Genomic DNA, 55,278 nt, shown 5'->3' on the forward strand with positions numbered 1-55,278 from the left:
TGAAATTGGACTGCAGGAATTCAAAACGCATGAGTTTTTACTGAAAACAATTGCTGATTTGACTGCTGACAAAGAGTTTGTTGAAATCAGAACGTGGCAGACAGGTATTTTGGTCTTTCTTAAGGGCCGCCAGCCGCAAAAAACGATAGGCTGGCGCACGGATATTGACGGTTTGCCGATTGTTGAAGAAACTGACCTCAGCTTTAAATCGCTTCATAAAGATCGTATGCATGCCTGCGGTCATGATATGCATATGACGGTGGCACTGGGCCTGTTAGACCGTTTGGTGCAGCACCAGCCAAAAGATAATCTGCTCTTTCTTTTTCAGCCTGCTGAAGAGAATGCAGCTGGCGGTATGCTTATGTATGAAGCCGGTGCTTTTGGCAGCTGGCTGCCGGATGAGTTTTATGGTCTGCATGTACGCCCTGATTTGAAAGTCGGCGATATCGCTACCAACCGCAGTACTTTGTTTGCCGGAACGTGTGAAGTCAAAATAAGATTTACCGGCCAAAGCGGCCACGCAGCCTTTCCGCATACGGCTAATGATGCCCTGATTGCGGCAAGCTATTTCATTACACAAGTACAGTCAGTCGTAAGCCGCAATGTTGATCCTATTGAAGGGGCCGTCGTGACTTTTGGCTCTATGCATGCTGGGACAACAAATAATGTTATTGCCGGGACCGCTTCTCTTCATGGGACCATTCGGGCTTTGACGCAGGAGATGAGTGCACATGTCCAAAAGCGGGTTCGGGCTATAGCAGAAGGTGTTGCCAGTTCATTTGGGATGGAACTTGACTTGGAGCTCAACCCCTCAGGCTATCTGCCTGTGGAGAACCACCCGCAGTTAGCTGACCAGCTGATGACTTTTTTTGCTGCTCGGGAAGGGGTCCGTTTGATTGACTGCGCTCCTGCTATGACGGGGGAGGATTTTGGCTACCTCCTGCATAAGGTGCCTGGAGTCATGTTCTGGCTGGGAGTAGATACTCCTTATCCTCTGCATCATCCTAAAATGAGCCCCAAGGAAGAAGCTTTGCCTTTTGCAGTAGAAACGATCAGTGCTTTTTTAAGCAATAAAGCAGGATAGAATATCATTATATTTATGGGTGAGAGCGATGACATTTTAAATTCGTCCGTCAGCTGTTGCCGTTTTTAAAAAAGCCATAGACTGGCTTTATCGTTAGCTGCCTGGTTGGGCTTCAAGCAAAAACCTGTAAGTGATACTGTTCACCTACAGGTTTTTAAAATAAAAGGGAAGGGCACAAACATCTCTGTTTATGCCCAGGAGATTTATGAAAAAGGAAATAACTAGGATAGGGTTATTCCCTTCCGGCAGCTTTTTCAAGCTACCTTTTAGGATAGTTATATATTACCAAGGAAACCTTAAAGAAACCTTAAAATAAACTGGCAAATTATATTTTTTTAAATTAAGTCAGACTTTATGTTATGATATTATCATGGATAAAGAAGCAATCAGACAAAATCTTATTAAACGCTTAAAGAGCCATAATCCAGCAGACAAAGAGAAATTGGACAAGCTTTTGCTGGACGATATCACTGCCTCAGAAGCCTATCATACCAGTCAGGTTCTTGCAACCTATCTGGCCTTTTCTTTTGAATATGACACACAGCCTTTAATAGAAAGGGCTGTCAGAGACGGTAAAAAGGTTCTTGTTCCCCGCACATGTTCTCAGGGAAAAATGGTCTTTGCCTCCTATCATCCTGAACATTTAATCAAAGGCCGGTTTGGAATCTTAGAGCCGGACAGTTCTCGGGAAACAGCTGAACCGTCAGAAATTGATTTAATTCATGTTCCTGGTTTGGCTTTTAATGCTGAAGGTTTTCGCATTGGCTATGGCGGAGGTTATTATGACCGCTATTTAGCAGATTTTAAAGGCAGAACTGTCAGCACGGTTTATGCCTGGCAGAGGCTTGATTTTAAAGAAGATGCGCATGATGTTGCGGTAATGGAGGTATTTTCTCAATGAAAGCAGAAATAAAAAGAAATCCCGTCACTTTATTTTTACTGGCACTGACCAGTCTAATCTTTATATTAATGCAGCTGATGTATCTGGGACAGGCTGCCTCAGTTCAGGCCGTTTTGACCTTTGGCGGTTTGTACGGAGAAATCATAAAAGCTTATCCGGATCAAATTTGGCGCTTGCTGACGCCGATCTTTGTTCATATCGGCTGGGAACATTTTATCTTTAATGCCCTCTCTCTTTATTTTATTGGGCGAATAGCTGAGCAGATTTGGGGGTCAGTCCGTTTTTTGCTGCTTTATATTTTAGCAGGGATTGCAGGAAACATCTTTGTGTTCTTCTTTGAACCGGCAGTAGTAGAAGCCGGAGCTTCAACATCTTTATTTGGCCTTTTTGCCGCAGTTGCTGTTATCGGTTATTTTGGCGGCAGTCCATTTTTGCGCCAGCTGGGACGCTCGTATGTGATGCTGATTGTGTTTAATCTGATTTTTAATCTTATAACTCCTGGTATCAGTCTGTCCGGGCATTTAGGAGGGTTAGTCGGCGGTGCTTTGTCAGCTGTTTTTCTGCCTACCCTTTATGAAAAAAATACTTTCAGCAAATTTCAGCGACTGTCAGCTTTTCTGGTTTACCTACTTCTCATGACTTTGATGCTTTTTTCCGCTTTTTCTGTTTTTTAGTTACTCTAGTTGCTTTGCAAAGGAAAATAGACAGGCTCTCTAACTTCTGCGGTCAGTTTACTCACCGCAGAAGTTAGAGAGCCTTTTTTTGCCTAGAAAATCCCCTATCTTTTACAATGAAAAACGGCTAAACAGCTCATTGGGAAATAAAAAGACACCCTTTTTGCAGTTGCCGTTAAGACACAGACAAGGAAATTTTGGTATGCTGCTCAGGCATGCCCTGTCATCGTAGGCAAATAGGGTAACCTCTTATCTGAAAAATATCAAATAAAATCCTTTGGTTTATCAAACCCTTTCGGACTTTTGCAGGTTTAGAGACAGCTCATCGCTTTAGGCATCAAAAAGGAGAGGGCCCATTTTAGGCTCCTCTCCAAATAAAGTCGTCTGCAAGATGGCAGTAACTATTGAACTGCTTAGGATTTATCAGCCAAACTTTTTCCCAAACGGATAATATAGTCTTTTAGGTCGTCTTTGACTTGGGGATGCTGCAAGGCGTAATCGATGGAAGTTTTCATAAAACCAAATTTATCCCCTACATCATAGCGGTTTCCTGTAAACTTACGGGCAAAAACACGCTGGGTTTTATTGAGCGTATCAATTGCATCAGTCAGCTGAATTTCATTGCCGGCACCAGGTTTCTGCGTTTCCAAGATAGCAAAAATTTCCGGCGTCAGCAGGTAGCGGCCGATGATAGCTAAATCGCTCGGGGCTTCTTCTGGCAAAGGTTTTTCGACAAAGGTAGCTACGCTGTAGAGACCGTTAACCCCCTCTCCCTGAGGAGCAATGACACCGTAAGCTGATGTTTCTTCATGAGGAACCTGCATAACGGCAATCGTAGAAGCATGGGTCGCTTCATAGTCTTCTATAAGCTGTTTGGTTAAAGGAACAGCCTGGCTGCTTGTAATATCCATCAGGTCATCCCCCAGCATAACCACAAACGGTTCGTTGCCGACAAAAGCTTTAGCCTGCAGCACAGCATCTCCTAAACCGCGCGGATGGCTCTGGCGGATAAAGTGGAGACGGATACCTGTTGTCTCATCAACCAATTTTAACAGATCATTTTTCCCTTTTTCTTTCAGGTTATATTCCAATTCAAAGTTGGAATCGAAATGGTCCTCGATTGAGCGTTTGGATTTACCGGTAACCACTAAGATATCTTCAATGCCTGATTTTAAGGCTTCTTCAACGATAAACTGAATGGTTGGCTTATCAACGATGGGGAGCATTTCTTTAGCGAGGGCTTTAGTCGCAGGTAAGAAACGTGTGCCCAGACCGGCTGCAGGTATCACTGCTTTTCTGACTTTTTTCATAAAAAAACTCCTTTAAACTGCTAGGCTTATTATAACATATTTCTCATTCTTCCACTAACTGTTTCAGGATTTAGTGCCATTCATTTTCAGAACGGAATTCATTGGACATCATGCCAAGAATGCTCTCTTTCACATCCGCGCCTTCATATATAGCTTTATAAATAGCAGTGGTAATAGGCATGTAAACCCCTAATTCCTGAGAAATTTCATAGGCTACCTTGGTAGTTGAAATGCCTTCAATGACCATGCCCATATTGCGTTCAATGTCTTCCAGCTTTTCTCCGCGCCCCAGCGCATCTCCTGCCCGCCAATTACGAGAGTGCACAGAAGTCCCAGTAACAATTAAATCACCTACTCCGGAAAGACCGCTGTAAGTCAGCGGATCAGCGCCCAGCTTGACCCCGAGCCGGGTAATTTCTGCCAAACCGCGTGTAATGACAGCCGCTTTGGCATTGTCGCCATAGCCCAGCCCGTGAAGGGCTCCGGCTCCGACAGCAATAATATTTTTAAGAGCTCCGGCTGTTTCAACCCCAATGACATCTGTATTGGTATAAAGCCGGAAATAATTATTGCTGAAGAGTTTCTGAACATATTTAGCGGCTTCTAAATCTTTTGAAGCTGCGGTGATTAAGGTGATATCTCGGACAATGGTTTCTTCAGCGTGGCTGGGGCCGGAAACAACCACAATCTCACTCCGGCGGTCGGCTGGGATTTCTTCTTCTAAAATGACAGACAGACGTTCATGTGTGCCAGGTTCCAAGCCTTTGGATGCGTGCATCATGATCACTTTATGATCCAAGGTTTCAGCGACTTGCTTAGCAACCAGACGTGTGACCTTTGTCGGGACAACAAAAAGGACGGCATCTGCATTGTGGAGGGCTTCCTCTAAATCAAGTGTCGCCTTTATCTTTTCATCCAGCACGATATCTTTAAAATAAAGCGTATTCTTATGCTGGGTCTTTAATTCGTCAATCTGTTCCGGCAAATTTCCCCAAAGACAAACCTCGTGCCCGTTGTCATTGAGAACTTGAGCCAGAGCAGTTCCCCATGAACCGGGCCCCAAAACAGCAATCTTTTGTTTAGTCATCATCTTCTCCTTATAATAAGATACAAAGGCCGTTAAGAAATCCGTATGAAAATGACGGTAAGCCAGAAATCTCCGACTTCGTAGGCGCACCTCTGCCAAGACGACTAGAAAGCTGCGGCAGGCTGTTAAGACTGCAAAGCTTTCAGACGTCTACGGCTAGATTTTTTTGCAATAAACCCGCATCGCGACGGACTTCATCTTTTTCACTAGGATTTTAGGCCGTGTTCAGTTCAGTAAGATACAAAGGCCGTTAAGAAATCTGGTATCTGAACGGTAATAAATACTAGGCCGACAAATTTCTTAGTTCATGTCCACAGCCAAGAACCTGTATTTATTTCATTATAACATAGGTAGACCCTTTTGTATGAGATTTTACTGGAAATAAAGGTGTTTATCTGAAACTGCTTCCTCTGCTTTGGGTCAAAAAAAGAGAGGCTGATTTTTCCTCTCTCATTCTCTTAATATTAGTTGCTGGATCGGGCAGTTACTGCTCGATGTGCTGTGTCTTTGTCTGGTTCAGCCAAGCATAAGCGATACCGATGAAAAGACCGCCTCCCAGCCAGTTGCCAAAGAAAACAACAATCCACTGACGTGCAACATTAAAGAAGGTAAAGCTGTCAATATTGGCTTTTACTGGATTAAAAGCAGCCAGCATGAATGAAGCAAAATTGGCCACCAAGTGTTCGTTAATAAGAAAGACGAACATGAAGATAGCGGAAATGGCGATAAAAATTTTAGCGCTCTCTTCTTTGAGGAGCATATAACCTAAAATAGCGATGTTGACAAACATATTTGCCGTAATCCCTTCAATAAAATTGCTCCAGTCTGATTTAGCCAGCTTGATATTTACGGCATTGACCACAAAACTTTTATCGGTCAGATTCATAAATGAAAATGACTGATTAAACAGCCAGGCCAGAACAACTGCCCCAACAAGGTTGAACAGGGTGCAGTACAGCAAAATAACAGCAGCTTTCCGCCAGGTAATCTGTTTATAGTAAGCTCCTGCAGTCAGATACATCATGTTGGATGTGGCCAGTTCACCGTTAAAAATCAAGACATAAACTAAGCCGATAGCAAAGATAAATGTAAAGACAAAACGTGCTAAGGCAGGGAATCCTGCAGCAATAACATCTGCACCGATAATACCAACTGCTGTACTCATGGTCAGATAGGCGCCGGCAAACATAGACCGCAGCGCATAGCGAGCTAAACTTTCATCAAACAGTGCTTCTTTTTTAGCGCAGGCAGCACCGATTTTTTCCTGAAATGGGGTCATAAATTGCTCCTTTATCATTTTTCACAGTATTATTTCAGTAAAATTGAAGAGAGTGAAAGCAGCAAAACAAATCAATGATGCTTTATTTTGAATTCAAAGGAGTTTTGCTGTTAAGAACTGGTTTTCTTATTGGGAAACAGGCAGTAAAAAACTGAGAAAGGCAGATTTTCTTTGAGAAAACTGCTCTGCTTTCTCAGTTTTGAAGATGATACTGCAGTACCGTTAATACGGCCGGCTGCATGTGATTTCTTAGATAAGGTCAGTGAGCTGAGGCGCCTGAACTAGCATCGGTTGCTGCAGCGGCATTGCCTCCGCTGTCTGAAGCTCCGGAAGTGGCATCAGCCGTTCCTTGAGCTGCCGGTGCTGCTGGACTGCTGCCGCCAACTAAGCGCTGCCCGGTTTCTTTCAGATACCAGTCCAGCCAAGGTTTGAAGTTAAAGACGATTTCATTGATGCCAGCGTAAGAGCCGTCAGGATAATACATGGCTTGGTAATTGTGGGTATTAATCACACTGTCCGGTGAACCAGGAACGATTGTTCTGACATATTCTTGATTGCCGTTGCGCAGTGTACCGATAACCCATTCAACATTTTTCATGCGAGCCGGCGGAAGAGATCCATGAACGGTTGACATGCGGTTTCCTACCTGCTCAGGCACCCGTTTGGCAAACATGGTTTCCGGATCCTGATGGGCATTATTGTAGTACAGGAACTGGTTATTATCATCAGCATAAGTCAGTTCAAAAGGCATAGCGTTTAAGAACATATTGAGCTGATTAACAGTCAGTAAACCTTGGTCAAGCTTGACATAGGTATCCCCTTCAACTGCGTTGACAAGTTTCGACGCCTTTTCCAGCCAGTCCGGATCGTCAGGGTCAACCTCAGTAATGCTTGTCGCAATAGGTTTTCCGCAGTCTAGATCTTCCGGTTCAATCGGTTTTGGTTTTTTCAATTGTGATACCACTCCTACATATTTGATGAAATTATCTAAGCAGGTTTCAAGAAAGGAGACGGTGCCTTCGTTGATGATATTGCCGTCTTCATCAAAAGCTTCCTTGGCCTTGCCCAGTAAAAATTCATTGCCGGGCAGCGTATAGGCATTGACACCCGGAGCATCGAGGATTTTGCGCAGATGCACCTGGGCGCGCGATGTGCCCTGATCATGGTAAGAAGCACCGACAATCATGACCGGTTTATTTTCAAAAGGATGCAGGTTAAAGGACAGCCATTCAAGGGCACTTTTAAGAGCCGGTGTGGTGGTATGATTGTGCTCAGGTGTAGCGATAATCACACCATCTGCACGGGTAATTTTATTATAGAGATAGCGAATAGCGAAGCTGTCTGATTGATCATCGTCCTGATTAAACATAGGGACATCTTTGATTTCAAGGACTTCCAATTCAAATTTTAATTTAAAATGCCGGCGAATGAATTCTAAGAGCATGCGGTTATATGATTGATCAGCATTCGAACCGACGATTCCGACGAATTTCATAGCAGTTTTTCCTCCTTATGATAAGCTTTCCCAGTCAAAGTTTTCGGCTTCTTTCCGCAGTAAGTCCTGAGCATTTGACAGTTTAGCAGTGACCTTGACAAAGATGCGGAAGTCATCAAAAATAGCGTCTAGTTTTTGGATAGTCTCCAAATCGATCAAATTATTATCCTTGTCAAAAGCCTGTAAGGAATGCGAAAGCAGAAACTCATCCGGAAGGACATTAGCCTTCAGTTCAGGAGCGTTCAGGATTTGCCGCAGCTGGAGCTGGGCGCGTGATGAACCGAGTGTTCCGAAAGAAGCGCCTGTAATCATCACAGGTTTGTTCAGCAGAGGGAAAATGCCGTAAGACAGCCAAGCCAGTGCATTCATCAGAACAGCAGGAATGGAGTGATCATACTCCGGTGTCCCGATGATGACCCCGTCTGACTGTTCAATTTTAGCTGCGATTTCTGTTACAATATCAGGGATTTGCCTGTCTGCAGGTTTATTAAAAACTGGAATCTCTTTAATTTCAACCAGTTCAATATCGGCTTTATCAGCAAAGTGTTTTTCCATATATTGGAGAAGCTGGCGGTTGGTTGAACGGGCAGAGTTGGTACCAACAAGTCCAATAAGTTTCATAAGACTTCCTCATTTCTTTAAGTTTTTTACTATGTTAATGATAACGTTTTCTTAAAAGGGTGTCAACTCTATGCCAAAAAAGGAAAAACATGATAGAATAGCTGTATGAAAAAAATGCTGCTGATTGCTGCCGGCTGTCTAAGCCTGCTTTTAGGTGTTCTTGGTGTTATTCTGCCGGTTTTGCCGACTACCCCCTTTCTCCTTTTGTCAGGCTATTGTTTTGCCCGCAGTTCTAAAAAGTTTGAGCGCTGGCTGAAGCAGACCAAGCTCTATCAGTTTTATGTTGCGGATTATGCTGAAACCAAAAGCATTGCCAAAGAACGAAAAAAGAAAATTATTATTCAGATTTACCTATTGATGGGGCTGTCCGTTTGGCTGGCTCCGCTGGTCTGGGTAAAGCTTGCTTTGCTGGCTTTAACTGTATTTATCACCTATTATCTGTTCCGGGTGATTCCTGATAAATAGCAGGGGCTGATGGTGAATAGACTGAATAAGAAAACGTTTTGCTATGGAGGTTAATATGTCAAAAATACGTGGTTTTGAGCTGGTATCTAGTTTTACAGATGAAGGTTTGCTGCCTAAACGGGAGACAGCTCACGCAGCAGGTTATGATCTGAAGGCTGCTGAACATACAGAAATTGCTCCCGGAGAGATTGTTTTAGTGCCTACAGGACTTAAGGCCTATATGCAGGCAGGAGAGGTGCTGTGCTTGTATGACCGCTCTTCAAATCCGCGCAAAAAAGGACTGGTCTTGATTAATTCTGTCGGTATTATTGACGGAGATTATTACAATAACCCTGCTAATGAAGGGCATATTTTTGCACAGATGCAAAATATAACTGATAAGCCAGTAACAGTTGAGGCCGGCGAACGCCTTGTCCAAGGCATTTTCATGCCCTTTTTAATAGCTGATGGTGACAAAGCAGACGGACTCCGCACAGGCGGTTTTGGCAGCACCGGCCAATAAAGTTAGAGCAGCAGGCTGGTGTGACAGTTTGACAATTATATCAGACCGTTTCCGCTCTTCTCAGCGGCAGTCTGTGCAGCTATTTTATGAATTTACGAAAGAGAATATAAAGCATACAAGCAGGAGGAAACACGCTATCGCAAAAAAAAGAACGACTTTTGTCTGTCAGGAATGCGGCTATAATTCACCAAAATATCTGGGACGCTGTCCTAACTGCTCTTCCTGGTCCTCTTTTGTAGAGGAAGTTGAGACTGCTGAGGTTAAAAATGCCCGTGTATCTCTGACCGGACAGAAAACAAAGCCTGTTAAGCTCAATGATATTGCTGCTGTTCAGGTCAATCGAACGCAAACCGATTTAGAAGAATTTAACCGTGTCCTGGGCGGCGGTGTTGTCCCCGGCAGTTTGGTTCTGATTGGCGGCGATCCCGGCATCGGCAAATCTACCCTGCTTTTGCAGGTTTCGACTCAGCTGGCTCATAAAGGGACCGTTCTCTACGTTTCGGGAGAAGAGTCGGCCGAACAGATTAAACTGCGCAGCGAGCGGCTGGGGAATATCGACAGTGAATTTTACCTTTATGCCGAGACCAATATGCAGCTGATTCGGTCAGAAATTGAAAAGCTTCAGCCAGATTTCTTGGTGGTTGATTCTATTCAGACTATCATGACTCCTGATATCTCCGGAGTTCAGGGGTCTGTCAGTCAGGTCCGGGAAGTAACAGCTGAGCTGATGCAGCTGGCTAAGACAAACAATATCGCTGTTTTTATTGTCGGACATGTGACCAAGGAAGGGACGCTGGCCGGACCTCGTATGCTGGAACACATGGTAGACACCGTTTTGTATTTTGAAGGGGAACGGCACCATACCTTTAGAATTTTGCGGGCAGTCAAAAACCGTTTCGGATCAACCAACGAAATCGGAATTTTTGAAATGCAGGCCTCCGGTCTTGTTGAAATTCTCAATCCCAGCCAAGTCTTTTTAGAAGAACGTTTGGATGGGGCAACTGGTTCTGCTGTCGTTGTAACGATAGAAGGAAGCCGGCCGATTCTGGCTGAGCTGCAGGCTTTGGTTACGCCTACCGTTTTCGGCAATGCCAAACGGACAACGACCGGACTTGATTTCAACCGAGTCAGCCTGATTATGGCCGTTTTAGAAAAACGCTGCGGACTCCTGCTTCAGAATCAGGATGCCTATCTTAAATCGGCAGGCGGTGTGAGACTGGATGAACCAGCTATTGACTTAGCTGTGGCGGTAGCACTGGCATCAAGTTATAAGGAGCAGCCGACTGATCCTAAAACAGCCTTTATTGGCGAAATCGGGCTGACCGGTGAAATCCGCCGGGTTAATCGGATTGAACAGCGGATTAAAGAAGCTGCTAAACTCGGTTTTGCCAAAATCTATGTGCCCAAAAGCTCCCTGCAGGGTGTTGAAATCCCCGAAACGATCCAAGTCATCGGTGTCAGAACGGTCGGCCAGGTGTTAACGAACGTGTTTGAGTGAGCTGGCTTTATGGATAAAAAATGGACTGACTTCCAACTGCTGTCGCAGCAGCCGGAGCTCAGTCGTTTTTTTATACAGTCAGCTTGCTATCTTCACCCTTTTATGCTATAGTAACACAAAATTAAAACGAATGAGCAGTGTTGTCTTAAAAGATAAGGAGCAGGCCATGGCTAAAAAGAAAGGTTTAAGCAGACCGGCAAAGGTGTTCTGGGGACTGCTGGCTGCGGTTCTCATCGCCATCACAGGAATTTGGGGGTACAATCGTTATATGGAAAAGAAAAAAGTTGAACAGCTCTACCAGCACGGTTTTCAGCTGCTGGAAGAACAAATTGCCACATATATCAAAGAAAATTACTCCGGTGTCCGTAAAATTGAGTTCTCGCCGATTTATATAGACGGTGACGGGCGCTTTACGATGCGAACAGCTGAAGTGGTGCCAATCCTGTACGATGAACATGGGAATAAAGCACAATTTGGTGGGAAAATAAACCATTCTGGCTATCCCAGCTATGGGATTCTTAATTATCTGCGGATAGACTGGGATATTTATGGGACAGAGATGATAGAGCTGGCTAATCAGTCCGGAGATTATGTCGAAGTGACTTACGGTCAAAGTTTGCCAGAGGTAACAAAATGGGCAGAAAATGAGGATATCGACAGCAATATCGAAGCCCTAGTAGATATAGGAAAGCTGAAAGGGATTGAAAAGTCGGCTGAGGGCAGCCCGTCAGCTGAAATCCGCTACAATGTGATGCTTAAGAAGGGGATACTCAAATAAGAAGGGAGCACCTAAATATGACACTGACAGATAAAAAGATACAGAACTTGCAGGGTGTTATTAAAAAATATGCTTCATATGAAGAGGGGGAGACATTTAAAGTTCCTAAGACAAACGAATATTACCAAGTTGTCAACAGCGTAGATGAGACCACTCAGACTCTGGCCGTTGTTCCGGTGGACAATATCAAGGGCGATAATCCGGACTACAGCCAAACCGCTATCGTTGTGGCAGGGACCCAGCCTGGTTTTAATGAATCGACCAAAAATGCTGTCGAGGCCAGCGGGGGGTTCGGTCTGACCGACGGGAAGCTGACCGCTCAGACGGCAGATATCGACCAGTTTTATCAGGAGACGGTGGAAAAGCTGGAAGTGCATAAGGGTACAGTCTCCAACATGTCCGGTTTCAGCCAGTCCGGCCCTGGTGTGGCTAAGGTCGGCGCCAAATACCAAGTGCCAAAGATTACCAACTTCACAGACTGGGCGGCAGCCCAAGCGGTAAAGAGCGGCGCCTTTTCTAAAAGTGAGCTGGCTTATCTGAAAGATCATGCGACAGTTTATTCGGATTCCGGGAAAGATTTGACCTATTTTGATGGCGGCAAAGGTGAGATTCCGTATGGGAAAGTGGTGGTCGTTGAAGGGACACAGGGTATCAACGACCCAATCGGCGATCATGATCCAAAGTTCTTCCACATAAAAGGAGATAAGCTGGACATTGATTACTATGTGAAGAAGGGTCAGTTTGTCTCCGGCATGACCAGAGAACAGGTGATTAAGGTGGCTAAAATGAAGGCTAAGAATGCCAAAGGCTGGGATCTGAAAGACCCCAGCACTTGGACGGACAGCACGGACTACCGCGATTATGTTAAGGAATATAAGGAAAAATACGGCAGCTTTGCCCTTGCTGACCCTAAAGCGTTGGATTTTACGGCTGCTCAAGATCGCTTAACCAGTCTGCGCAGTCAGCTTCAGACCGCTTCTGGTTCGCAAAAGATTTTGCTGCGTCAGGAGCTGGTCACAGCGGCAGCTCAGGCAGCACAAGCCAAGGCTGAAAGCTTTAACTTTAGGGTTAAAAGCCGCATCAATCAGAGCAAGGAAACAATTGACAGCCAGCTCAAAACTTTTGAGAGGGACATTCACAGTCTGTCTCAGCACTTATCGGAAGGAGAAGTGGCTGAATTGCTGTCGGAACTGAGCATGGATAAGGTTTGGGATGAAGGCAGTGAAGCCGCAGCGCTGGCTGAAGGTGACCGGACCCAGGAAGAACTGACTGATTTTACTCAAAAGCTGATGGCCGGTGCGGAGGACTTAAACGCTGCCGACCAAGCGGGTGCTGAGCTGTTTCAATAAGGAGAAAAGATGCTTGACCAATTAGCTAAATTAGGAACCGTTGATTTAAGCAAACTGCAGGAAGCTTATACTGAGGCGCTTAAGGCTCAGGAACGTCTGGTGATTAAAGCCGCGATAGCTGTTCAGAAGCAAAAAATCCGCGCTGAAAAGCAGCGGCTGAAAAAAGAGCTGCAGCAAGAAAAAACAGACTTGAAAACTTATCTCTCTGCTAGCCTGCCTGCTGATTTAGGAGCTGGCTTTGAGGGGAAAGCAGCTACAGCAGCGCAGGATTTTTTAAGCAGCTTTCCCCAGCCTCAGCTGCCTAATCCTATTGTTTTAGAGTAAAGAAGGAGCAAAGAGTGATGAGCTATCAGTATGATGAAGCCAGTTTGACGGACACGCATTTATCAAATCAGGAGCAGTTTAGAAAGGCTGAGGCTGATATGGATGATATGCAGCAAACGCTCAGCCGGGAAACCGAAAGGCTGAACCAGTGGCTGGACCGCCTTTGCCAGTCAGAACCTGACATAGTCAGCCAGACTAAAAGAGCTTTGGACAATGAGGAGGAGCTCCTGCAGCAGCAAATCAGCCAAGAAACAGAAACGCTGGCACAGGTTCAGATACAGGAAGCCGGCCACTATCAGAACCTTTCTGATTTATTAAATCTCTTATAAAGCAGCCAGTCTTGGGATTGGCTGTTTTTTTAGTTAAGCGGCCAAAAGCGTCAACGATCATCTGCAGCGGTTTTTTACGAAGTTTTCAGCTGTGTTCATCTGTCTCTCTTTAGCTAAGCTGTTAACAATGACAAAATGAATAAAAAATGCTACCATAGATAAAATTGCGGGAGCTGAGCTGAATTGGCTGGCTGAAGGGCCGGTAATTTCAGCTTCGCTGTGAAAAAGCACGGCTGAAGAACCCAGCTGTTCAAATCAGCGCTCGCTTAAGGCAATATCAAAGTGAACCTGAGGATATGGAGGAAGACGATGTCTTATTTTGACAACTTTTTAAAAACCAATCAAGCCTATGCTGACCTGCACGGGACAGCCCATTTGCCTATGAGGCCTAAAACACATGTGGCGATTGTAACATGTATGGATGCCCGGCTCCATGTAGCTCAAGCCTTAGGTTTGGCCTTAGGAGTTGCGCATATATTACGGAATGCCGGCGGACGGGTAACCGATGATGTGATTCGCTCTCTGGTCATTTCTCAGCAGCAGCTGGGAACCAAAGAAGTTGTTGTGCTGCACCATACTGACTGCGGGGCACAGACTTTTACTAATGCAGCTTTTGCCGAACAGCTCCAGCAGGATTTGGGCATAGATGTGAGCGGTGAAGACTTTCTGCCGTTTACGGATGTTGTTGCTAGTGTCCGGGAAGATATGGCACTGCTGCGCCAATCACCTTTGATTCCGGATGAGATTATTATTTCCGGTGCGGTTTATGATGTGGATAGCGGCCGTATGACGGAAGTCAAATAATGGCCGTCAGCTTTTCTGAAAAAGTTTAACGAAACGTTATTAAACACGCTGCATACTTGACAGAGAAAAGAGGAACTGATATTATTTGTATTAAAATAATAATACAAAAAGAAATAACTTTTCAGGAGGCAGACTATGGCAGATAATCGGATGAAATACACTATTGACAGCAACATGCAGTTTCCTTTGGTTGAGATTGCACTGGAAACTGGAGAGTCCGCTTATATTCAGCGAGGCAGTATGGTTTACCATACCCCCGGTGTTACCCTCAATACCCGCCTAAATGCCCGCGGCTCCGGTATCGGCAAACTGATGGGAGCGATCGGCCGTTCGATGACTTCCGGCGAATCCGCTTTTATTACTCAAGCGGTTTCCAGCGCTGATGACGGCAGATTAGCATTGGCTCCGTCTATGCCCGGTCAGGTTATTGCTCTTGATTTGGGGAGCCGTCAGTACCGTCTTAATGATGGCGCTTTTCTGGCTCTGGACGGTTCAGCTCAGTACAAGATGGAGCGCCAGTCTGTGGGCCGGGCCTTCTTTGGCGGTCAAGGCGGTCTCTTTGTGATGACAACAGAAGGGCAAGGGACACTTTTGGCTAATGCCTTTGGATCGATTAAAAAGATAGAACTCCAAGGAGAAGAAATCACTATCGATAACGCTCATGTTGTCGCCTGGAGCCGTGAACTGCAGTATGATATTCACTTAGAGAACGGTTTTCTGCAGTCTATCGGAACCGGAGAAGGGATTGTCAATACCTTCCGCGGGACAGGTGAAATTTATGTGCAAAGTTTGAATATCGAAACCTTTGCTAACGTTATCGGCAGCCACATTATCACCGGCGGCGGTGATGGCGGGGGGAAATCATCGCTCTTGGACAGCTTCTTGTAATAAGCTACAGAATAAAATACTCAGCGAGCGAGATGAAAATCGTGATGTCAAAGACATTGATTTTCCTCGCTTTTTTAATTTTTGGCTGGGACAGACTTGATATGTCTGTAGATGACCCAGCTGTAAAACAGCTGCTTGAAAGAGCTCCCTCTTTTTCGAGCTATTAGAGCATATTCAATCCCAATACCAATAAAACACAGCTGAGACATTTGTCTCAGCTGTGTTTTATTGGTATAAACGGTACTATCAACAGCCAAACTTACAAAAAATCAACTGCTGAGATTATTTTCTAGAGCAGCAATTCCTTTATTTTATCTGCTTCAGGATATTTTCGACATTGTAACGCCCCCAGTATGTCAGCCGTTCTAAAAAATCTTTTAAGTCAGTTTCATTAAAGTGGGCTTTTATTAAATAGCAAGCATGTCCGGAAACCTTATAGAATTCATCAATTTCTTCGTAAGTTGTAGCAAAATGTTCAAACCGGCTGAACTGATTGCTGTCCATATAAACCATAATATACTGCTGGAAAGAATAAGAAAGAGCGGTCGTAAAATGCATGATTGTCCCATTTTCCTGAAGTTTACTGATACGATTGCCGACTGCCTGACCGGTTAGATGAACGAGTTGTCCAATTTCTTTGTTTGTTAAACGTCCATTTGTTTTTAGCAGACTGAGAATCTCTTTATCAATATTATCCATTTTAGATATCCCTTCACGGTGAAATGAAAAGAACTGATTGTTTTTCATCAAGTGATGGCCAGTAACTTACAAAAGTTCTATACTTATATCATATAAAAAGGTATTGGACACAATCAGGCAACTTTGACATTTAGAAAGGGGCTAGTATTATGACAAAGAAGGCGTTATGAGTTATTGATGTTCAAAAGGATTATTTCCATCCTAGGAAATGTGAATTGGTTAAACCTGAAGAGGCTTTGATCCAGATTAATATGCTGGAGATGCTATTTTTAAAAAGAAATTTGCCAATCCTTTATATTCAACATATTAAAAAGAATGACGAGGCTGATTTTTTTGTTGAAAACAGCGAGGGCGCTGAACTGCATCCGAGTTTAAATCTACAAAAGGAAGCTGTCGTTATTACCAAGCATTTCCCAAATAGCTTTCTGGGGACTGGTTTAGATGACAAATTACAAGCTTTGGAAGTCGGTCAGCTAGTTATAACTGGCATGATGACCCATATGTGTGTTGATTCAACGGTTAGAGCCGCTAAAGAAAAGGGCTATCAGCCTATAGTAATCAGTGATGCGACAGCAACTAAAGATCTCTGCTATAAAGGTCAGAAAATAGATGCATCTGATGTTCAGATGAGTTTTCTGGCTGCATTACAAACCTTTGCAGTCATAGACACTGCAGCAGATTTTATCAGACGCTGTGAAGCGGAAAAATAACGAGGCGCTTTAGGTTTTTCAGCTTTTTCTCAGTGCTATCTCCTTGTTCTGTGTTTAATTTGTGCTATAATAAGAACGATTGAAAAATTGACAGGAGAAAAGCATGACTCAGAAAATTCGGGTGCGTTATGCACCAAGTCCAACCGGCTTATTACATATCGGCAATGCGCGGACCGCGCTCTTTAATTACCTCTATGCCCGCCATTACGGCGGTGAGTTTATCGTTCGGATTGAGGATACTGACCGTAAACGCCATGTTGAAGACGGCGAGCGTTCCCAGCTGGAAAATCTCAGCTGGCTGGGCGTGGACTGGGATGAAAGTCCGGCAGAACCAGGTGCTTACGGCCCCTACCGCCAGTCAGAACGCTTAGAAATTTATCAGGGCTATATTAAAGAGCTTCTGGAAAAGGGGCTGGCTTATGAATCATATGTGACCGAAGATGAGCTCGCTGCGGAGCGCGAACGTCAGGAAGCAGCTGGCGAAACGCCGCGCTATATCAATGAATACCTCGGAATGTCTGAAGCGGAGAAGTCTGCCTATATCGCAGAGCGCAAGTCTGCCGGGATTGTGCCGACTGTGCGTTTAGCTGTTAATGAGGCTGGGATTTATAAGTGGGATGACATGGTTAAGGGGGAAATTGAATTTACAGGTGCTAACATCGGCGGTGACTGGGTCATTCAAAAGAAAGACGGCTATCCGACTTATAATTTTGCGGTTGTTGTTGACGATCATCTTATGGAGATTTCGCATGTTATTCGCGGAGATGACCACATTGCCAATACACCTAAGCAGCTGATGGTTTATGAAGCCTTGGGCTGGCAGGCACCTCAGTTTGGCCACATGACTTTGATTGTTAATGCAGAAACCGGCAAGAAGCTCTCTAAACGTGATACCAACACTCTGCAGTTTATCGAGGATTACCGCAAAAAAGGCTATCTGCCGGAAGCGGTCTTCAACTTTATTGCTCTGCTGGGCTGGAACCCAGGCGGTGAAAATGAGATATTTTCCCGTCAGGAGCTGATTGAGCTTTTTGATGAGAAGCGTCTCAGTAAGTCGCCGGCCGCGTTTGATCAGAAGAAATTGGACTGGCTGAGCAATGAATATCTTAAAAATGCAGATTTTGAAACGGTCTTTGGTCTTTGCAAGCCATTTCTTGAAGCAGCGGGCCGTTTAACAGACAAGGCAGAAAAGCTGGTGGCGCTCTATCAGCCGCAACTGAAATCGGCAGATGAGATTGTGCCCCTAACGGACCTATTTTTTGCCGATTTTCCGGAGCTAACGGAAACCGAACGTGACTTTATGTCAGGAGAAACGGTACCGACAGTTTTAGAAGCTTTCAAAGCGAAGCTGGAAGCTATGAGTGACGATGATTTCACTGCCGAAAATATTTTCCCGCAGATTAAAGCAGTGCAAAAAGAGACAGGGATTAAAGGGAAAAATCTCTTTATGCCGATTCGTATTGCTGTTTCAGGTGAAATGCACGGCCCTGAACTGCCGGATACTATCTTTCTGCTTGGACGGGAAAAGGCTATCCGCCATATCGAAAAGATGCAGGAACAGCTATAAATTCAAGAGAAACCGCAGCAGAAAGTGGGCTAAAAATCCCCTGCCGTAAGTTTTCTCTCGCACTTTCAGTTTTTGCCTGGATCCGAGACTGGATGCTTGCCACCCCCGTGTATATCAGGTCAGGATGGATTGCTGCAGAACAGTAAGCAGTCCAGGTAAGACCCTGCAGCTGTAAAAATATATAAAAGTAAAAGAAGAGGTTGGACACAGAAAGTCCTGCCTCCTTTTACTTTTTAAACAGATGAGTTTGGCGCAGTGGCTGATTGGAAGCAGGGCGGCAAACTCGCCTTTCCCAGCAATTGTTACTTTTTGCTGCAATAAAATTCAAAATACCTGCTCTATTGATGATAAAGCTCTAGGCTGGGAATTTAAGTATAAAAAGCTAAATTTCAAGTTGAAGTTAGCCACTGAATACAATTTCTCTAGGTGTCTTGTAGTTTAATATTCGTTTGGGATAATTGTTTATCCACCATTCAATCTGAGTGGCCAGTTTTCTGGTCGCTCTTGTTTTTCCCTTGGGTAGGAAACGTCGAATAAGACGGTTGTGATTCTCATTAGAGCCTCTTTCCCAAGAGCAATAAGGGTGAGCATAGTAGATCTTCTCTTCACTAAAAATCTCGCTTAGTCTAGCAAATTCTGCCCCATTATCAGCTGTGATTGACGTGATCTGATATTCCTGTAAAATGCTCGACAAGGCTTCGTTAACGGCTTGTGCTGTCTTACTGGGCAAGTAACGAATGATTTCATACCTGGTTTTTCGATCTGTTAATGTCAGAAAGCAAGGCGCTTTAGCCCGTGTCTGAACAACCGTATCAATCTCATAATGCCCAGCCTCCAGTCGTTGAGTGATCGCTTCAGGCCGCTCCTCAATCGACTTTCCAACAGGCATGAAATTAGGACTGGCTGTTTTCTTAGGGGATTTGCCTTTTCTTGGATACAGCCTATCTGCCTTAGTCAGCCCCAGGTACCCCTTGTCCATCCAGTAGTATATGGTGGATTGTGGGACGTTGACTTTACGTTTTGAAATCATCTCAGGTGACCACTTCAGCTTGATGTAGTGGACAATGGTTTCCTTGACTTTCTTCGTGAGACTAACAGCTTTACGGCTATTTTTTCGATTAATCTCATACACTTCCTGAGCTCTATCCGCCCTATAAAGCTTCTCAAACTTCCCCTTACGCACCTGTTGGAGGACCAGTCCACGTTTCATCTCGTTGTTTATCGTTTGAGGAGCTTTGCCTAAGAGACCTGCAATCTCACGATTAGATTTCCCTTCTTGCTTCCAGCGTTCAATCAAGCGGCGATCAGCTATTGTCAAGTGCTTGCCTGTTGGTGTATAATGGTCTTGCATCTCTATGTCCTTTACTTGTGTTTTCGTCAACTACAAGTGTAACATAGAGGTGTTTTTTTGCATCTAAGTGGCTAACTTCATTTTAGAACTTTCATTTAAGTATAAAAATACATTTTTTAAAAAAATATACAGAAAAAGGGTTGACAAAAGAATAAATATACATTATCATGGACACATAGCTAATAAATATAAGAAAAGAGAAAAGATATGTCTAAAGAAAAAGTGATTTTAGCCTACTCAGGCGGTCTTGATACCTCTGTTGCCATTACCTGGCTAAAAAAAGACTACGATGTGATTGCGGTCTGTATGGATGTCGGCGAAGGCAAGGATCTTGATTTTATCCATGATAAAGCCCTAAAAGTGGGAGCGGTTGAGTCTTATGTTCTCGATGTCAAAGATGAATTTGCGGAGGATTATGTTCTGCCTGCACTCTGGGCGCATGCTTATTATGAGCAGAAATACCCTCTGGTCTCGGCTCTCAGCCGGCCGATTATTGCTAAGAAGCTGGTAGAAATTGCGCATAAAACGAATGCTAATACGATTGCACATGGCTGTACCGGCAAAGGGAATGACCAGGTTCGGTTTGAGGTTGCCATTGCTGCGCTCGATCCTAATTTAAAAGTCATCGCCCCAGTCCGTGAATGGAAGTGGTCGCGTGAGGAAGAGATTGAGTATGCCAAAGCGAATGGTGTTCCGGTACCTGCAGATCTTGATAACCCTTATTCGGTTGACCAAAATCTTTGGGGGCGCGCTAATGAATGCGGCGTTCTTGAAAACCCATGGAATGAGGCGCCCGAAGATGCATTTGGCATCACGAACGCTGTTGAGGATGCACCCGATCAGCCTGATTATATTGAAATTGAATTTCAAAAGGGCAGTCCTGTTGCCCTTGACGGCCAAAAAATGAAAGTGGCTGATCTGATTCAGAAATTAAATGAAATTGCCGGCAAGCATGGCATTGGGCGGATTGACCATGTTGAAAACCGCTTGGTCGGTATCAAATCAAGGGAAATTTATGAATGTCCAGGTGCCGTAACGCTTTTAACCGCTCATAAAGAAATTGAAGATTTGACTTTGGTTCGGGAACTTGCTCATTTCAAGCCTATTCTTGAAAATGAGTTGGCTAATCTGATTTATAATGCACTTTGGTTCAGTCCTGCCACCGATGCCATCTTAGCTTATATTAAGGAGAGTCAGAAGGTCGTAAACGGCACTGCAAAACTTAAGCTTTATAAGGGTTCAGCCAAGGTTGTAGCCCGTAAGTCACCTAATTCTCTTTATGATGAGAATCTGGCTACATATACAAGTGCTGATACCTTTGATCAGGACAGCGCAGTCGGATTCATTAAACTTTGGGGACTGCCTACAAAAGTTAATGCTCAGGTGCAGAATCAGGCTCAGAAGAATTCCATTTAAATGATTTAAGAAAAGGCTATCCCCGTGCTTTGCAGTTACTGTCTTAGGAAAAGCCCATTATTACTAAATAAGCCGCAGAGTGCGGGATGTTTTCAGATAAAAGTGTACAGTGAGACACATCTGAAAGCCCTCTTTTCTTAATAGCTGAAAGAACTCGTGAATGTGTACAGTGAGGCACAACGGGCTTAAATAAAGCCGGTCTGTGAGCCGGCCTTTAAGAAAAACTGTCCGGTGAGGCAAGAAAGGGCTGGGAAAAGTATTCCCGCCCTTGTTTTATGAGGATACGAAGCCAAGTCCGGTTGCCGGATTGCTTTGCAGCAGAATGGATTTTATTGAACAGTCCGCTGATTCTTTAAAAAGCGAAGGGAGAGCAGGCTAAAGAACTCCTGCTGTAAGTTTTCTTTCACTCTTTAATGTCTGAGTTCGGGCTGCCATATACTGCTTCTGTTCCCGCACACTTGGTTAGGACAGCCGCTGCTGCTAAGGCGGGTGCCTGAACATTAAAATACATCCAGACAAGGATTTACAGCTGTAAAAATGTATTGCTGTACAGTAAATTAGGCTGTCCCAGACTCTTGCGAGCAGCCAGCAGCAAAAAGCAGACAGAAAGGACTGAAGAAAAAGGGAGTCTGCAGCGATTCAGATTTATTTTTCTTTAATACGGTAATAGATGATGACAAAAAAACACAAACTTTGGGGAGGCCGCTTCGAAGCCGGTCTTGAAGACTGGGTTGAAGAATTTGGGGCTTCGATTTCGTTTGATCAAAAAATGGCTAAATACGATATTCAAGGTTCGCTGGCTCATGTCACTATGCTAGGTGAGACTGGAATTATTACAGCTGAAGAGGCCGCAGCAATCAAGGCAGGGCTTGAAAAACTGCTGGAGCAGTATGAAGCTGGTCAGCTGGTGTTTACAGTGGATAATGAGGATATCCACATGAATATCGAGACCCTGCTGACAGCTGAGATTGGCCCTGTAGCCGGAAAACTCCATACAGCCCGTTCGCGGAATGATCAGGTGGCTACAGATATGCATTTATATTTGAAGGCTAAATTAAAAGAAGTGCTTGAAAAATTGGATCATTTGTGTTCGGTGCTGGTTAACCTTGCGGATAAGCATACTTATACCATTATGCCGGGCTATACCCATCTGCAGCATGCTCAGCCGGTTTCCTTCGGCCATCATTTGCTGGCTTACTATAACATGTTTGCAAGAGACCGTGAACGTTTTGCTTTCAATTTGGAGCATACCGATATCTCACCGCTGGGAGCGGCTGCCCTTGCCGGAACGACTTTTCCTATAGACCGTGAACGGACCTCTGATTTGCTGGGCTTCGCAAAACCTTACAGCAATTCGCTCGATGCAGTATCGGATCGTGATTTCATTTTAGAATTCTTGGCCAACGCCAGTATTTTGATGATGCATATGAGCCGTATCTGTGAAGAGGTCATTAACTGGTGCTCGAAAGAATTCAGTTTTATCAGTCTGTCAGACACTTTCTCAACAGGTTCTTCAATCATGCCGCAGAAAAAGAACCCCGATATGGCAGAGTTAATTCGCGGGAAGTCAGGACGGGTTTATGGGAACCTTCTGGGCCTTCTGACTGTCATGAAATCTCTGCCTCTGGCTTATAATAAAGATTTACAGGAAGATAAAGAAGGGATGTTTGATACGGCTGAAACCGTCACTGTTGCTCTTGATATCCTAGCAGGTATGCTTGATACAATGACAGTCCATGAACAGGTCATGTCTCAGGCGACAGAACAGGATTTTTCCAATGCGACTGAGCTGGCCGACTATTTGGCTGACAAAGGCCTGCCTTTCCGTGAAGCGCATGCTGTTGTCGGTAAATTAGTGTTAGAGTGCACCAAGGCCGGCTGTTATCTGCAGGATGTTCCCTTAGAGCGCTATCAAGAAATTTCTGATTTGATTGAAGAAGATATTTATGATACTCTCCGTTCCCATACGGCTGTGGAGAGGCGGCAGTCACTGGGCGGAACAGGATTTGATCAAGTTAAACAGCAGATCCAACAGGCCAGAAAAAAATAAAATAAATATTGAGAAAAGCCAAAACTTCAAGGGGTTGAGGCTTTTTTCTATTTTGTGGTATAATGGTACTAATTTAGATATTTGGAGTTGTGTTTTGAAGAAAACCTATCGTGTCAAGAGTGACAAAGATTTCCAAGCCATTTTTGACCATGGCCAAAATGCTGCTAACCGAAAATTTGTTGTTTACCGTTTGGCTAAGCAGCAGCCACATTATCGGGTCGGCATTTCTGTTGGCAAGAAAATCGGCAATGCTGTTACCCGCAATGCTGTTAAACGTAAAATTCGCCATGTTTTAATGGAGTTTGATAAAAATCTGGCTGCTGATGATTTTATCATCATTGCCAGAAAAGGAACCGAGTGTTTAGATTATCACGAAATTAAAAAAAATTTACGGCATGTTCTTAAACTCGCCAAATTATATCAGGAAGGTTTAGATAGTGAAAAGAAAAATTAAGTTATCGGGGGTAGCAGGAGCTGCTCTGTTGCTGCTGTCTGCCTGCAGCCGCAGTGAAGTCAGCGCTTCGTCGGGCAATGGCTGGGATCAGCTTGTTTATTTTTTTGCCAAAGCCATCGAGTGGCTGTCATTTGGAGGGTCAGTAGGTCTGGGGATTGTTCTCTTTACCATTGTTATCCGTGCCTTGCTCATGCCTCTGTATAATATGCAGATTAAGTCTGGGCAAAAAATGCAGGATCTGCAGCCAGAGCTGAAAGCCTTGCAGGCTCAGTATCCCGGAAAGGATAGCGGCAGCCGGATGAAACTGGCCGAAGAAAGTCAGGCTCTTTATAAGAAATACGGGGTCAACCCTCATGCCAGCTTTATTCCGCTGGCGATTCAAATGCCGGTTATGATTGCTCTTTATCAGGCTTTGACGCGTGTTGCTTTTCTGCGCACCGGCAGGTTCCTGTGGGTAGAGCTGTCCCAGCCGGATCCCTATTTTATCCTTGCTGTTCTTGCTGCTGTCTTTACTTTTCTGTCATCTTGGCTGACTAACAAAGCAGCTAAAGAAAAGAATTTTGCGATGACCATCATGACCTACCTGCTGCCGGCTTTGATTTTCTTTATGGGCTTCCGTCTGGCCAGCGGGGTGGTTCTCTACTGGACAGTTTCCAATGCTTTTCAGGTTGTCCAAATTCTCCTGCTCAACAACCCCTTTAAAATTATTGCAGAAAGGCAGCGGGCTGAGCGGGAAGCTAAAGAACGGCAGGCGAGAATCCGCCGGGCTAAGAAAAAAGCAAAAAAACAAAGAAAATAAACTGAACACGGCCTAAAATCCTAGTGAAAAAAAGACGCAATCGTAGGAAGCCGCAGGCTGACATACGAGTGTGGCTGCTTCTGTGAGTATGCCTGCCATCGTGATGCAAGCATCTTGTTAAACTACCCTAGCCGTAGCTGACTGAAGGCTTTGTCGTCTTGACAGCCGACATCACCCTTCTAGTCATCTTGGCAGGGGTGCGCAGACGAAATCATAGATTTCTGGCTTACCGCCATTTTCATACGGATTTTTAAACGGTCTTTGTATCTTAATGGAATTGAACACGGCCTAAACGCTGTGAGAAAAAGATCGTCCTCCCTTGAGTCTTTAGTGACTCAGCGGTCGGACGCCTATTTTCTCTTTGCGTTCTTAACGGCCTTTGTATCTTATTGGAATTGAACACGGCCTAAAATCCTAGTGAAAAAGATGCCTGTCATCGTGATGCAAGCATCACTTGTCAGTCCCTATTTTCATACGGATTTTTAAACGGCCTTTGTATCTTATTTAAAGGAGATTTACCATGGTGATTTTCACAGGTTCTACTGTTGAAGAAGCTATTGAAAAAGGGCTGGAGGAATTGCAGATTTCGCGTCTGAAAGCCCATATCAAAGTGATTGCGCGTGAAAAGAAAGGTTTCTTAGGTTTTGGGAAACGGCCGGCTCAGGTTGATGTTGAAGGCATTACAGAAGCTACAGCCCACAAGGCTGACCAAAAAGCGGTTAAAGGAGTCCCGGAAGCAGTCAATCGGCAAAATGCGCCTGTATCTTCTAAACGTGAAGATGCTCTTGAATTGGCTAAAGCCAGCCATATATTGAAAGAGAAAGAAAAGGGCGGACAGCCTGAGAACAGTGCGCTTAAAGAAGCCGTTTTTGATACTAGGAAGACGCCACAGACTATTTTAAAAGAAGTTCAGACTGCTGAATCTGCAGCCTCCAATACAGAAAAATCGTCCGGTAAAAACGGTCAGGCAGGAAACGGCTTGCCTGAGACCGTGCAAAAAGACAGTGATTTTGCGGCTTTTGTAGCTGCCGAATTTCAAATAGATGCTCAAAATGATGATATTGAGCAGGCAACTGCCGGTGTCAGAGATTATGTCAAAAAAGTTATCTATGAAATGGATATTGATGCAACGATTGAGCCCAGTCATACAAGCCGCCAAATCAATCTGCAGATTGAAACACCGGAGGCGGGCCGGGTTATCGGCTACCACGGGAAAGTTTTGAAGTCCCTGCAGCTTTTGGCGCAAAATTTCTTGTATGACCGTTATTCGAAAAATTTCATTGTGTCGCTGAATGTGCACGACTATGTTGAACACCGGACAGAGACACTGATTGATTTTACCCAGAAAGTTGCAAGACGGGTGCTGGACTCGGGACGCAGCTATACCATGGATCCGATGAGCAACAGCGAACGGAAAATTGTTCATAAAACCATCACTAAGATTGAAGGTGTGGAAAGTTATTCAGAAGGCAATGACCCCAACCGCTATGTTGTGGTTGCTTATAAAAGGTAAGGAAAACACTCGTCAGGCAGAATGCAGCTTGATGGGTGCTTTTTTTAACTGTTTTATAAGATATGGTAAGTTTGCTTTTATATTATGGTAAAAATCCTTCTGTCTCAATTTTGGAGCTTAAATCGCAGGCACAATTGTTTGAAAACGAATACTGTTTATGTTATCCTAACAGTTAATTAAAAGGTAATTGGTTGTTAAGAGCACATAAAAGGGGGACGGTGATGATGTCTAAACGGCTTAAAATCTGGCTGGTGCTTTTACTGGTCGGTGCAGGTATCACGGCAGGAGGAGCAGGTTATATGAAATATCAGGAGCACAAGGAGCGAGAAGCTATGCTGGAGATTGTTAAGAGTGAAGAAGTGAAAAGTCTCTGTGAAGAAGCTATAAAAAATATTGATGAGAACTCCTTTACGACTGAAGGCCTTATTCAGTCTTATCAAATTGATTATGACAGCATCTCACATAATCCAATGGGAGGGATTGATTTTGATTTGATTATTAATAATGATAAAAAAATACGATTAGACATGGGAATTGATAAAAATCCTGAAACAGGAGAATTAGAAAATTTATCAGGCAGTCAGTCAGCTGAGTTAGCAGATTTGTTAAAGGAGAAAAATGAGTAATAGTTATACAGATAAAGAGAAAGTTGATATTGCTTGAAAACGAATACTATTTGTGTTATCCTAACAGTTAATTAAAAGGTAATTGGTTGTTAAGAGCACATAAAAAGGGGGCGGTGATGATGTTTAAGCGGCTTAAAATCTGGCTGGTGCTTTTACTGGTCGGTGCAGGCATCACAGCAGGAGGAGCAGGTTATATGAAGTATCAGGAGCACAAGGAGCGAGAAGTCATGCTGGAGATTGTTAAGAGTGAGGAAGCGAGAGAAGTGTTTGAAAAACGAATTAAATACTTAGATGAAAAAGCTTTAACTGATGAAGGTATTATAAGAACATATAAGATTGATTATGATTCTGTGCGACGTAATCCAATGGGAGGTATAATAGTAACGGTTTATATAAATAATGATAAAAATTTATATATTCGTTACGATCTAGACAAAGACCCTTCAAAAAATACTTATTCAGCATCAGGAGGATATTCAGCATCACTAAAACGACTGCTTTCAGAAGGGAAAGAATAGACATGGGGAAACAGTATAACGATCAAGATAGACAAAAAATAGCAAAATTAGAATATGATGACTTACAAGTAGGAGATCCTGCTATTATTAATGATACAGAGATTATTGGTGAAGTCGCCTCTATCCAAGACGGGACGGACAGCGGTTCTGGGGAGCAGGTTTAAAAAAATAGACATCATTGTTTGAAAACGAATATTATTTATGTTATCCTAACAGCTCATTAAAAGGTAATTGGTTGTTAAGAGCACATAAAAGGGGGCGGTGATGATGACCAAACGGCTCAAAATCTGGCTGGTGCTTTTGCTGGTCGGTGCAGGTATCACAGCAGGAGGAGCAGGTTATATGAAATATCAGGAGCACAAGGAGAGAGAAGCTATGCTGGAGATTGTTAAGAGTGAGGAAGCGAAGGAAATATTTGAAAATTGGATTTACAAAGAGGACCCAAATGCTTTCACAGATGAAGGAATCATTAGAAATTATCAGATTGACTACGATAGTATAGAGAAATCACCTATGGGAGGATTATTTGTAACTTTAATCATTAATAATAAACCCGAGCTAGATATTACCTGCACTATTAATAAAAATAAAGGTAAACTAGAAAGTAACAGTAGTACTGTTTCACCTGAATTGACTAAGCTAATTGAAGTTGAAGGGGGGCAGTAAGGGACATGGAAACAATAACAGACAAAGAACGTGTTGCTATTGCAAATGAAGAATATAATAATAAACTAGAGGAAAACCGTATTGTTCAAGTTCAAGTTGATGGGAAAAAATTGATTATCGGCAAGGTGTCCTCTATCCAAGACGGGACGGACAGCGGTTCTGGGGAACAGGTTTATGTAATTACGCCCAATGGGACAGCTGATAATCCTGAAAGTGTTCAGGAGGTGACGGTGCTCTTTCGGGGCTCGACCAGTTTCTTCAAGGGAGAGGACTGGGTGACCGACTGGGTCAAAAATGATATTCCCATGGCTGCGCGGATTTTCGCAGGTCCTGAGACCAGCTACCCCTATACGGAGATGGATGAGGGACGCGGAACTGAGCAGCTGAAAGTATCCGCTCAGGCTCTGAAAGACATTTTAAAAACCTACCCTAATGCCCAATTTAATATCTATGCCCACTCTCTGGGGTCCATGGATGCCCAGTATGCCATGGCGGACTTGAAAGGCGATGATGTTCTGCGTATTAAAGGCGCCTGGATTTATAACGGTCCCAATACTTACAGTACCATGAGCCGCCGTCAGCAAAAGCAAGTCGACCGGATAAAAGGCCGAATCTATAATTATATTGACCATAAAGACTTTATCGGTCTGGGTTATGCGGCTGAAGGGAGTGAGGAAGCTGTCGGTATTGTCGGCCATGTCTACAGCCGAGAAGTCACAGACAAGGGCTGGGTAGGCAATATCACGGAGCAGCACATGTGGGGCGGCTACCGTTATGATGAAAAGGGTAACCTGCTTTTAGAAACTGATACCTTATCGACTTACCACAAGGATTTGTATACTTATACCCTTAAAGAGTTAAAAGAGAGTTTGGAGCTCCTGCAGACCCATAAAAAGGCCTTAAGTCAGGGCGGTTATTCGGAGCACGAGCAGATTTATTTAGACAGTGAGCAGGCTTTGGCAATAGGGGCAGCTATAGCTGCCGCAGCTCAAAGCGGTGCGGAGGAACTGGAGCAGCTTCAGAGCAATGCGGCCGCTGACCTGCAGTCAGCCTATAATACGGCTTTAGCAGGTGCCGCTTTGGGCAAGAGTCTGAGTGGTGATGAGATTGAGGCCATTTTAGCTGAGGAAGGAGCCGGTCGGACAGATATTGTGGACAAACCTGCAGAAGAGCTGCTGGACAAGGTCAGTCAGGCTCAGACCATAGCCGGTACACTGACGGAAAAAGAGGGCGAGATTGAGCAGGGTGTTGCTGCACTTTTAGAAGCAGATACAAATCTAGCAAAGGAGTTTAGTCAATGGCGGCAGATGTAAAAAGTGTTTATGATCAGTGGCAGGCTAAAAAGAAAGCCTATGCTGCCTATCAGGAGAGCTACAGCCAGAAGCGCTTGCAGCTGGATAATGAGGGGAATGAGCTGGCCTCGGCTTATCAGTCAGCGTCGGAACGGATTGATGAGATGACGGAAGAGGGACAGTCCTTGCTTAAACGCCTGTCGTTACAATTTGGACAGGGGGCGGTTTGGAACCCTTACACAGTGGTTTTAGCTAATCATCAAGAGCGTTTGAGGAAGGCTTATCAATCTGATCTCAGGGACTGGGAGGAACGGTCGGAGGAGCTGACTGCTGCCTATCATAAAGATTGTGATCGTTATGAGAAAGCTATCGCCAAGCTGCGGGAGGCATACCTGAATGGGGAATAAGACAGATTACAAAGACGGCAAAGCCTTTGGGCGCAAGCTGGAGGAAGATCATATCCGCCACTTAGTCGCTCCGGCTTTAAAGGCAAAGAAAGAGGAACTGGAAGAAGCATGCCAGCAGGCGATGTCTGAGAGTGTATCAGCGACACAGAAGGCTTTAAGAGCCTTAGCTGACAAGCTGGACAGTTCAGAAGCCATGATGGGGCAGTTTTCCAAGGCGCTTAAGACGAGTATCGAAACTGAGAGCGCCAAGTATGATGAGATTTTTCCAGAAAAGAGCTGAGAGGGCAGTTTTGACCCACGACAAAAAAATTCTGTAAATCTTGACAGGGTCGGCGCTTTATTATAAAATAGGTTAGTATGTTTAGTAACTGATATCACAATAGCCGGCTAAACGAATACGAAAATCTATGAGGAGGTATTCTTAAACGTGAAACGTACTTATCAACCAAGTAAAATCCGCCGTCAGCGGAAACACGGTTTCCGCCATCGGATGGCGACTAAAAACGGCCGCCGTGTGCTTGCCAGCCGCCGCCGCAAAGGGCGTAAAGTTTTATCAGCTTAAGACAGCTGTTATGATTAAATCGAAACCAGAAGTGCTCGAGGCTTCTGGTTTTTTTGAATTTTGTTTACTTGAGACCTGGACTGCGCAGCTTTTACTCGGACTGAAAACAGTTAGCATATTTTTAATAACATTGATTTTAATTTATTTTGTGATATGATTAAAACAACGGGCCTTAAAAGAGGAAGCTCGGTTTGTTTCTGTTATTTAAATGGAGAAACAGCCAGCAAGAGAAGCGACTGGGCCCTAAATACGGTAAGTTTTGTAAAAGCGATAAGCCATAAACGGAACTGAATACGGCTTAAGCGCTGCGGGAATACCATATAGCCGCCCGAACCTAGAAATGAGAGAGTGAAGAAGCCTTATGGTCCATGATTTTGTTCCACTCCCTGACTACTGTCGCTTTTTTGTTGGGGTTCGATACGGTTTTTGTAGCTAATAAAAAGGAGAAGAAAAGAATGATTGAGTGGATGATGTCGCAAAATGTGGTTTGGCTGGCTTTTTTGGCTGGTCTGTTTACTTGGGGCTGTACGATTCTGGGCTCAGGAGTAGTGCTTTTTTTTAGAAGTATCAGCCGAAAACTTTTGGATGTCATGATGGGATTTGCGGCCGGTGTCATGATTGCAGCCTCATTCTGGTCTCTCTTAGCCCCTTCTATTGATTATGCTGAGGCAGACTATGGCAGTTGGGCCTGGGTTCCGGCTGCCCTGGGGTTTATGTTGGGCGGCCTGGGGCTTCGGTTGATTGATGCGCTTGTCCCCCATCTTCATTTAGGCAAGGAAGTGGGCGATGCAGAAGGGATTCAGCCCAGAAAAAGTTTGTCAAAAACTGCCCTGCTGTTTTTAGCCATTACAATCCATAATTTTCCAGAGGGCCTGGCTGTGGGTGTCACCTTCGGGGCCTTGGCTTCCGGGAATATGACAGCGGCCGGTCTGGTTGGTGCTATCGGTCTGGCGATTGGGATTGGTCTGCAAAACATTCCTGAGGGAGCGGCGCTTTCCATTCCGATTAGAGCAGATGGCAGTTCACGCGCTCACGCTTTTTACATGGGGGCAATGTCTGCTGTTGTTGAGCCTATCGGTGCTGTGCTCGGTGCAGCTTTAGTCTTGATTATGCTGCAAATTATCCCTTATGCTTTAGCTTTTGCAGCGGGAGCTATGATTTTTGTAGTTGTAGAAGAGCTCATCCCTGAATCTCAGACAAATGGCAACACAGATATTGCAACATTGGGTCTGATGGTTGGTTTTGTTATCATGATGGTAATGGACGTTGCTTTAGGTTAACGAGTTTTTATAAATAGATAAAAAAGCAGGAGTGAAAGGAAATCTTCACTCCTGCTTTTTGAATCTCAGAATGGTCTAAGCTGATGATTTGGTGTCTGCCTAACGCTTGCTGCTCTTCATATGCGCAATACCCCACTCAAATAGTTCTCCCATAGTGTTGATCAGCGCTTTGCCCATGTCGGTCAGATGGTAGGTGACAGAAGGTGGGACGGTTCCGTAGTCATGACGGCAAAGAAGACCGTCTTCTTCTAATTCGCGCAGGCTTCTGGTCAGCATGGTATTAGTAATCCCTCCGATAGTGCGTTTCAGTTCATTATAATGCTGTCCGTCATTGAGCATGAGATACCACAGTACGGGAATTTTCCATTTTGAACCGATGATTTTCATGGAATGAATAATAGGACAGTTCTCAGGGGTATTCTCTTTAAAATAATTTACTTTAGCATCAAAAGTCTGTTGTTCCAAGCTGCAGCTCCTTCCAATAACAAGATACAAAGGCCGTTAAGAACGCAAAGTAAAAATGACGGTAAGTCCGAAATCTTTGATTTCGCAGACGCACCTCTGCCAAGACGACTAGAAAGCTGCGGTCGACTGTTAGGCGACAAAGCTTTCAGACGTCTACGGCTAGTTAACTTGAAATCAATTCTAAACTTAGCTATCTTTTTTACACAGCGTTTAGGTAGTGTTCCATTTCAAGGCAGCATTTTTCAAAAAAAGTTTAAGGAAGAAAAATGTGCGTACTTGTTTTTTTGTTTCCACCATTTTATAATAAGTTTTATCTCAGGTCAAGTCCTGTAACAAAGGAAAGTGAGGAAGCAAAAATGAAAGAGCGATACGAAAAGTTATTTGAACCTTATACATTTAACAATGGTGTGCAGCTGAAAAATCGGCTGACAGTTGCGCCTTTAACTATCTATGATTCAGGTGAGGACGGTGAACTGACACCCGCTGCACGGAATTTTTGGCATAACCGCTTTAAGGGTTTTGGTCTCTATATTATGCCTTTTACAAATGTGCATCCGTCAGGGATCGGTTTTGCGTCCCCAAACGCCTATGATGAGAGGCATTTGGAGACTTTAAAAGAGTACGCGCAGATTGCCCATGAGCAGGGAGCAAAATCTGTTGTACAGCTGGCCCACTCCGGTATTCGAGCTCAGGCTGATATGACAAAAGGCTATGGTGTTGTCGGTCCTAGTCAGGAATTATTTTCCGGGGCGCGGGCTTTGTCCAGTGAAGAAGTCGCTGCCTTGGTTAAGGCTTTTGCTTATGCGGCAGAACTTGCTCTATTAGCCGGCCATGATGGTGTTGAAATACACGGTGCTAATGGTTGGCTGATCCAGCAGTTCGTTTCTGAAACGTTTAACCGCCGCGATGATGAGTGGGGCGGCAGTTTGGAAAAACGGCTGCATTTTCCTTTAGCTGTTATTGATGCTATTGATGCTGTCCGTCAGAAACATCAAAGACCGGATTTTATTGTTGGCTACCGCTTTTCACCGGAAGAGCCGGGAGAGAAAGGACTGACGATGAAGGAAACCTTTGCCCTGGTAGATGCTCTGACTGAAAAACCTTTGCAGTATCTTCATGTTTCACTGTGGGATTTTTATAAAAAAGCCCGCCGGGGAGCAGACAGCCGCGCTTATCGTATGCAGCTCCTGCATGACCGGATTGGAGGCCGCTTGCCTTTTATTGGTGTGGGCAATCTTTATACGGCTGATCAAATAGCTGCAGCTTATGAAACAGGTTTTGCAGAGTTTATTGCTGTTGGAAAATCTGTTATGCTGAACCCTGACTTGATAGATAAGATAAAAAGCGGTCGTGAAGATGACATTGAAAGACAGTTTGATTGGGATAAGGCTGATTATTACCGATACACGCCTGCCATGTTAGAAGGAACAAGGCAGGGTATGGATTTCTATCCGCCTTCAAAACAGTTTGCCCTTCGCTATAAGTCTGAAGAATATTGACCGCACAGCTTAGTTAAATATTAAAAAGCAAAGGAGAAATAATGGGATACAGTGTTGCTATTGTTGGAGCGACAGGGGCTGTCGGCAGATGCATGCTGGCATTATTAGAAACAGCAGAACTTCCGATTGACCGCTTGCGTTTACTATCTTCTGCCCGCTCGGCTGGTAAAAAGCTGTTGTTTAAAGGACAGGATGTGACAGTGGAAGAAACGACAGAAAAATCATTTGAACACATTGATATTGCCCTGTTTTCAGCGGGTGCCGCTGTTTCCGCAAGGTTTGCCTCCTGTGCAGTCCAAGCTGGAGCTGTTGTCATAGATAATACTTCTTATTTTAGGCAGCATGAGGCTGTTCCCTTGGTAGTTCCTGAGGTCAATGGACATGCTTTGGCTGACCATCAGGGAATCATATCCTGTCCCAACTGTTCTACAATTCAAATGATGATGGCTTTGGAGCCGATCCGTCAAAAGTGGGGACTGAAGCGAATCATCGTTTCAACTTACCAGGCTGTTTCCGGTGCAGGACAATCGGCTGTTGATGAGGCTGTCAGTGAGTTCAAGCAGGTTTTAAATGATGGCTTGGCACCCCGGGATACTAAAGCGGCCGTTTTGCCAGTCAGTGGCGGAAAAAAACATTACCCCATCGCTTTTAATGCTCTGCCTCAGATAGATGTTTTTACAGAGAATGGTTATACATTTGAAGAAATGAAAATGACCAGAGAGACTAAAAAAATTATGGAAGATGACAGTATAGCTGTTTCTGCAACCTGTGTCAGAGTCCCTGTTCTGTACGCACATTCTGAATCTGTTTACATTGAGACCGCAAAAGAAGCTCCTATTGATGAAGTTAAGGCTGCGATTGCAGCGTTTCCCGGTACTGTTTTAGAGGACGATCCAGACAAGCAGCTTTATCCGCAGGCAGTCTTTACAGCTGGGCGCAAGGAAACTCTGGTCGGCCGAGTCCGCAAGGATTTAGATCAGCCCAATGGCATTCATATGTGGGTGGTTGCTGATAATGTCATAAAAGGGGCAGCCTGGAATTCTATCCAGATTGCCTTGAGCCTGCATCAGAATGATTTCATACGCCCAAACCGAGAATAATAATTGAAAGGAAATCAGGAAACCCTTATGCAAACACAAGCTTTAAAAGCTGCAACCCAACGAGGCGTTCTGCTGGACGGGGTTGCCTTTCTCTCTGAACGCCCATCGGATACAGTTTTGATCGCTGTAACCGGGATTCACGGCAACTTTTATTCTAATCCTTTCTATGTGACGATTGGCAAGACCTTGGCAGAGGCAGGTATTGATTTTGTCTATGCACAAACTAATGATGCTTTCAATGAAATAGAAACCAAGAATCAGGTGACAGGGCAAACAGAGATAATTGGCTCTTGGAATGAAGATTTTGCCGATACAGACGATGACATTGAAGCTTACCTTAATTGGGCACAGTCAAAGGGTTATCAAAACATCTATCTGGCCGGACATTCGCTCGGAGCCAATAAAGTCATTTATTATTTATCACGTCACTCTGAAACCGTTGTGAAACAATTTATTTTACTATCGCCTGCCAATCTGACTCATTTAACCAGCCAAGTAACAGAGCAGGAAAAAGCGCTTGTTCAACAATTTCTAGCAGAAGGCCGCGGCCGAGAAAAACTGCCCTTTCCTCTGCTCGGCTGGATTCCATGCACAGCAGATACAGCTTATGGCTGGCTGTTTGACAATATCTTAAACAATGTTCACGTCGAAAAAGACGGTGATTTTTCCCAGATTGAAGCCATTAAGCACAGAGGAGCGCTTCTGATTGGGACCTATGACCGTTTTACTTACGGAAATCCGGCCTGGTTTTTAGAAAATATCAATCAGCATTTTCAGCGCCCTCAGGATAATGAGCTGATTTTTATCGAAAAAACGGGGCACACTTATCAGCAAAAAGAACAAACAGTCGCCGACAGGATCAAAGAATTAATTTCCAAATGGCGAAAGGAGGACTAGATGCCTTTTATCAGCTTAAAAACCAATCTCCCTTTAAACAGACAAGAAATACTCGACTTAAAAACACTTTTCGGACAAGCCATTGAAGCTGTTCCGGGGAAAACGGAGCAGGAACTGCTGGTCGTTATAGAGCCTGAGACAGCTATGTATTTACGGGGCAAGGAGGATCCTCTTGCTTTGGTTAATGTTTCTGTTTTTAACAATCCCAAGCGTTTAGGCTATGCTGATTTAGCGAGGCTGATCAGCCTCGCCGTTCAAAAGGTACTCAACATCCCTGTTGCACATACTTACATTGAATTTCACGCCATCACATCTTGGTCAGTTGCTGGCTACTATATGGAGGACAATGATGATGCTGATAGTTGATGTTTTTGCTGACCCAATGATGGGGCTAGCTTATGAAGCTGAGCCTGTGCTGCGCTATTTAGAGAGCCACTATGCAGGGAAGATTGCCATCCGTTACCGTATGGCTGTCTTGGTCAAAGATGTCTATGACTGGATGACTCCGTTTGAACGGTCGTTTCCAGCGGAGCAGGCTTTTAAGTTGTATAACCGGCGTCTGGCACAAATCTATCTGGCGGAAGAAGCTATCTCTGGGATGCCTATGAATATGGATAACCTGAATTTGTTTTCAGTTGCTGAAACGACCAGTCTGCCTTTAAGTCTGGCTTATAAGACTGTGGAATACTTAGTTCCGCAGCAGGCAGAGGCTTTCTTGTACCGCCTGCGTCTTGCCACGATTGCAGAAGGCAGGCAGACAACAAAACTATCAGTTCTCCTTGAACTGGCTGAAACCTTTGGGCTTTCAAAAGCTAATTTTATACATTATTATCAAAGCGATTCTGTCTCAGCAGCGCTGAACAAAGATTTTTCAGAACTGGAGATGCTTCATATCGGAGGTCTCCCGGTCTATCGTCTGAGCTATGAGGGCCGCTGGACAGCAGTTAGCGGCGTTATCACCGCTGCAAACTTTGACCGGCTTATCAGCCAATTGACTGAACAGCAGATCAAACCGCAGCAGCCTGATAGAGATCTGAAACATTTAAAACAGCTTTTAGACCAGCACCCCATCATTTCGCTAAATGAACTAAAAACTGTCTATGATTTTCAATCTGAGAAAGAAATAAAAGAGTTTATTGCCCCTTTGTCAGAAAATCTTGTTTTAGACAAAGTTAAAAACAGCTGGTTTATACACTATCGCCGTTAAATGAACAGAACCCGGCCTAAACGCTGCTGGAGTGCACAGACAGTCCGAACTTGAAAATGGGAGAACCTGTAAGTTGAGCCTCTGTCACAAGGCTTAGCCAGCCGTAGATGTCTGAAGGCTTTGTCGTCTTATCAGACGATCGCACCCTTCTAGTCATCTTGACAGGGGTGCGTCTGCGAAATCAGAGATTTCGGACTTACCGCCTTTTCACACGGATTTTTTAACGGCCTTTGTATCTTATTGAGGAGAGATTATGTCTAAAGAACGTTTAATTGCTTTTACGGATGCTGTGCTGGCTATTGTTATGACCATTTTAGTTTTGGAATTACAGCTGCCGGCTGCTCCGACCCTAGAGGCTTTATTAGCCTTAACGGATCAATTTATTGCTTATGCTGTCAGTTTCTTTTGGCTTTCAGTGATGTGGGTTAACCTGCATAATGAATGGGAACAGGTAGAGCAAGTCACCCTGTCCATGATATGGTGGAACCTTTTCCTGCTTTTTGTGACTGCAGTTCTGCCTTACGGTACACGGTTTGCTTCTCTTTATTTTAATCACTATTTCGCCCAATTGTTTTATGGCCTGCTTGTCTTTTTAATCACAGTGGCTTTCTACGGACTCTGCCATGCAACAGCAAAGTCGAATCCTGAAACTACTGTCCGACACTCTCAGCGTTTTCTCAGAATAGAAGTGCTGGATCATGTGATTAAGCTTGTCGGCCTGCTGCTGGGACTGGTTTATCCTCCGCTGATTATGTTTGCTGTGATTGTGACGGCTGTGATTGTCCTATTTTCAATTCAGCACTATATATACTGCTCAGCCATCCGCAAAAAAGAAAGGAAAGAAGGTATATCTTATGAAAAACAGAGTCACTGACATTTTAGGTATTGAAAAACCAATCATTCAAGCTCCCATGTTTTGGCTGACTAATGCGGCCCTCGTTTCAGCCGTAAGTGAAGCAGGAGGTCTTGGGATTTTAGGACCGAATGCGGGCCAAAAAACCGTAACTGCCTCACCGGAAGAAACGGCAGAGGGAATGCGCCGGGAAATTCAAAAAGTAAAGGCTGCTACACAGAAACCGTTCGGGGTTAATATCATTGTTTCCGATAATTATGATACAGATATTTTTACTCCGCCGATGCTGAAAGTTATTACCGAAGAACACGTGCCGGCTGTATCTTATGTCGGTAAGGCCAATAAAGAAATTTTTGATTTACTGAAAGCGCATGGCATCAAAATTATTTTTAGAGATTTGGAGCCCAGTGCAGAAAGCGCCCAAACAGCTGAATTATACGGGGCAGATATTATTGTGGCAACGGGATTTGATGAAGGCGGTACCCTGCCCAGTAAAGTTCTGGGGACTTTTTCAATCGTTCCGCTTTTAGCTGACAGTGTATCCGTTCCGGTTCTTGCTGCTGGTGGTATCACAGATTCTCGGACAGTAAAGGCTGCTATGGCTTTGGGTGCCGAAGGTGTCTACTGCGGCAGTGTTTTCATTGCCAGTCAGGAAAGCCAGGCCGCTGAAAATGTAAAAGAAGCCATTGTGGCGGCTGAAGCTGATGAATTGCTGCTTTTCAGAACCGTTCCGGCCTATTACCGTTCTCTGCCGGGGGAATTAGCTCATAGACTTCTGGCTATGGACAAAGCAGGCAAGAGTGAAGAAGAGATTAATAGTCTGATGAAAGGGACATCTAATATGCGTGTCGGTATGCTGAACGGTGACATGGATCAAGGTTACGTTTCGGTCGGAACAGGCATTTCACTTATCCATGAAATTAGACCTGCTAAGGAAATTGTCGCAGCATTGTTAGCAGACGGATAAAAATTACATCCAGGCTTGACAGTCTGAGTGTCTCTTTATAAACAAGATACAAAGGCCGTTAAAAGAGCAAAGCAAAAATAGAAGGCTGGACGAAGAGTTGCCAGACTCTAGGAAGTTTTATACTCACAGAAGCAGCCCGAGAGCCTGTTTGGCCGAAAGAATCGAAATGGCTTTTCCTAAAAACAAAAAAAACCTTTTGTTTTCTCGGTAAAATGATACACTATAGGTAATACAGAGAAACAAAGGAGACAAGAGATGCGTTTAACGATTATTGGTTCAGGGATGATTGTGTCTGATTTTTTGACTATTATTGGAGACTTACCGGAAATTCAGCTGGAATCGCTGGTTGGGACGAAACGCAGTCAAGAGACTTTGGAGGTGATGAGAACAGAATATGGGTTTAAACACTGTTATACCGATGCTGAAGAAGCTCTGGCTCAGGATGCTTCAGATACGGTCTATGTCGCTGTTCCCAATCATTTGCATTATCGATTCAGCAAATTGGCCTTAGAAGCAGGCAAGCACGTTATCTGTGAAAAACCTTTTACCCTTAAAGCTGAAGAATTAAGACATCTAAAAAAATTAGCAGAAGAAAGAGGGCTTATACTGCTGGAAGCTATCACTAACCAGTATTTAGGGAATTATGCTTTTATAAAAAAACAGCTGCCGTCACTGGGTGATTTGAAGCTGATTGAGTGCAATTATTCTCAGTATTCATCACGTTATGATGCCTTTAAGCAAGGGACCGTTCTGCCGGCTTTTGATCCGGAAAAAGGAGGCGGAGCCCTTATGGATATTAATATTTACAATATTCATTTTGTCGTCGGTCTGCTGGGGAAACCGAAAGCTGTTCATTACTATCCAAATATTGAGCGGCATGTCGATACATCAGGTATTTTAGTTTTGGAGTATGATGGCAGCACAGCTGTCTGTATCGGTGCCAAAGATTCTGAATCCGAGATTCGTACAACCATTCAAGGCAATAAAGGGGCCTTAGTTGTTAATGGCGCGACCAATACTCTTCCCAGCATAACACTAAGCTATCACAGAGACAGTCCGCAGGAAAAAAATGATAACCATCATCCGCATCGTATGTACAGTGAGTTTAAACGGTTCAGCAAGGTTATTGCAGAAGGGGATTTGGACTTTGCGCGTGACCAGTTAGAACACAGTCTGATTGTTATGGAAATTGTTGAAGAGGCGAGAAACAGCATGCTGTCTAAGCAGGTTTAGTTTTATTAAAATCATCCTCAGAGCAAAGACTTTGAATTTCAGGAGCAGTGCGCTTTCTTTGAACCGCAGAATGAACTCATACGGTTAGCAAAATGAGGAAAGACAGAAATGGCAGAATCCCCTGGTTTTGAACCTACACAATGCAGTCTTGAACAGTCATATTATCATATGCAGTTTGGGAAAATATGATGGGGGACCTAAAGCATTTGAAAAATAAAAAAATACCGCAAAACTGGGGCCTGTTCGGCACCAGTTTTTGCGGTATTTAAGAAGGCAATATGCCGATTAAGGATGAAGAAAAACAAATAAAACAATGGCTAATGCAAACAAAGGACTTAGTCGAGAAGGCAGAAAATCTTTACCATAGCGATAAAACTGGAAAAGACATAGTAAAAGCATGCCGACTGCAAATAGGTTACAGATCAATAAACCCGCACTCATTTGATGAAGACCTAGCAAAAGAGCGCCAATCAACGCCATCGCACCAAGGAAGAATGAAATTAAAATTTTAAATTTCCAAATAGTCTTGCCGGCAGTTCTGGGCAAATCTCCATGGAATTTCTGTGCTGTCTTTAAGTCATTATATTTCAAAAAGCGAAATAGAAAAAATCCATTTGCAACAACTTCAATAAGACCAAGAATAGTTATTGAGAATATAGTTAACAGCATCTAACGTCTCCTATATTTTTTCAAGATTTTTAATAATAGTATGTAAAAAAGCGATTAATTGTTTTTGTTCATCTGCAGAAAATCCTTGCAAAGCTTGATGATTGGTTTGCTCTGCTAAGTGTGAGATATGATTGACCAGTTCACCTGTATTTGATGAAAGGCTGACAATATAACTTCTACGATCGTTTGATGATAATGACTTATAAACCATTTGTTTTGCTATCAATTTGTCAATAACAGCTCCGCAAGTGGCACGGTCAGTATTTGTTTTTTCGGCAATGTCTGCTTGTGATAAATGATTCTCAGAACTCAATAATTTTAGAACGGCCCATTGAGATGAAGTGAGATTGTAATCTTTAAGCAGTAGGTCAAGGTTCCTTTTGATCAGTTTTGCACTTATGTTTAAAAGATAACCTAAGGATGTATTTAGTTCCATTTTATTTATCCCTCGATAATATGTGTACAAATTATTTGTATACATATTATATTGCTTTTGAGTGTAATTTTCAACTAAAAAGTGACTGACAGCTGGAATTCATTCTATTATTTAACTGACTAAATAACTATATCTATTTAGCCTATGTTATAATATTAGCATGATAACTATTTTTGACACTCATACTCATCTCAACGTAGAAAACTTTACCGGAAAAGAACAGGAAGAAATCGCCTTTGCGCATGAACTCGGTGTGACCAGAATGAATGTGGTTGGTTTTGACCATTCGACAATCACCAAGGCGCTTGAATTGGCAGATCGTTTTCCAGAAGTTTATGCGACTGTCGGCTGGCATCCAACAGAAGCCGGTTCCTATAATCAGGAAACTGAGGACTTTCTTCTGGCCAGTCTGCAGCACCCCAAAGTGCTTGCTCTTGGAGAGATAGGGCTGGACTACCACTGGATGGAAGACCCTAAGGATATTCAGATTGACGTGTTTAAACGTCAGATTCAGCTGTCTAAAGAGCAAGACCTGCCCTTTGTTGTCCATACCCGCGATGCTCTTGAGGATACTTATGAGGTTATCAAAGAGGTTGGTGTCGGTCCTAGGGGGGGGATTATGCATTCCTATTCAGGCTCTTTGGAAATGGCTCAGCGTTTTATGGAACTTGGCATGCTGATTTCCTTTTCCGGTGTCGTGACCTTTAAGAAAGCTCTGGACGTTCAGGAAGCGGCTCGGAAGCTGCCTTTGGATAAGATGTTGGTTGAAACCGATGCCCCTTATCTTGCGCCGGTTCCCAAACGCGGACGGGAAAACAAAACCGCCTATACCCGCTATGTCGTTGAAAAGATCGCCGAACTCCGTGGCTTAACTGCGGAAGAAGTGGCAGCGGCTACTTATCAAAATGCAGTGAGGTTGTTTGGTCTTGAACAGTAAAATTAAAATTCAAGAAGTCCTTGTCGTTGAAGGGAAAGATGATACGGTAAACTTACGCTGTTTCTATGATGTTGATACCTATGAAACTAAAGGATCTGCTATCAATGAAGCCGATTTGGAGCGTATTGACCGTTTAAATACTCTGCGCGGGGTTATTGTTTTTACAGATCCTGACTTTAACGGTGAGCGCATCCGCAAACGGATTATGGAAGCTGTACCAACCGCCAAGCATGCCTTTCTCAATCGCGGTGAAGCTGTTCCAAAATCGAAAACTAAGGGACGCTCTTTAGGTGTCGAACATGCCAGCTTTGAGGATTTACAGAAGGCCCTTGCCGGCGTAGTTGGCTGTTTCGATGATGACAATCATTTTGATATCACCAAATCTGATCTTATGCGGCTGGGACTTCTTATGGGGGCTGACAGCCGCAGACGGCGGGAATTTTTAGGAGAAGAACTGCGTATCGGCTATAGTAACGGCAAGCAGCTCCTCAAACGCTTGGAGCTGTTTGGTATAACATTGGAAGACGTAGAGGATACAATGGCAAACTATTATGACAGTTAATATTGGAGGTGCGAATGGCTACAATCAGATTAAAGAGAGGGACTAAGGGTGCCAACATGTTCCGAAAATTTAAAGTTTTTGTTAATGACAGCTGTGTCGGAAAGATTAAGCGGGGAGAAAGTCTCGACATTTCTGTACCAGAAGGCACATATAGTGTTTATTGCAAAATTGATTGGGAACAGAGTAACACGCTAACGGTTAATGTTCCGGCTACTGGTGTTGACTTGCTAGTAAATTCTAAAGGAGCAACTGAATCAGCCTTTAGAAGTTTAATTCCTTTTGATGGAAAGGATAAATACTTAGTTCTTGTTCAACAATAATCAAAGCAAATCCTGATTTAGTGGATGTTATTTAGTGACTAAAACCTTTCTATGACTCATCTCTTAACAGTTTTTAAGTAAAGGAGATAATATGTCGGCTTTTTACTTATGGCTCCCTTTTTTGCTCATCAGATTTGGCCTGCTGAGTATGTTAAGTCAAACAGCCTTGGCACGGGCAGCACATTTTGCGCCGATGACTGGTGCTGAAAAAGCAGCTTATTATATCTACCAAATAACAAATCTGGCTATTCTGGGCAGCGCTTTTTTCCTGAAAACAAGGTTCAATTTGTCTTTGCTCTTTTGGATCAGCGCCGCTTTATACGGTTTGGGCTTAGTGCTTTGCGCTGCAGCTGTATACAGTTTTGCCGGCTCAGGCAGCGAAACATTTAGCAGGAGAGGACTTTACCAGTTTTCCCGCCATCCGATGTATATTGCTTATTTCATTTGTTTTATCGGCATAGCCGGTCTGACGCAGTCCTTGCTGTTCCTGGTCCTTGTTTTAATCTTCCAAATTTCAGCGCACTGGATTATTTTGGCAGAGGAAAGAGAATGTTTAGCGAGGTTTGGGGACGCCTATCGGACTTACAGCAGTGAAGTGAGGCGTTATTTGTAATGAGGGGAACAGAAGTCTCACAGTAAATGTAACGGTTTAGGCAGGCAGTGCATTTTGGGGGATTTGAAGGTATTGAATACAGCCTAAAATCCTAGTGAAAAAAGTCGCAATCGCAGGAAGCCGCAGGCTGCCATACGAGTGAGGCTGCTTCTGTGAGTATGCCTGCCATCATGATGCAAGCATCACTTGTCAGTCTCTATTTTCATACAGATTTTTTCACGGCCTTTGTATTTTGGTGAATTGAACACGGTCTAAACGCTGTGAGAAAAAGAGACGCAATCGTTGGTAGCGTTAGCGACTTACGAGTGTGGCTGCTCTGTGAGTACAGCCTTTCCTTGAGTCTTTAGTGACTCGGCGGTCAGGGTCCTATTTTCTCTTTGCGTTTTTTACGGCCTTTGTATCTTAGAGGAGGAGAAAGTGGGAAAAATGATTATCACAGGCGGCAACAGCGGTATCGGCTACCAAGCTGCCAAGCAGCTGGTACAAAAAGGCTGGCAGGTCACCCTTTTTTGCCGCAATGAAGAGCGCGCTAAAACAGCCTGTCAGAAAATTTCCGCAGAAACGGGCAGTCAGCAGGTTGATTATATACTGGCAGATTTATCCGATATGGCCAGTGTCAGAGCTGCAGCGACAGTCTACCTTGAAAATCATGGCAGTCTCGATGTGCTCATTAACAATGCAGCGGACTTTGACCTCTCTGTCAAAAAACCGGTTCTGACTAGAGATGGTCTGGAAAAACAATTTGCGACCAATGTTCTGGCCCCCTATTTGTTATCAGAGCTCCTAATGCTTGCTTTAGAAAACGCCGATGACGGAAGGATTCTCAATATCTCCTCCAAGGGTTTGGCGGTATTTCCGAAGATCAGTCTGGATTTTAACAACTTGAACAGCGAGAAAACCTACTCCCCTACAAAAACCTATTATCAAAATAAGCTGGCACTTTTAATGCTGTCCCTTTACCAAAGAGAGAAATACCCGAATGTCAGCATTCAGGCCATCCGTGTACCCAATGTTAAACTTGATATCTCGCGCTATCCCAATCTTAGTCCTTTGATGAAGACGGTTTACAAGTTAAAATCACTATTGTCCATATCAGCCGAAGAGATGGCGGAAGTCTATACTGCCTTAGCCAGTGAACCAGGATTTGACGGCTTTTTGTACGATGAACACTGCCGGGAAATCAGAGCCAACTCTTCTGCTTATGATAAAGCAGGGCAGGAAAGGCTTTGCTGTATACTGGATAAGTTAATCCAACTATAAAAACGGAGAAAGAATAATTTATGAGAATCGCAGATTACCGTGTGACCCGCGCCATCCTTGAGCGTCACGGCTTTACCTTTAAAAAAGCTTTGGGGCAGAATTTTTTGACAGATGCTAATATTCTGCAGAAAATTGCAGATACGGCAGAGCTTGACAGGAATGTTAATGTTATTGAAATTGGCCCCGGTATCGGCGCTTTGACCGAATTTTTGGCAGAAAAAGCCGCTGAAGTCATGGCTTTTGAAATCGATGACCGCTTAGTACCGATTTTAGCGGACAGCCTGTGTGATTTTAGCAATGTCAAAATAATCAATGAAGATATTTTAAAGGCAGATTTGCCAGCCCGGATTAAGGAATTTGCTAATCCCAATCTCCCTATCAAGGTAGTCGCCAATCTTCCCTACTACATCACAACTCCGATTCTCATGCATCTGATTGAGAGCAAGATTCCCTTTGCAGACTTTGTGGTCATGATGCAAAAAGAAGTGGCTGACCGCATTTCTGCCGAGCCCAATACCAAAGCTTACGGTTCTCTGTCTATCGCTGTTCAGTATTATATGACAGCCAAGGTTGTCTTTACTGTTCCGCGTACAGTTTTTATACCATCACCAAACGTAGACAGTGCGATTCTTAAGATGACACGCCGAGAGCAGCCGCTAGTTATGGTGAAAGATGAGGACTTCTTTTTCCGCATATCCAAAGCTGCTTTTGTCCATCGCCGCAAAACTCTCTGGAACAATTTGACCAGCCATTTTGGCAAATCAGAGGAAACCAAAGCCAAGCTGGCAGAAAGTCTAAAAAAAGCTGGGGTTCAGCCTTCTGTCCGTGGGGAAACACTGTCGCTGGCTGATTTTGCCAGTCTGGCCGATGCGCTAAAGGAAGCAGGTTTGTGATGATACAGGAACTTTTGTACGGCAGAACTCGTACCTATCTAATTGAGGGTAAGCGGAAAAACATTTTGATAGATACTGACTGGCCGGGGACTCTGCCGCAGTTTTTTAAGGCTATTAAGCGAGCTGGGGTAACAGTGGATACTATCGCCTATCTTCTTATTACGCACTACCATCCTGATCATATGGGGTTGACTCAAGATTTAGTAGATTTAGGCATTCAGTTAGTTGTCATGGATGTGCAGATGGATTTTATTCATCAGTCAGATTCGATATTTACAAAAGGGGACTATCGGGATTTTAAAGCGATTAAGGAGGAAGAATGTCTTTTCTTGCCCTGTGCTCAAAGCCGGTCTTTTTTGTCAGACTTAGGTATTAGCGGAGAGATAGTCCATACCCCTGGGCACAGTGAGGATAGTGTTTCTTTGGTGCTGGATAGTGGGCAGGCAGTTGTCGGCGATCTTTATCCATTGAAGCAGACAGTGTTATATGATAATCCAGTTTTGACAGCAACATGGAATGACTTACTGAGACGTCAGCTGACAACTGTCTATTATGCCCACCCTTTACCAGATAATGTGAGCTGCTGGCGGTCAGTTGAAGAATTTGAAACATCGCAAACAGCAGATGATTTCTAAGAGGATCTTCTGTCACACCTACAATTTGGTTTATCTGCTAAACTTTCTTCAAATCCGGACATAGCCCGAGTGCATTCTTAGATAAATAAGGAGAATATTAATGAAACTAAATGCTCAGGATATACGATCGGACGTTTACAATCTGATTTTAAATCCTAAAACGTCAAACAGCGAGCGGGCGCTGCTGCTGGCATTTAAAAATAATGTTGAAAGCGGGAAGGATTTTGATAAAAGTCTTATGGAGCTTGCTGAGGGGCTGCGGCAGCTGGGTGTAACGAATCTTTCAAAAAATCAGCACATGAGCTCAGCGGTTGATAAATTTTATATGAAAATCTCGGCCCACGGACAATTAGGTAAAGCTATCGGCTGCGGTCTTCTTATAAGCGGAATGAGGTTTTAGCGGAATGTTTTCGGTCTTTCCGAGACGGGCCTGCACCTTACTTTTTATATTTTGCTGATAAGGCATGCAGGTCCAAGTTAGCTGGCTCAGCCAGCCAAACATGCGGTTCGGTATCAGCATAAGAAAACCCATCAGTCTTCTGGACTGATGGGTTTTGCTGTTTAAGGAAAGGACGGGATTTGAACCCGCGCATGAACAAAGTCCACTTGCCGGATTTCGAGTCCGGTGCCGTACCAAGCTGGGCCACCTTTCCAAAATAAAGACAGTATCATGACCGTTTTTCTGACCTTATTTTCAGAAAAATACTCAAAGACATAAGAAAAATGCGGAGAAAGGGATTTGAACCCTCACGCCCGAATGGGCACATGCGCCTGAAGCATGCGTGTCTGCCGTTCCACCATCTCCGCATTAACAGAAACTATTATAACCTAATTTAAAAAAAATGCAAGTGTTTTAAGAAAATTGTTTCAAAAGACGGTAAAAAGTTTTTAGGCTGAAAGTTCTAAAATGAAGTTAGCCACTTAGATGCAAAAAAACACCTCTATGTTACACTTGTAGTTGACGAAAACACAAGTAAAGGACATAGAGATGCAAGACCATTATACACCAACAGGCAAGCACTTGACAATAGCTGATCGCCGCTTGATTGAACGCTGGAAGCAAGAAGGGAAATCTAATCGTGAGATTGCAGGTCTCTTAGGCAAAGCTCCTCAAACGATAAACAACGAGATGAAACGTGGACTGGTCCTCCAACAGGTGCGTAAGGGGAAGTTTGAGAAGCTTTATAGGGCGGATAGAGCTCAGGAAGTGTATGAGATTAATCGAAAAAATAGCCGTAAAGCTGTTAGTCTCACGAAGAAAGTCAAGGAAACCATTGTCCACTACATCAAGCTGAAGTGGTCACCTGAGATGATTTCAAAACGTAAAGTCAACGTCCCACAATCCACCATATACTACTGGATGGACAAGGGGTACCTGGGGCTGACTAAGGCAGATAGGCTGTATCCAAGAAAAGGCAAATCCCCTAAGAAAACAGCCAGTCCTAATTTCATGCCTGTTGGAAAGTCGATTGAGGAGCGGCCTGAAGCGATCACTCAACGACTGGAGGCTGGGCATTATGAGATTGATACGGTTGTTCAGACACGGGCTAAAGCGCCTTGCTTTCTGACATTAACAGATCGAAAAACCAGGTATGAAATCATTCGTTACTTGCCCAGTAAGACAGCACAAGCCGTTAACGAAGCCTTGTCGAGCATTTTACAGGAATATCAGATCACGTCAATCACAGCTGATAATGGGGCAGAATTTGCTAGACTAAGCGAGATTTTTAGTGAAGAGAAGATCTACTATGCTCACCCTTATTGCTCTTGGGAAAGAGGCTCTAATGAGAATCACAACCGTCTTATTCGACGTTTCCTACCCAAGGGAAAAACAAGAGCGACCAGAAAACTGGCCACTCAGATTGAATGGTGGATAAACAATTATCCCAAACGAATATTAAACTACAAGACACCTAGAGAAATTGTATTCAGTGGCTAACTTCAACTTGAAATTTAGCAAAAGTTTTTAGGCATTTTAAAGCAGCCCTTAAGAGAAGCTGAAGCAGGGCAGCTCCGGAAGCCGAAATACGCGGCAAAGCAAAAAGCGACAGCAGACGGCAGCTTGCTTTCGGAACTGGTGGGGACAATGGCCTATTCGAGGACGAAAACGGTTTCTTTTTGTGGTATAATGGCCTTGAGACAAGAAAATGAGGTGATGTTATGAAAAAAGCTGTAAAAAAACTCTTCGGCCGCTTTAATGGACAGGATGTCTATAGTTACACATTTGAAACAGACAGCGGCTACCGGTTGACCAGTATGCCTTATGGGGCAACAATCTTGGACTATATCACGCCTGATAAAAACGGGAAATTTGCCAACATTAATCTGCGTTTTGCCAATTTGGAAGACTATTTGGTTAAAGGACCAAAATTCGGTGCCAGTGTCGGACCGGTCGCAGGCCGAATTGGAGAGGGAACCTTTGAGCTAAATGGTAAAACCTACCATCTGCCCCAGAATAATAAAACCAATAACATGCACAGCGGGCTGGACGGGATTCATGTTGCGCTGTTTGAAACCGCAGAGGTAGATGATCATTCAGTAACCTTCTACACGGAGCGCGCTGACGGCTTTGGCGGTTTTCCCGGTCCGATCAAAATTTGGATTAGGCATAGTTTAGCAGAAAACGGTGAGCTGACTTTGACTTATGAAGCTGCTGCAGACCAGGATACACTTTTTAATCCTACTAACCATGCTTATTTTAATTTAAGCGGCGACCAATCACGCTTAATTGATGATTTTCAGCTGACAATCAATGCGGCGGGCTACTATCCTTTGGATGAAAACAGTCTGCCTGCTGAGGAAATTGACAGCCGTGCTGGTTTTGTGCAAGAGTTGATGAAAGGAGCTTCTGTCGGCAGCATCAGGCAGTCAGACCATCCGCAGATTCTTTTGGCAGGGGGGATTGACCATCCTTTTGCACTTGACCGAGATCAAGAAGTAGCTGCAGAATATTACGATCCTGAGTCCGGACGCCTGCTGAGGGTCAGAACAGACCGCAGCTGCCTAATTGTTTACACAGCCAACAATTACAATGATTTCACCAAATCCAAAGGCCATCCGGCTCATAACGGTTTAGCATTAGAGGCTCAGGCTGTTCCGGATGCCATTCACCGCGCAGAAAAAGATCAAGTCATTTTAAAAGCCGGACAGGTTATGAAAACCTCAACAAGCTACCATGCGACCGTGAAGCAGTAATGATGTGCTGCAAGGCTTGATTTTCCGGTCCTCTGTCCGAAAGCTTAGCCAAAATCCGGTATCATCATTTATGACAGGCGGCAGTTGTAGAGAAGAGGTGAAATTGTTATAATGGGGCTATAAACAACAAAGGAGTTCATTTGCAAGGAAAAATTATTAAGTCGTTGGCCGGTTTTTATTATGTTGAATCAGAAGGACAGGTCTACCAGACACGGGCGCGGGGCAATTTTAGAAAAAAAGGGCAGACCCCCTATGTAGGAGATCAGGTAGATTTCACGGCCGAAGAAAATTCTGAGGGTTACATTTTAAACATTCATGAAAGGAAGAACAGCCTCGTTCGTCCGCCCATTGTCAATATTGATCAGGCGGTTGTGATCATGTCGGTCAAGGAACCTGATTTTAGTGCTAATTTGCTGGACCGTTTTTTGGTTTTGCTGGAACACAAAAAAATTATTCCGCTTATTTATGTATCAAAAATGGATTTGCTGGCTGACAGCAGTTCTATGGATACAATACGGACGCACTATCAGCAAATCGGCTATTTCTTTTCGTATGAAAAGGCGGAGCTGCTTCCCTTGTTAAAAGACAGAGTGACCGTCTTTATGGGACAGACCGGTGTTGGAAAATCGACCCTTCTGAACCAGCTGGCTCCTCATCTTCAGCTGAAAACGGCAGCGATATCAGGCAGTTTGGGCCGCGGCCGCCATACAACACGAGCGGTCAGTCTTTATAATGTCGGGGGCGGAAAAGTTGCGGATACCCCCGGTTTTTCTTCCTTGGATTACGAAATAACAGATAGTGAAAGTCTAACAGCCGCTTTTCCGGAGATAAAACAGTTCAGTTACTCTTGTAAATTTCGTTCCTGTACACATAGGCACGAGCCGGATTGTGCTGTTAAGGATGCCCTCGGGCAGGGGGAGATTTGGCAGCAGCGCTATGACAATTATCTGCAGTTCCTAAGTGAAATTGAAAACCGGCGTGAAACATATCAAAAACTCAGTAAAAGAAAGTAGGTGTATTATGTCATCACAGAAAATAGCACCCTCGATTTTAGCTGCTGATTATGCTGATTTGGCTTCAGAGCTGCAGCGTATTGAAGCAGCAGGTGCCGAGTATGTCCATATTGATATTATGGACGGCCAGTTTGTGCCTAATATCAGCTTTGGGGCCGGAGTCGTCGCCAGTATGCGCCGCCGCAGCAAGTTGGTTTTTGACTGCCATTTGATGGTGGTTGATCCCGAACGTTATGTTTCAGCTTTTGCACAGGCCGGCGCTGATATTATGACTGTTCATGCCGAAGCGACCGCCCATATCCACGGAGCGCTGCAAAAAATTAAAGCAGCTGGGATGAAGGCCGGGGTCGTGATTAATCCGGGGACCCCTGTTGCGGTTTTAGAACCGGTTTTAAGTCTTGTTGACCAAGTTTTAATCATGACCGTCAATCCTGGATTCGGCGGCCAGGCGTTTATTCCGGAGTGTCTGGCCAAGGTGAAAGCAGCTGCCAAGCTTCGTAAGCAGTATGGGCTTAACTTTGATATTGAAGTTGACGGCGGAGTGGATCAGCATACGATTAAAGCCTGTGCCGATGCCGGAGCCAATGTGTTTGTTGCAGGTTCTTACCTTTTCAAAGCTCAGGATTTGACTGCTCAGTTGCAAACACTGCGGGTAGCTTTGGATGATTAAAGTTGCTTTATTTGCCGGCGGAGACTTTCCCCGTTCTATCAATGATGATTTCGATTACCAAGTCGGTGCAGACAGAGCTTGTCTGACGCTTCTTGAAAAAGGCCTGCCTCTTGATTTGGCGGTCGGCGATTTTGATTCTGTCACCGCAGATGAACTTGCCCGGATTCGGCAGTCCGCTGGGGAACTTATCCTAGCTGAATATGAGAAAAATGACACGGATACAGAACTGGCTTTAAAAGAGATTTTCGCCAGATTCCCACAAGCTCATGTTACTCTTTTCGGTGCTTTCGGCGGCCGGCTTGATCATATGCTGGCTAACCTTTTCCTGCCTACTGATCCGGACTTGGCCCCTTTTATGAGACAGATTTGTCTGCGTGATGCCTGCAATACTGTACATTTTTTGCCCAGCGGCCGGCATCGTATCGTACAGGATGAAGGAATGGCCTATATTTCTTTGATGGCAGACAGTAATGCTGATTTAACCATACGGGGTGCTAAATATGAGCTGACCCCTAACCGCTTTTTTAAGAAAAAAATTTATACCAGCAATGAATTTGCAGGAAAGCCTATTACCGTTCAGTGTGATTCAGGCTATCTTCTTGTGATTCAAAGCAAAGACAGGAGTTGAGATGCAAGTTTTCCTAATTGTCCTTATCCTGATTGTTTTGCTTCTGACCTGCTTCCAGCTGTGGAAAATAACAGAAATCAGAAGTGAATTGGCAGAAAAATTGGATAATAATGCCGACAACCTCTCTGAGCAGCTTTCTTATCAATTAAATATGGTACAAAAAGACCAGGCTCTGGAATTTAACAGCCAGCTTAACCGTCTGCAGACAGAGCTGTATCAGCAGCTGAATGATTTACGTGACAGTCTCCGGCAGGAACTGATTGACAGCCGTGATCGGTCTGACCAGCGTTTGGCTGCTATTGAAACCAGTATGAGCCAGTCAGTCAAGGAACTGCAGGCTTCTAACGAGAAGCGCCTGGAGCAAATGCGGCAGACTGTCGAAGAAAAGCTGGAGCAGACACTGCAAAACCGCCTGCAGGCTTCTTTTGCTACTGTTTCTAAACAGCTTGAAAGTGTCAATCAGGGATTGGGTGAAATGAAATCTGTGGCACAGGATGTCGGAGCGCTCAATAAAGTGCTGTCAAACACCAAAACACGTGGGATTTTAGGAGAGCTGCAGCTGGGACAGATTATCGAAGACATCATGACTGAAAACCAATATGAGCGAGAATTTGCAACGGTATCCGGGACAGCAGAGCGTGTGGAATATGCGATTAAACTGCCCGGGACCAAGCAGGGTGAGTATGTTTACCTGCCGATTGACTCCAAGTTCCCGCTTGAAGATTACTACCGTCTGGAAGAAGCGTATGAGACGGGCGGCAAAGAAGAAGTAGACAATCAGAGGAAAGCGCTCCTTGCTGCCATCAAACGTTTTGCAAAAGATATTAATAAAAAGTATCTCAACCCGCCTGAAACGACTAATTTCGGTATCATGTTCCTGCCGACAGAAGGGCTCTATGCAGAGGCAGTCCGTCAGCCGGCTTTCTTTGACAGTCTGCGTCGGGAAGAAAATGTTGTGGTTGCAGGACCTTCAACCTTATCCGCTCTGCTCAATTCGCTTTCAGTGGGCTTCAAGACCTTGAACATCCAGAAGAATGCTGATGATATCAGTAAAATTCTAGGCAGTGTCAAAGCCGAATTTAATAAATTCGGCGGTTTGCTGGTTAAGGCACAAAAACAGCTCAACACTGCCAATAAAACCTTAGGAAGTTTGCTGACAACACGCACTAATGCAATTGTCCGTGCTCTTGATAAAGTTGAAACTTATCAGGACCAGGCAATCAGTTCGCTGCCCGACCTCCCGCAGTTAGAAGACGAGGAAGAAGATGAAGATTAATCAAATGAAAAAAGATGAGCTTTTTGAAGGTTTTTATCTGATTAAATCGGCCGAAGTCCGCAAGACACGTGCAGGCAAGGACTATATTGCCTTTACTTTTCAGGATGACAGCGGAGAAATTTCAGGTAACCTTTGGGATGCTCAGCCTTATAATATCAGTGAATTTACTGCAGGCAAAGTTGTTTTTATGAAAGGCCGCAGGGAAGTTTACAACGGGACGCCGCAGGTGAATCAGATTGCGCTGCGCCTCCCTCGTGACGGGGAACCGAATGACCCTAGTGCTTTTAGGGAAAAGCCTCCGGTAGACGTAACCGATGTTAAAGATTATCTTGAGCAGATGATGTTTAAAATTGAAAATGCGGTTTGGCAGCGTCTTGTCCGCAGCCTCTATCGTAAATTTGCCAAAGAATTCTTCACCTATCCAGCTGCCAAAACCAATCATCATGCGTTTGAATCAGGCCTTGCTTATCATACGGCTACCATGGTTCGTTTAGCGGACAGCATCGGAGACATTTATCCTGAATTGAATAAGAGCCTGCTTTTTGCCGGCATCATGCTGCATGATCTGGCTAAGGTGATTGAACTATCCGGACCGGATAATACGGAATACACTATCAGGGGAAATTTGATTGGCCATATTGCGCTTATTGATGAGGAAATCAGCAAAGCTCTATTAGAGCTCAATATTGATGACAGCAAAGAAGATGTCATTGTTCTGCGGCATGTTATTCTGAGCCATCATGGTCATCTTGAATATGGCAGTCCTGTTCGTCCGCGGATTATGGAAGCAGAAATTATCCATATCATCGATAACCTTGATGCAGAAATGATGATGATGACAACCGCACTGAAACGTGTTGATGAAGGAGAGATGACTAACCGTATTTTTGCTATGGACAACCGGCCTTTCTATAAGCCAAAATCCAAGTAATAGATGATAAAGAGAATTTCTTACCTGCAGATTATTCGTTTTGAGAGTGACTTATGATATAATGACAAAAGAATTTTAACTGAATTGATGGAGAAAACTATGAAGCTGAGACGAAGTGAACGTATGGTTGTCATTTCCAACTATTTGCTCAATAACCCGTATCAATTGACGAGCTTGAGCACTTTTGCCTCACAATATGAAGCGGCTAAATCTTCTATTTCCGAAGACATTGCAATTATCAAAAAGGCTTTTGAGGAAGCAGGTATCGGCGAGATTGAAACAATTACCGGTGCCAGCGGCGGCGTGCTGTTCAGGCCGTCCATTGCCAGATCAGAAGCGCGTGCTCTGGTGGAAAAACTGCGTGAACGCCTGTCGGAGAGCGATCGCATTTTACCCGGAGGCTATATTTATTTATCGGATCTGCTGAGCACGCCGAAAATTCTGCAGAATGTCGGCCGTATTATGGCAGATGCGTTTCGGGGTCAAAAAATTGATGCCGTCATGACCGTAGCAACAAAGGGTGTCCCTTTGGCCAATGCTGTCGCTAATATTCTCAACGTTCCCTTTGTCATTGTGCGGCGCGACTTAAAAATTACCGAAGGCTCTACGGTTTCTGTCAATTATGCCAGCGGTTCGAGCGGCCGCATAGAAAAAATGTTCTTGTCTAAACGAAGCCTGCAGCCCAACAGCAGGGTTCTTATTGTAGATGATTTTCTTAAAGGCGGCGGAACTATTTCAGGAATGATAAGTCTTTTGGATGAATTTGACTGCCGCTTGGTCGGAGTTGCTGTTTTTGCAGAAAACGTCCAAGGAAGTCAGGAAAGGCAAACTTATAAGTCTCTGCTTAAGGTGTCAGAAATTGACATCAAAAATCAGCGGCTGACAGTTGAGATCGGTAGCATTTTTGATTAAACAGCAGGCGGCCATTATCTTGTTTTTTAAGGGCAATAGCATTTTTTGCACGATTTTGCTGTAAATAGCGCAGAATAAGGAGAAAGTATTTGACAGAAAGTACCGTTTATGTTACTATACTAAGCGGTACTTTTTACTTTTGGTCTCTCCAGAGTGTACAGAGACGTGCTGACAAATGTTGCAAAAGTACACACAGGAAAGAGGATTGTCACCGATCGCTTTTTCAACCAAAAATAAAAAATAATACAGGAGAATGTAGATGCCTACAATTAACCAGTTGGTACGTAAACCACGTAAGTCTAAAGTAGAAAAATCTAAATCACCGGCTTTGAACGTTGGTTATAACAGTCATAAAAAAGTGCAGACCAATATTGCTTCACCGCAAAAACGCGGTGTTGCAACACGTGTCGGAACAATGACACCTAAAAAGCCTAACTCTGCCCTTCGTAAATTTGCCCGTGTTCGTTTGAGCAATCTTATTGAAGTAACGGCTTATATCCCAGGAATCGGCCATAACCTGCAGGAGCATAGTGTTGTGCTTATCCGCGGCGGCCGGGTAAAAGACCTTCCGGGTGTCCGTTACCATATTGTTCGCGGTGCTCTTGATACTGCCGGTGTAACTGACCGGAAGCAAGGCCGTTCGAAATACGGAACTAAAAAACCAAAAGCATAAGAAGGGAGCATGAGAAATGAGTCGTAAAAACCAAGCGCCAAAGCGTGAAGTATTGCCAGATCCGCTGTACAATTCTAAACTTGTTACACGTCTTATCAACCGTGTTATGCTTGATGGAAAACGCGGAACGGCGTCC

65 protein-coding genes and 2 tRNA genes (2 of these 67 cut by a window edge) are annotated in these 55,278 nt (G+C 44.1%); 54 read left to right on the plus strand and 13 right to left on the minus strand.

Going from position 1 to position 55,278, the window contains the following annotated elements:
* The 3 genes from DDV21_RS01550 to DDV21_RS01560 form a co-directional block, all read left to right on the plus strand.
* Positions 1-1,084: the 3' portion of an N-acetyldiaminopimelate deacetylase gene (locus DDV21_RS01550; protein ID WP_116877541.1), read on the plus strand. 44 nt of this gene lie to the left of the window's left edge; 1,084 of the gene's 1,128 nt are visible here — the last part of the coding sequence; its start codon lies beyond the left edge, outside the window; its stop codon occupies positions 1,082-1,084.
* A 370-nt stretch (positions 1,085-1,454) separates the two neighbouring features.
* A complete protein-coding gene (locus DDV21_RS01555) occupies positions 1,455-1,985 on the plus strand; it encodes a 5-formyltetrahydrofolate cyclo-ligase (protein ID WP_116877540.1) in 531 nt (176 codons plus the stop codon).
* Entirely contained in the window at positions 1,982-2,659 is a 678-nt protein-coding gene (locus tag DDV21_RS01560) for a rhomboid family intramembrane serine protease (protein WP_116877539.1), read from the plus strand. Before DDV21_RS01555 ends, DDV21_RS01560 begins: the two co-directional genes overlap by 4 nt.
* Positions 2,660-3,072: 413 nt before the next feature.
* Here the strand turns inward: DDV21_RS01560 and galU are convergent, their stop codons facing one another.
* From galU to DDV21_RS01585, 5 genes are all read right to left on the minus strand, one after another.
* Positions 3,073-3,969, minus strand: a complete 897-nt coding sequence (galU, locus tag DDV21_RS01565; protein ID WP_116877538.1) for a UTP--glucose-1-phosphate uridylyltransferase GalU — start codon at positions 3,967-3,969, stop codon at positions 3,073-3,075.
* Between the two features lie 70 nt (positions 3,970-4,039).
* Complete coding sequence (locus DDV21_RS01570) at positions 4,040-5,056, minus strand: NAD(P)H-dependent glycerol-3-phosphate dehydrogenase (protein WP_116877537.1); 1,017 nt, start codon at positions 5,054-5,056, stop codon at positions 4,040-4,042.
* A 484-nt stretch (positions 5,057-5,540) separates the two neighbouring features.
* Entirely contained in the window at positions 5,541-6,335 is a 795-nt protein-coding gene (locus DDV21_RS01575; RefSeq protein WP_116877536.1) for a formate/nitrite transporter family protein, read from the minus strand.
* A 259-nt stretch (positions 6,336-6,594) separates the two neighbouring features.
* Positions 6,595-7,830: an NAD(P)H-dependent oxidoreductase gene (locus DDV21_RS01580; RefSeq protein WP_116877535.1), complete on the minus strand. Its 1,236-nt coding sequence runs from the start codon at positions 7,828-7,830 to the stop codon at positions 6,595-6,597.
* Positions 7,831-7,845: 15 nt separating this feature from the next.
* Positions 7,846-8,451, minus strand: a complete 606-nt coding sequence (locus DDV21_RS01585; protein WP_116877534.1) for an NADPH-dependent FMN reductase — start codon at positions 8,449-8,451, stop codon at positions 7,846-7,848.
* Positions 8,452-8,556: 105 nt separating this feature from the next.
* Between DDV21_RS01585 and DDV21_RS01590 the strand changes: the two genes are divergently transcribed.
* From DDV21_RS01590 to DDV21_RS01630, 9 genes are all read left to right on the plus strand, one after another.
* A complete protein-coding gene (locus DDV21_RS01590) occupies positions 8,557-8,916 on the plus strand; it encodes a YbaN family protein (RefSeq protein WP_116877533.1) in 360 nt (119 codons plus the stop codon).
* Positions 8,917-8,971: 55 nt separating this feature from the next.
* The gene (locus DDV21_RS01595) at positions 8,972-9,418 is read left to right on the plus strand and encodes a dUTP diphosphatase (RefSeq protein WP_116877532.1); all 447 of its coding nucleotides are present in this window, start codon (positions 8,972-8,974) and stop codon (positions 9,416-9,418) included.
* Positions 9,419-9,554: 136 nt separating this feature from the next.
* Positions 9,555-10,916: a DNA repair protein RadA gene (gene radA / locus DDV21_RS01600; RefSeq protein WP_116877605.1), complete on the plus strand. Its 1,362-nt coding sequence runs from the start codon at positions 9,555-9,557 to the stop codon at positions 10,914-10,916.
* A gap of 166 nt (positions 10,917-11,082) precedes the next feature.
* Positions 11,083-11,694, plus strand: a complete 612-nt coding sequence (locus DDV21_RS01605; protein ID WP_116877531.1) for a hypothetical protein — start codon at positions 11,083-11,085, stop codon at positions 11,692-11,694.
* Between the two features lie 17 nt (positions 11,695-11,711).
* Complete coding sequence (locus DDV21_RS01610; protein ID WP_116877530.1) at positions 11,712-13,043, plus strand: hypothetical protein; 1,332 nt, start codon at positions 11,712-11,714, stop codon at positions 13,041-13,043.
* A gap of 9 nt (positions 13,044-13,052) precedes the next feature.
* Positions 13,053-13,367: a hypothetical protein gene (locus tag DDV21_RS01615; protein ID WP_116877529.1), complete on the plus strand. Its 315-nt coding sequence runs from the start codon at positions 13,053-13,055 to the stop codon at positions 13,365-13,367.
* Between the two features lie 17 nt (positions 13,368-13,384).
* A complete protein-coding gene (locus tag DDV21_RS01620) occupies positions 13,385-13,696 on the plus strand; it encodes a hypothetical protein (RefSeq protein WP_116877528.1) in 312 nt (103 codons plus the stop codon).
* 309 nt (positions 13,697-14,005) lie between these two features.
* Complete coding sequence (locus tag DDV21_RS01625) at positions 14,006-14,500, plus strand: beta-class carbonic anhydrase (RefSeq protein WP_116877527.1); 495 nt, start codon at positions 14,006-14,008, stop codon at positions 14,498-14,500.
* Positions 14,501-14,635: 135 nt separating this feature from the next.
* Positions 14,636-15,388, plus strand: coding sequence for a TIGR00266 family protein (locus DDV21_RS01630; RefSeq protein WP_116877526.1), 753 nt, complete (start codon positions 14,636-14,638; stop codon positions 15,386-15,388).
* Positions 15,389-15,694: 306 nt separating this feature from the next.
* On the opposite strand, the gene DDV21_RS01635 is transcribed toward DDV21_RS01630, so the two are convergent.
* Positions 15,695-16,087 carry an Lrp/AsnC family transcriptional regulator gene (locus DDV21_RS01635; protein WP_116877525.1) on the minus strand — a complete coding sequence of 131 codons (393 nt, stop codon included), beginning with the start codon at positions 16,085-16,087 and terminating at the stop codon, positions 15,695-15,697.
* A 173-nt stretch (positions 16,088-16,260) separates the two neighbouring features.
* Between DDV21_RS01635 and DDV21_RS01640 the strand changes: the two genes are divergently transcribed.
* Both DDV21_RS01640 and gltX read left to right on the plus strand, forming a co-directional pair.
* Positions 16,261-16,797, plus strand: a complete 537-nt coding sequence (locus DDV21_RS01640; RefSeq protein ID WP_259293370.1) for a cysteine hydrolase family protein — start codon at positions 16,261-16,263, stop codon at positions 16,795-16,797.
* A gap of 103 nt (positions 16,798-16,900) precedes the next feature.
* Positions 16,901-18,364, plus strand: coding sequence for a glutamate--tRNA ligase (gene gltX, locus DDV21_RS01645; protein ID WP_116877524.1), 1,464 nt, complete (start codon positions 16,901-16,903; stop codon positions 18,362-18,364).
* 400 nt (positions 18,365-18,764) lie between these two features.
* Here gltX and DDV21_RS01650 read toward each other — a convergent pair whose 3' ends face one another.
* Complete coding sequence (locus tag DDV21_RS01650) at positions 18,765-19,715, minus strand: IS30 family transposase (RefSeq protein WP_116879182.1); 951 nt, start codon at positions 19,713-19,715, stop codon at positions 18,765-18,767.
* Positions 19,716-19,922: 207 nt separating this feature from the next.
* Here DDV21_RS01650 and DDV21_RS01655 point away from each other — a divergent pair, with 207 nt between their 5' ends.
* The 14 genes from DDV21_RS01655 (at position 19,923) to DDV21_RS01715 (ending at position 31,298) form a co-directional block, all read left to right on the plus strand.
* The gene (locus DDV21_RS01655; protein ID WP_116879118.1) at positions 19,923-21,131 is read left to right on the plus strand and encodes an argininosuccinate synthase; all 1,209 of its coding nucleotides are present in this window, start codon (positions 19,923-19,925) and stop codon (positions 21,129-21,131) included.
* Between the two features lie 670 nt (positions 21,132-21,801).
* Positions 21,802-23,181 (plus strand): argininosuccinate lyase, encoded by a 1,380-nt coding sequence (argH, locus tag DDV21_RS01660; protein ID WP_116879119.1) that lies wholly within the window; start codon positions 21,802-21,804, stop codon positions 23,179-23,181.
* Between the two features lie 94 nt (positions 23,182-23,275).
* Entirely contained in the window at positions 23,276-23,635 is a 360-nt protein-coding gene (gene rnpA, locus DDV21_RS01665; protein WP_116879120.1) for a ribonuclease P protein component, read from the plus strand.
* Positions 23,619-24,434: a YidC/Oxa1 family membrane protein insertase gene (locus DDV21_RS01670; RefSeq protein ID WP_116879121.1), complete on the plus strand. Its 816-nt coding sequence runs from the start codon at positions 23,619-23,621 to the stop codon at positions 24,432-24,434. The genes rnpA and DDV21_RS01670 overlap by 17 nt, the downstream gene beginning before the upstream one ends.
* A gap of 520 nt (positions 24,435-24,954) precedes the next feature.
* Complete coding sequence (gene jag / locus DDV21_RS01675; RefSeq protein WP_116879122.1) at positions 24,955-25,947, plus strand: RNA-binding cell elongation regulator Jag/EloR; 993 nt, start codon at positions 24,955-24,957, stop codon at positions 25,945-25,947.
* Between the two features lie 221 nt (positions 25,948-26,168).
* On the plus strand, positions 26,169-26,573 hold the full coding sequence (locus DDV21_RS01680; protein WP_116879195.1) for a DUF1310 family protein: 405 nt from the start codon (positions 26,169-26,171) through the stop codon (positions 26,571-26,573).
* A 116-nt stretch (positions 26,574-26,689) separates the two neighbouring features.
* Entirely contained in the window at positions 26,690-27,091 is a 402-nt protein-coding gene (locus tag DDV21_RS01685; protein WP_116879186.1) for a DUF1310 family protein, read from the plus strand.
* A 2-nt stretch (positions 27,092-27,093) separates the two neighbouring features.
* Positions 27,094-27,255: a hypothetical protein gene (locus tag DDV21_RS11720; protein WP_162886270.1), complete on the plus strand. Its 162-nt coding sequence runs from the start codon at positions 27,094-27,096 to the stop codon at positions 27,253-27,255.
* 100 nt (positions 27,256-27,355) lie between these two features.
* Positions 27,356-27,757, plus strand: coding sequence for a DUF1310 family protein (locus tag DDV21_RS01690; protein WP_117287757.1), 402 nt, complete (start codon positions 27,356-27,358; stop codon positions 27,755-27,757).
* A gap of 5 nt (positions 27,758-27,762) precedes the next feature.
* Positions 27,763-29,070, plus strand: a complete 1,308-nt coding sequence (locus DDV21_RS01695; protein WP_117287758.1) for a hypothetical protein — start codon at positions 27,763-27,765, stop codon at positions 29,068-29,070.
* The gene (locus DDV21_RS01700) at positions 29,055-29,456 is read left to right on the plus strand and encodes a hypothetical protein (protein ID WP_116879163.1); all 402 of its coding nucleotides are present in this window, start codon (positions 29,055-29,057) and stop codon (positions 29,454-29,456) included. Before DDV21_RS01695 ends, DDV21_RS01700 begins: the two co-directional genes overlap by 16 nt.
* Positions 29,446-29,736 (plus strand): hypothetical protein, encoded by a 291-nt coding sequence (locus DDV21_RS01705; protein WP_116879162.1) that lies wholly within the window; start codon positions 29,446-29,448, stop codon positions 29,734-29,736. Before DDV21_RS01700 ends, DDV21_RS01705 begins: the two co-directional genes overlap by 11 nt.
* Positions 29,737-29,883: 147 nt before the next feature.
* Complete coding sequence (gene rpmH / locus DDV21_RS01710) at positions 29,884-30,018, plus strand: 50S ribosomal protein L34 (RefSeq protein ID WP_003102296.1); 135 nt, start codon at positions 29,884-29,886, stop codon at positions 30,016-30,018.
* Positions 30,019-30,473: 455 nt separating this feature from the next.
* Positions 30,474-31,298, plus strand: coding sequence for a ZIP family metal transporter (locus DDV21_RS01715; RefSeq protein ID WP_116878961.1), 825 nt, complete (start codon positions 30,474-30,476; stop codon positions 31,296-31,298).
* 99 nt (positions 31,299-31,397) lie between these two features.
* On the opposite strand, the gene DDV21_RS01720 is transcribed toward DDV21_RS01715, so the two are convergent.
* Positions 31,398-31,763: a winged helix-turn-helix transcriptional regulator gene (locus tag DDV21_RS01720; RefSeq protein ID WP_116878960.1), complete on the minus strand. Its 366-nt coding sequence runs from the start codon at positions 31,761-31,763 to the stop codon at positions 31,398-31,400.
* Positions 31,764-32,119: 356 nt separating this feature from the next.
* On the opposite strand from DDV21_RS01720, the gene DDV21_RS01730 reads away from it, so the two are divergent.
* From DDV21_RS01730 to DDV21_RS01765, 8 genes are all read left to right on the plus strand, one after another.
* Complete coding sequence (locus DDV21_RS01730) at positions 32,120-33,262, plus strand: NADH-dependent flavin oxidoreductase (protein ID WP_116878963.1); 1,143 nt, start codon at positions 32,120-32,122, stop codon at positions 33,260-33,262.
* Between the two features lie 41 nt (positions 33,263-33,303).
* Positions 33,304-34,362: an aspartate-semialdehyde dehydrogenase gene (locus DDV21_RS01735; RefSeq protein ID WP_116878959.1), complete on the plus strand. Its 1,059-nt coding sequence runs from the start codon at positions 33,304-33,306 to the stop codon at positions 34,360-34,362.
* A gap of 27 nt (positions 34,363-34,389) precedes the next feature.
* On the plus strand, positions 34,390-35,259 hold the full coding sequence (locus tag DDV21_RS01740; protein WP_116878958.1) for an alpha/beta fold hydrolase: 870 nt from the start codon (positions 34,390-34,392) through the stop codon (positions 35,257-35,259).
* Entirely contained in the window at positions 35,260-35,625 is a 366-nt protein-coding gene (locus DDV21_RS01745) for a phenylpyruvate tautomerase MIF-related protein (protein ID WP_116878957.1), read from the plus strand.
* Positions 35,606-36,466, plus strand: a complete 861-nt coding sequence (locus DDV21_RS01750) for a DsbA family protein (RefSeq protein WP_116878956.1) — start codon at positions 35,606-35,608, stop codon at positions 36,464-36,466. The genes DDV21_RS01745 and DDV21_RS01750 overlap by 20 nt, the downstream gene beginning before the upstream one ends.
* 253 nt (positions 36,467-36,719) lie before the next feature.
* The gene (locus DDV21_RS01755; RefSeq protein WP_116878955.1) at positions 36,720-37,340 is read left to right on the plus strand and encodes a TMEM175 family protein; all 621 of its coding nucleotides are present in this window, start codon (positions 36,720-36,722) and stop codon (positions 37,338-37,340) included.
* Positions 37,321-38,286: an NAD(P)H-dependent flavin oxidoreductase gene (locus DDV21_RS01760; RefSeq protein ID WP_116878954.1), complete on the plus strand. Its 966-nt coding sequence runs from the start codon at positions 37,321-37,323 to the stop codon at positions 38,284-38,286. The genes DDV21_RS01755 and DDV21_RS01760 overlap by 20 nt, the downstream gene beginning before the upstream one ends.
* A 255-nt stretch (positions 38,287-38,541) precedes the next feature.
* Positions 38,542-39,519 (plus strand): Gfo/Idh/MocA family protein, encoded by a 978-nt coding sequence (locus DDV21_RS01765; protein WP_116878953.1) that lies wholly within the window; start codon positions 38,542-38,544, stop codon positions 39,517-39,519.
* A gap of 285 nt (positions 39,520-39,804) precedes the next feature.
* Here the strand turns inward: DDV21_RS01765 and DDV21_RS01770 are convergent, their stop codons facing one another.
* Positions 39,805-40,188, minus strand: coding sequence for a hypothetical protein (locus tag DDV21_RS01770; RefSeq protein ID WP_116878952.1), 384 nt, complete (start codon positions 40,186-40,188; stop codon positions 39,805-39,807).
* Positions 40,189-40,198: 10 nt separating this feature from the next.
* Positions 40,199-40,624 carry a MarR family winged helix-turn-helix transcriptional regulator gene (locus DDV21_RS01775; protein ID WP_116878951.1) on the minus strand — a complete coding sequence of 142 codons (426 nt, stop codon included), beginning with the start codon at positions 40,622-40,624 and terminating at the stop codon, positions 40,199-40,201.
* A 160-nt stretch (positions 40,625-40,784) separates the two neighbouring features.
* Here DDV21_RS01775 and DDV21_RS01780 point away from each other — a divergent pair, with 160 nt between their 5' ends.
* The 8 genes from DDV21_RS01780 to DDV21_RS01815 all read left to right on the plus strand — a co-directional run bounded on the left by DDV21_RS01780 (position 40,785) and on the right by DDV21_RS01815 (position 46,244).
* Positions 40,785-41,561 carry a TatD family hydrolase gene (locus tag DDV21_RS01780; RefSeq protein ID WP_116878950.1) on the plus strand — a complete coding sequence of 259 codons (777 nt, stop codon included), beginning with the start codon at positions 40,785-40,787 and terminating at the stop codon, positions 41,559-41,561.
* On the plus strand, positions 41,551-42,123 hold the full coding sequence (gene rnmV, locus DDV21_RS01785) for a ribonuclease M5 (protein WP_116878962.1): 573 nt from the start codon (positions 41,551-41,553) through the stop codon (positions 42,121-42,123). The genes DDV21_RS01780 and rnmV overlap by 11 nt, the downstream gene beginning before the upstream one ends.
* 14 nt (positions 42,124-42,137) lie before the next feature.
* A complete protein-coding gene (locus tag DDV21_RS01790) occupies positions 42,138-42,443 on the plus strand; it encodes a hypothetical protein (protein ID WP_116878949.1) in 306 nt (101 codons plus the stop codon).
* A gap of 91 nt (positions 42,444-42,534) precedes the next feature.
* Positions 42,535-43,056, plus strand: a complete 522-nt coding sequence (locus DDV21_RS01795) for a methyltransferase family protein (protein WP_116878948.1) — start codon at positions 42,535-42,537, stop codon at positions 43,054-43,056.
* A 417-nt stretch (positions 43,057-43,473) separates the two neighbouring features.
* On the plus strand, positions 43,474-44,316 hold the full coding sequence (locus tag DDV21_RS01800) for an SDR family NAD(P)-dependent oxidoreductase (protein WP_116878947.1): 843 nt from the start codon (positions 43,474-43,476) through the stop codon (positions 44,314-44,316).
* A 20-nt stretch (positions 44,317-44,336) separates the two neighbouring features.
* Positions 44,337-45,209 carry a 16S rRNA (adenine(1518)-N(6)/adenine(1519)-N(6))-dimethyltransferase RsmA gene (rsmA, locus tag DDV21_RS01805; RefSeq protein ID WP_116878946.1) on the plus strand — a complete coding sequence of 291 codons (873 nt, stop codon included), beginning with the start codon at positions 44,337-44,339 and terminating at the stop codon, positions 45,207-45,209.
* A complete protein-coding gene (locus tag DDV21_RS01810) occupies positions 45,209-45,844 on the plus strand; it encodes an MBL fold metallo-hydrolase (protein WP_116878945.1) in 636 nt (211 codons plus the stop codon). Before rsmA ends, DDV21_RS01810 begins: the two co-directional genes overlap by 1 nt.
* Before the next feature lie 100 nt (positions 45,845-45,944).
* Positions 45,945-46,244: a bacteriocin immunity family protein gene (locus DDV21_RS01815; RefSeq protein ID WP_116878944.1), complete on the plus strand. Its 300-nt coding sequence runs from the start codon at positions 45,945-45,947 to the stop codon at positions 46,242-46,244.
* 37 nt (positions 46,245-46,281) lie between these two features.
* Here the strand turns inward: DDV21_RS01815 and DDV21_RS11725 are convergent, their stop codons facing one another.
* From DDV21_RS11725 to DDV21_RS01825, 3 genes are all read right to left on the minus strand, one after another.
* Positions 46,282-46,437: a hypothetical protein gene (locus DDV21_RS11725; RefSeq protein WP_162886271.1), complete on the minus strand. Its 156-nt coding sequence runs from the start codon at positions 46,435-46,437 to the stop codon at positions 46,282-46,284.
* Positions 46,409-46,497 (minus strand) — tRNA-Ser (locus tag DDV21_RS01820). The genes DDV21_RS11725 and DDV21_RS01820 overlap by 29 nt, the downstream gene beginning before the upstream one ends.
* A 71-nt stretch (positions 46,498-46,568) precedes the next feature.
* Positions 46,569-46,651: transfer RNA gene (locus DDV21_RS01825), tRNA-Leu, on the minus strand.
* Positions 46,652-46,832: 181 nt separating this feature from the next.
* On the opposite strand from DDV21_RS01825, the gene DDV21_RS01830 reads away from it, so the two are divergent.
* The 10 genes from DDV21_RS01830 to rpsG all read left to right on the plus strand — a co-directional run.
* The gene (locus DDV21_RS01830; RefSeq protein WP_116879182.1) at positions 46,833-47,783 is read left to right on the plus strand and encodes an IS30 family transposase; all 951 of its coding nucleotides are present in this window, start codon (positions 46,833-46,835) and stop codon (positions 47,781-47,783) included.
* A 221-nt stretch (positions 47,784-48,004) separates the two neighbouring features.
* Complete coding sequence (locus DDV21_RS01835; RefSeq protein WP_116877517.1) at positions 48,005-49,039, plus strand: aldose epimerase family protein; 1,035 nt, start codon at positions 48,005-48,007, stop codon at positions 49,037-49,039.
* 140 nt (positions 49,040-49,179) lie between these two features.
* Positions 49,180-50,052: a ribosome small subunit-dependent GTPase A gene (rsgA, locus tag DDV21_RS01840; RefSeq protein WP_116877516.1), complete on the plus strand. Its 873-nt coding sequence runs from the start codon at positions 49,180-49,182 to the stop codon at positions 50,050-50,052.
* Positions 50,053-50,059: 7 nt separating this feature from the next.
* Complete coding sequence (rpe, locus tag DDV21_RS01845; RefSeq protein WP_116877515.1) at positions 50,060-50,722, plus strand: ribulose-phosphate 3-epimerase; 663 nt, start codon at positions 50,060-50,062, stop codon at positions 50,720-50,722.
* A complete protein-coding gene (locus tag DDV21_RS01850; protein WP_116877514.1) occupies positions 50,715-51,350 on the plus strand; it encodes a thiamine diphosphokinase in 636 nt (211 codons plus the stop codon). The genes rpe and DDV21_RS01850 overlap by 8 nt, the downstream gene beginning before the upstream one ends.
* Position 51,351: 1 nt before the next feature.
* A complete protein-coding gene (locus DDV21_RS01855) occupies positions 51,352-52,626 on the plus strand; it encodes a DNA recombination protein RmuC (protein ID WP_116877513.1) in 1,275 nt (424 codons plus the stop codon).
* Positions 52,616-53,557: a 3'-5' exoribonuclease YhaM family protein gene (locus DDV21_RS01860; protein WP_116877512.1), complete on the plus strand. Its 942-nt coding sequence runs from the start codon at positions 52,616-52,618 to the stop codon at positions 53,555-53,557. Before DDV21_RS01855 ends, DDV21_RS01860 begins: the two co-directional genes overlap by 11 nt.
* Before the next feature lie 99 nt (positions 53,558-53,656).
* Positions 53,657-54,469, plus strand: coding sequence for a pur operon repressor (gene purR / locus DDV21_RS01865; RefSeq protein ID WP_116877511.1), 813 nt, complete (start codon positions 53,657-53,659; stop codon positions 54,467-54,469).
* Positions 54,470-54,728: 259 nt separating this feature from the next.
* The gene (rpsL, locus tag DDV21_RS01875; protein ID WP_116877510.1) at positions 54,729-55,142 is read left to right on the plus strand and encodes a 30S ribosomal protein S12; all 414 of its coding nucleotides are present in this window, start codon (positions 54,729-54,731) and stop codon (positions 55,140-55,142) included.
* 16 nt (positions 55,143-55,158) lie between these two features.
* A protein-coding gene (gene rpsG / locus DDV21_RS01880) for a 30S ribosomal protein S7 (protein WP_116877509.1) crosses the window boundary here: on the plus strand, positions 55,159-55,278 show its beginning. 351 nt of this gene lie beyond the right edge of the window; the window shows 120 of its 471 coding nt (coding positions 1-120); the start codon lies at positions 55,159-55,161; the stop codon falls past the right edge of the window.

Origin of the sequence: Streptococcus chenjunshii (assembly GCF_003086355.1) — a bacterium.
Classification (GTDB): domain Bacteria; phylum Bacillota; class Bacilli; order Lactobacillales; family Streptococcaceae; genus Streptococcus; species Streptococcus chenjunshii.

Bases quoted from the DNA above. Each gene is read 5' to 3' on its own strand.
- DDV21_RS01555 (WP_116877540.1), top strand. From the start codon at position 1,455: ATGGATAAAGAAGCAATCAGACAAAATCTTATTAAACGCTTAAAGAGC.
- DDV21_RS01560 (WP_116877539.1), top strand. From the start codon at position 1,982: ATGAAAGCAGAAATAAAAAGAAATCCCGTCACTTTATTTTTACTGGCA.
- galU (WP_116877538.1), bottom strand. From the start codon at position 3,969: ATGAAAAAAGTCAGAAAAGCAGTGATACCTGCAGCCGGTCTGGGCACA.
- DDV21_RS01570 (WP_116877537.1), bottom strand. From the start codon at position 5,056: ATGACTAAACAAAAGATTGCTGTTTTGGGGCCCGGTTCATGGGGAACT.
- DDV21_RS01575 (WP_116877536.1), bottom strand. From the start codon at position 6,335: ATGACCCCATTTCAGGAAAAAATCGGTGCTGCCTGCGCTAAAAAAGAA.
- DDV21_RS01580 (WP_116877535.1), bottom strand. From the start codon at position 7,830: ATGAAATTCGTCGGAATCGTCGGTTCGAATGCTGATCAATCATATAAC.
- DDV21_RS01585 (WP_116877534.1), bottom strand. From the start codon at position 8,451: ATGAAACTTATTGGACTTGTTGGTACCAACTCTGCCCGTTCAACCAAC.
- DDV21_RS01590 (WP_116877533.1), top strand. From the start codon at position 8,557: ATGAAAAAAATGCTGCTGATTGCTGCCGGCTGTCTAAGCCTGCTTTTA.
- DDV21_RS01595 (WP_116877532.1), top strand. From the start codon at position 8,972: ATGTCAAAAATACGTGGTTTTGAGCTGGTATCTAGTTTTACAGATGAA.
- DDV21_RS01605 (WP_116877531.1), top strand. From the start codon at position 11,083: ATGGCTAAAAAGAAAGGTTTAAGCAGACCGGCAAAGGTGTTCTGGGGA.
- DDV21_RS01610 (WP_116877530.1), top strand. From the start codon at position 11,712: ATGACACTGACAGATAAAAAGATACAGAACTTGCAGGGTGTTATTAAA.
- DDV21_RS01615 (WP_116877529.1), top strand. From the start codon at position 13,053: ATGCTTGACCAATTAGCTAAATTAGGAACCGTTGATTTAAGCAAACTG.
- DDV21_RS01620 (WP_116877528.1), top strand. From the start codon at position 13,385: ATGAGCTATCAGTATGATGAAGCCAGTTTGACGGACACGCATTTATCA.
- DDV21_RS01625 (WP_116877527.1), top strand. From the start codon at position 14,006: ATGTCTTATTTTGACAACTTTTTAAAAACCAATCAAGCCTATGCTGAC.
- DDV21_RS01630 (WP_116877526.1), top strand. From the start codon at position 14,636: ATGGCAGATAATCGGATGAAATACACTATTGACAGCAACATGCAGTTT.
- DDV21_RS01635 (WP_116877525.1), bottom strand. From the start codon at position 16,087: ATGGATAATATTGATAAAGAGATTCTCAGTCTGCTAAAAACAAATGGA.
- gltX (WP_116877524.1), top strand. From the start codon at position 16,901: ATGACTCAGAAAATTCGGGTGCGTTATGCACCAAGTCCAACCGGCTTA.
- DDV21_RS01650 (WP_116879182.1), bottom strand. From the start codon at position 19,715: ATGCAAGACCATTATACACCAACAGGCAAGCACTTGACAATAGCTGAT.
- DDV21_RS01655 (WP_116879118.1), top strand. From the start codon at position 19,923: ATGTCTAAAGAAAAAGTGATTTTAGCCTACTCAGGCGGTCTTGATACC.
- argH (WP_116879119.1), top strand. From the start codon at position 21,802: ATGATGACAAAAAAACACAAACTTTGGGGAGGCCGCTTCGAAGCCGGT.
- jag (WP_116879122.1), top strand. From the start codon at position 24,955: ATGGTGATTTTCACAGGTTCTACTGTTGAAGAAGCTATTGAAAAAGGG.
- DDV21_RS01680 (WP_116879195.1), top strand. From the start codon at position 26,169: ATGATGTCTAAACGGCTTAAAATCTGGCTGGTGCTTTTACTGGTCGGT.
- DDV21_RS01685 (WP_116879186.1), top strand. From the start codon at position 26,690: ATGATGTTTAAGCGGCTTAAAATCTGGCTGGTGCTTTTACTGGTCGGT.
- DDV21_RS11720 (WP_162886270.1), top strand. From the start codon at position 27,094: ATGGGGAAACAGTATAACGATCAAGATAGACAAAAAATAGCAAAATTA.
- DDV21_RS01690 (WP_117287757.1), top strand. From the start codon at position 27,356: ATGATGACCAAACGGCTCAAAATCTGGCTGGTGCTTTTGCTGGTCGGT.
- DDV21_RS01695 (WP_117287758.1), top strand. From the start codon at position 27,763: ATGGAAACAATAACAGACAAAGAACGTGTTGCTATTGCAAATGAAGAA.
- DDV21_RS01700 (WP_116879163.1), top strand. From the start codon at position 29,055: ATGGCGGCAGATGTAAAAAGTGTTTATGATCAGTGGCAGGCTAAAAAG.
- DDV21_RS01705 (WP_116879162.1), top strand. From the start codon at position 29,446: ATGGGGAATAAGACAGATTACAAAGACGGCAAAGCCTTTGGGCGCAAG.
- DDV21_RS01715 (WP_116878961.1), top strand. From the start codon at position 30,474: ATGATTGAGTGGATGATGTCGCAAAATGTGGTTTGGCTGGCTTTTTTG.
- DDV21_RS01730 (WP_116878963.1), top strand. From the start codon at position 32,120: ATGAAAGAGCGATACGAAAAGTTATTTGAACCTTATACATTTAACAAT.
- DDV21_RS01735 (WP_116878959.1), top strand. From the start codon at position 33,304: ATGGGATACAGTGTTGCTATTGTTGGAGCGACAGGGGCTGTCGGCAGA.
- DDV21_RS01740 (WP_116878958.1), top strand. From the start codon at position 34,390: ATGCAAACACAAGCTTTAAAAGCTGCAACCCAACGAGGCGTTCTGCTG.
- DDV21_RS01745 (WP_116878957.1), top strand. From the start codon at position 35,260: ATGCCTTTTATCAGCTTAAAAACCAATCTCCCTTTAAACAGACAAGAA.
- DDV21_RS01750 (WP_116878956.1), top strand. From the start codon at position 35,606: ATGATGATGCTGATAGTTGATGTTTTTGCTGACCCAATGATGGGGCTA.
- DDV21_RS01755 (WP_116878955.1), top strand. From the start codon at position 36,720: ATGTCTAAAGAACGTTTAATTGCTTTTACGGATGCTGTGCTGGCTATT.
- DDV21_RS01760 (WP_116878954.1), top strand. From the start codon at position 37,321: ATGAAAAACAGAGTCACTGACATTTTAGGTATTGAAAAACCAATCATT.
- DDV21_RS01765 (WP_116878953.1), top strand. From the start codon at position 38,542: ATGCGTTTAACGATTATTGGTTCAGGGATGATTGTGTCTGATTTTTTG.
- DDV21_RS01770 (WP_116878952.1), bottom strand. From the start codon at position 40,188: ATGCTGTTAACTATATTCTCAATAACTATTCTTGGTCTTATTGAAGTT.
- DDV21_RS01775 (WP_116878951.1), bottom strand. From the start codon at position 40,624: ATGGAACTAAATACATCCTTAGGTTATCTTTTAAACATAAGTGCAAAA.
- DDV21_RS01780 (WP_116878950.1), top strand. From the start codon at position 40,785: ATGATAACTATTTTTGACACTCATACTCATCTCAACGTAGAAAACTTT.
- DDV21_RS01790 (WP_116878949.1), top strand. From the start codon at position 42,138: ATGGCTACAATCAGATTAAAGAGAGGGACTAAGGGTGCCAACATGTTC.
- DDV21_RS01795 (WP_116878948.1), top strand. From the start codon at position 42,535: ATGTCGGCTTTTTACTTATGGCTCCCTTTTTTGCTCATCAGATTTGGC.
- rsmA (WP_116878946.1), top strand. From the start codon at position 44,337: ATGAGAATCGCAGATTACCGTGTGACCCGCGCCATCCTTGAGCGTCAC.
- DDV21_RS01810 (WP_116878945.1), top strand. From the start codon at position 45,209: ATGATACAGGAACTTTTGTACGGCAGAACTCGTACCTATCTAATTGAG.
- DDV21_RS01815 (WP_116878944.1), top strand. From the start codon at position 45,945: ATGAAACTAAATGCTCAGGATATACGATCGGACGTTTACAATCTGATT.
- DDV21_RS11725 (WP_162886271.1), bottom strand. From the start codon at position 46,437: ATGCGCGGGTTCAAATCCCGTCCTTTCCTTAAACAGCAAAACCCATCA.
- DDV21_RS01830 (WP_116879182.1), top strand. From the start codon at position 46,833: ATGCAAGACCATTATACACCAACAGGCAAGCACTTGACAATAGCTGAT.
- DDV21_RS01835 (WP_116877517.1), top strand. From the start codon at position 48,005: ATGAAAAAAGCTGTAAAAAAACTCTTCGGCCGCTTTAATGGACAGGAT.
- rpe (WP_116877515.1), top strand. From the start codon at position 50,060: ATGTCATCACAGAAAATAGCACCCTCGATTTTAGCTGCTGATTATGCT.
- DDV21_RS01850 (WP_116877514.1), top strand. From the start codon at position 50,715: ATGATTAAAGTTGCTTTATTTGCCGGCGGAGACTTTCCCCGTTCTATC.
- DDV21_RS01855 (WP_116877513.1), top strand. From the start codon at position 51,352: ATGCAAGTTTTCCTAATTGTCCTTATCCTGATTGTTTTGCTTCTGACC.
- DDV21_RS01860 (WP_116877512.1), top strand. From the start codon at position 52,616: ATGAAGATTAATCAAATGAAAAAAGATGAGCTTTTTGAAGGTTTTTAT.
- purR (WP_116877511.1), top strand. From the start codon at position 53,657: ATGAAGCTGAGACGAAGTGAACGTATGGTTGTCATTTCCAACTATTTG.
- rpsL (WP_116877510.1), top strand. From the start codon at position 54,729: ATGCCTACAATTAACCAGTTGGTACGTAAACCACGTAAGTCTAAAGTA.